Raw genomic sequence first — 45,248 nt, 5'->3', positions numbered from 1 at the left:
CACGTTGTTTGTTTCGTTTAGTTTTCAAAGTTCAACATCGCGTTTCAGCGACTTTAATAATATATCATAGTATATTGTTTTCGTCAACAAGTTTTTTAAGATAATTTGTATCTCTCATTTGCTGACTCTGCCTATTATATAGACTTCTCTATTACTATGCAAGTATTATTATAAAAAAATAAGAGGGGGAAAAATCCCCCTCTTATTCTTCAGAAGAAACCTCTTCATTAGATTCCTCTTCTTCATCTTTTTGTGCTTTTGCTACTGTCGCTACCTCTTGTTCATCCTCTAAACGAATTAGACGGACACCTTGCGTATTACGTCCCATTTGAGAGATTTGATCAACTGGCATACGAATAATAATGCCTGCCGCTGTAATTAGCATGATGTCTTCTTCACCTGTTACAGACTTAACTGCTACTAATTTACCGTTCTTATCTGTAATGTTACAAGTCTTCAGACCTTTACCACCACGACTTTGCAGACGGTACTCATCAATCGGTGTACGCTTTCCGTAACCATTTTTCGTTACAATTAGAACATTTACATCCTCTTCAACAATTTCCATGCCTACAACTTGATCTTCATCACCTAATGTAATTGCTTTTACACCAGCCGCATTACGTCCCATAGAACGCACATCTTGCTCATTGAAACGAATTAACATACCGTTGCTTGTTCCAACGATAATATCCTTATCACCAGATGTTAAGCGTACAGAGATTAATTCATCCTCTTCACGAAGAGAAATCGCAATTAAGCCATTCGTACGTATATTTGCAAATGATGAAAGTGGTGTTCTTTTAGAGATACCTTGTTTTGTTGTAAAGAATAAGAACTGATCATCACCAAATTCACGAATTGGAATAATGGCGTTAATCCACTCCCCTTTATCTACACCTAATAGGTTAATAATCGGTATACCTTTTGCTGTACGGCTATACTCTGGGATTTCATATCCTTTCGTACGGTATACTTTACCCTTATTAGTGAAGAATAAAATATGATCATGTGTAGAAGTAGTCAATAGATGCTCTACGAAATCATCATCATTCGTTCCCATTCCTTGCACACCACGCCCGCCACGGTTCTGCGTTTTGTACGTAGAAGCTGGTAACCTCTTAATATAACCGTTATGAGTTAACGTAATTGCAATGTTTTGCTCTGGAATCAAATCTTCATCTTCAATAAATTCCATACCGCCAATTGTAATTTCCGTTCGTCTCTTATCATTGAAGCGCTCTTTTACTTCCGTTAATTCTTCACGAATAATCTCAAGAACTTTCTCTTCATCTGCTAAGATTGCTTTTAATTCAGCGATTAACTTCATTAACTCTTGATATTCTTGCTCAATTTTTTCACGTTCTAATCCTGTTAAACGTTGCAGACGCATATCTAAAATTGCTTGTGCTTGTTTCTCACTTAAACCGAAACGTTCCATTAAGCCTTGCTTTGCAATATCTGCTGTTTTCGAACCACGGATTAACGTAATAACTTCATCAAGATGATCTAGGGCAATTCGTAATCCTTCTAAAATATGAGCACGTGCCTCTGCTTTTTCTAATTCATAAGCAGTACGTCGACGAATTACTACCTTCTGATGCTCCAAGTAATGATATAAATTTTGTTTTAAATTCAATACTTGTGGCTCTCCATTTACAAGAGACAACATATTAATACCGAAACTTGTTTGAAGTGCTGTATGTTTATATAGATTATTTAATAGTACATTGGCATTGGCATCACGACGTACTTCCATAACAATACGCATACCGTTTCGATCTGACTCATCACGTAAATCCGTAATACCTTCAACTTTCTTATCACGAACTAATTCTGCAATTTTTTCAATTAATCGCGCCTTATTAACTTGATAAGGCAGTTCAGTTACGAGAATAGATTGTTTACCATTTGACTTCTCTTCAATTTCAACTTTAGCTCGAAGCATAATAGAGCCTCTACCTGTTTCATATGCTCTTCGAATCCCACTTCGTCCCAAAATTAAACCTGCTGTTGGAAAATCTGGTCCTGGAATAAACTCCATTAATTCCGCAATAGTAATGTCAGGATTATGGCTTAGTGCCAATACGCCATCAATTACTTCACCAAGTTGATGCGGCGGAATGTTTGTTGCCATACCAACTGCAATACCCGTCGTACCATTCACTAATAGATTAGGGAAACGCGCTGGCAATACAATAGGCTCTCTTTCAGAACCATCATAGTTATCTTGATAATCAATCGTATTTTTTGAAATATCACGTATTAATTCCATAGAAATCTTAGACATTCTTGCTTCTGTATAACGCATTGCTGCTGCCGAATCACCATCAACAGAACCAAAGTTACCATGTCCATCAACAAGCATATAACGTTGACTAAAATCTTGCGCCATACGTACCATCGTCTCGTAAACAGCTGAATCACCGTGAGGGTGATACTTACCGATTACTTCACCGACAATACGCGCTGATTTCTTATACGCTTTATCAGCTGTAATTCCTAAATCATTCATCGCATATAAAACCCTACGATGCACAGGTTTTAATCCATCACGAACATCTGGTAATGCACGAGATACGATAACACTCATTGCGTAATCTAAAAATGAGGTACGCATTTCATGACTAATATTAATTTCTCGAATTCGTGCTTGTTGTTGATTGTCTGACATCAACGAGCACCTCCTCTTACATTTCCGTTACACATACATTGATTTATATGTAGAAGACAGGAATACTTAGATTCCTGTCATTACTCATTTAAATATCAAGGTTTTTCACGTATTTTGCATTTTCTTGGATAAAGTTACGACGTGGCTCTACTTTATCTCCCATTAAAATTTCAAATGTTTCATCTGCCTCAATTGCATCTTGAAGAGAAACTTGAAGTAATGAACGTACTTCCGGGTCCATTGTCGTCTCCCATAACTGAGTTGGATTCATTTCCCCTAGACCTTTATAACGCTGAATCCCAGGCTTAGGTTGAGCTGGTAATTCCGCTAAGATTCTTTCAAGTTCCTTATCATTGTAAGCATATTGAATTTTCTTACCTTGTTGTACTTTAAACAAAGGCGGCTGTGCGATATATATATATCCACACTCAATTATTTGACGCATATAACGATAGAAGAACGTTAATAATAGGGTACGAATATGTGCACCATCAACATCGGCATCGGTCATAATAATAACTTTATGATAGCGTGCTTTTTCAATATCGAAGTCTCCGCCGATATTTGTACCGATCGCCGTAATAATTGTACGAACTTCATCATTTGATAAAATCTTATCTAAGCGTGCCTTTTCAACATTAATAATTTTACCCTTCAGCGGTAAAATTGCTTGGAAATGACGATCGCGTCCTTGTTTTGCAGATCCACCCGCAGAGTCACCCTCTACGATATAAATTTCACTAATCGCTGGATCTTTAGAAGAACAGTCTGCCAATTTCCCTGGTAAACTTGAAACTTCTAAAGCACTCTTTCGGCGAGTTAACTCACGAGCCTTTTTAGCTGCTACACGTGCACGCGCTGCCATAGTTCCTTTATCTATAATCTTACGTGCAACATGGGGATTTTCCAGTAAGAACTTTTCAAATGCCTCTGAGAATACTGACTCTGTAATTGTTCTTGCTTCACTATTTCCAAGTTTCGTCTTCGTTTGTCCTTCAAATTGTGGATTTGGATGTTTAATTGATACGATTGCCGTTAGACCTTCACGAACATCTTCACCGGTTAAATTACTATCCGCATCTTTTAAAATATTATTTTTACGACCATAATCGTTGATTACACGTGTTAGGGCAGTTTTAAATCCTACCTCATGTGTACCACCTTCATACGTATGAATATTATTTGTAAATGAGTAAATATGATTTGTATATCCTTCGTTATATTGAAGCGCAACTTCAACCTGAATACCATCTTTTGAACCTTCTACATATACAGGTTCTTCATGAATTGGTTGTTTTGAACGATTTAAATGTTCAACATATGATTTAATTCCACCTTCATAGTGAAACTCTTTCTTTTGCTTATGTTCACGCTTATCTTCAATTGTTAATTTAATATTACGATTTAAAAATGCCAACTCACGCATACGAGTCGCTAACGTATCAAATTCATATTCTGTCGTCTCTTTAAAAATCTCTGGGTCCGGCTTAAAGCGAGTTATTGTTCCAGTTTTATCTGTATCACCAATGACTTTTAAATCCGCAACTGGGATACCTCTTTCATACTTTTGGTAATGAATTTTTCCATCACGATGTACAAATACTTCTAGTTCTGTTGATAAGGCATTTACAACAGATGCACCAACACCATGCAAACCACCAGAAACCTTATAACCGCCACCGCCAAATTTACCTCCGGCGTGAAGGACAGTCATGATAACTTCTACTGCAGGACGTCCCATTTTTTCTTGTATACCAACTGGAATACCACGTCCATTATCCGTTACAAGAATACTATTATCTTCTTCAATACTAACGTTGATTTCATCGCAATACCCCGCTAAGGCTTCATCGATACTATTATCGACAATCTCCCATACAAGGTGGTGAAGTCCTTTTCCACTTGTAGTACCAATGTACATACCCGGACGTTTCCGAACTGCCTCTAGTCCTTCAAGTACCTGTATCTGACTTTCATCATATGCATTTTCTTGCATTTGCTTTTGTTCCATTGACACAAAGATCACCTACTTTTCCATTTAAACAGGGATTATGCCCTGTCCATTTCACAATCTACCGTGCCGTTCATTACATGAATTGTTTTCGCTTCTTTTAATGTTTCGTGTTCAATTCCGTCGACACTCGTCGTTGTCACAAATGTTTGCACTTTTCCTTGAATTGTATTTAACAGATGTGATTGACGATAATCATCCAATTCTGATAATACATCATCCAATAAAAGAATAGGATATTCCTTAACTTCTGAGTAAATCAATTCAATTTCAGCTAATTTTAGGGACAGTGCGGTCGTTCGTTGTTGTCCTTGTGAACCAAAGACTTGAACATTTTTACTATTAACGAAGAATTGTAAATCATCACGATGAGGACCAATTAAAGTTGTACCACGGAAAATTTCACGTTGTTTCACAGATTGAAAACTTTCATAGTATACTTCTTTTATTTTCGACAAATCCATTGATTCTGATACATCTAGGCTTGGTTTATAGACGATTTCTAATTCCTCTAATCCTCTGCTAATCCCGCGATGTATCGGCGCAGCCCATTCTTGTAGTAAATGCAAAAACTCAAAACGTTTTCGCAATATTTTTGCACCATGCTCAATGAGTTGAAGTGTAAATACATCCAACATCGTTTCCTCATTTTTACTATTCCCTTGCATCTTTTTAAGCAAGTGATTTCGTTGCGTGAGCACTTTTTGATATTGGCTTAGTTCGTACAAATAAACGGGCGCTATTTGTCCTAGTTCCATATCTAAAAAGCGTCTTCTTACTTGAGGGCTTCCTTTTACAAGATTTAAATCTTCTGGGGCAAACATCACAACGTTCATTTCACCAATATATTGGCTTAACTTTTGTTGTTCAAGTTGATTTAGCTTTGCCTTTTTACCTTTTTTGGAAATATTTAATTCTAAAGACAAAGAACTATTTCTTTTTTGTAATCTACCTTTGATTTGACCGTAATCCTCATCCCATCGAATAAGTTCACGATCATTAGAGGTTCTATGAGATTTTGCCATCGCTAATACGTAAATGGCCTCCATCAAATTTGTTTTCCCTTGTGCATTTTCACCAATAATTACATTGACCTTGTCCTCAAAGGAAAGCTCTAATTTTTCATAATTACGATAGTTTTTTAATTGTATTTCTGTAATAAACAAAGGGATCCCCCTTTATGCCTGAACTTGGAAAGTTCCACTTCCCGGAATTTCAATAATATCATTCGCATATAACTTGCGACCTCTTCTATTCTCAAGCTCTTGATTCACGTACACTTCATATTCTTGTAAGAACCATTTCACAGCCCCGCCCGTATCAATTACATCGGCTAGCTTTAAAAATTGTCCTAGTGTAATGTATTCTGTTGAAATTTTAATACTTTTCATAAAAATCTCTCACTTTCTGAAAGTGTTCATTCTTTCATTGTACTAAATAAACTAGCATTAGGAAAGCAATACCCTAAAATCAAATAAGGGTCACTAGTACCTTTAAACTAGCAACCCTCAACCCTTACTTAGTAAGTACGTACCGGTAAAATTAATTGGATGATGGAATCATCATTTACTGTACGAATCAAAAACGGCCTCATCGCCCCAGTAAAGCTAATTTTAATTTCTGTACTATCTAAAGCTTTTAATGCGTCCATCATATATTTTGCACTAAAAGATATTTTTAATTCTTCTCCATCTACGTTTTCACATTGAACTTCTTCTACTACTTTTCCGATTTCTGGTGAATTTGAAGAAATCTCAAGCATTTGTTGTTCTAATGTCGATAATTTAACAACATTGTTACGACCATCTCTTGCTAATAGCGAAGCACGATCAATTGCTTGTAAAAATTCTTTTGTATTCACAAAAATGTCTGTCTTACTCTCGGCTGGAATTAAACGTGTTGTATCTGGATAGTTACCTTCTAACAATCTCGAGAAGAATAATAAATGTTTTGTACGGAATAATACTTGATACTCCGTAATAACGATATCTACCATTTCTTCAGATTCATCTAGGATTTTACTTAATTCATTTAAGCTCTTACCAGGAATAACGACATTGGCTTGAAATTCATCAGCAATATTATACCCTTCAATTTTTGCTTTACGAAGTGCTAGTCTGTGACTATCTGTTGCAATACAAGTTAACTCGCTGTTATATACTTTCCAGTTTACACCTGTCAAGATCGGTCTTGTTTCAGAAGTTGAAACTGCAAATACCGTTTGCCTAATCATATGTTTAAGTAAATCTGTTGGAATCTTAAATACATGATGTTCTTCAATCTGAGGTAGTAACGGATATTCAGCTGAATCTAAACCATTTAAATTAAACTCTGATTTTCCAGATTTTATTTTTGTCATAAAATGATTTTCCACAGAAATTTCAACAATTTCTTTAGGTAATTTTTTTACGATCTCACTAAAATATTTTGCTTGTAAAACAATACTTCCTGATTGTTCAATTTCAACAACCTCTTTTCCAGCATCTTCGACTGGGATAAATGATTCGATAGAGATATCTGCATCGCTACCTGTTAAAGTAACCCCTTCTTCAGTTGCTACAACTTTAATTCCTGTAAGAATTGGAATTGTTGTACGAGAAGAAACTGCCTTCATTACATCTTGTACACCTCTTACAAGATAGTCTTTTTGTATTGTAAAACGCATAACGAAAAACCTCCGGTAAGTATAAGATTTTATTTATTTAATAAAGATAAAAAAGTAGTAGTAATAGTAATAGGGCTTGTGGATATGTGGATAACCCCGTTTAAAGATGTAAAAACAGTCTATCTACATGTGGATAGACTGTGCGTAAAACAAGGTAAGTTATTCACACTATTCAGCTACTACTACTTTAAAATATCATTAATTTCTTCGACATGTTTTTGTAATTGAGTATCCGTTTTTAATAGCTTCGAAATTTTTTCGTGAGCATGGATTACTGTTGTATGATCGCGGCCACCAAATTCTTCACCTATTTTTGGTAAAGATGAGTCCGTAAGTTCGCGTGATAAATACATTGCAATTTGACGAGGGAATGCAACGGATTTTGTACGTTTTTTTGCTTTGAAATCTTCTAATTTTACTTGATAGACGCCCCCAACGGCCTTTTGAATATCAGAGATAGAAATAATTCTAGGTATAGAGTTTGGAATAATACCTTTAAGTGCTTCAGCTGCTAAATCAGCATTAATATCTTTATTAATTAAAGATGAATAAGCTACAACGCGAATAAGTGCACCTTCTAACTCACGAATGTTAGAATCAATTTGATTTGCAATATAAAGCATAACCTCATTTGGTATATCAAGGCCTTCTGCTTTTGCTTTTTTACGTAAAATTGCAATTCTAGTTTCTAAATCTGGTGGCGTAATATCCGTAATTAAGCCCCATTCAAAGCGAGAACGAAGGCGATCTTCTAAAGTTGGGATTTCTTTTGGTGGTCTATCACTTGAAATCACAATTTGTTTACTTTCTTCATGTAACGCATTAAATGTATGGAAGAACTCTTCCTGTGTTTGTTCTTTTCCAGCAAGAAATTGAATATCATCTATCAATAAGACATCTACATTACGATATTTATTACGAAAATCGACAGCTTTATTATCACGAATTGAGTTAATGAATTCATTTGTGAATTTTTCAGATGATAAATATACAACTTTTGCATTCGGGTTGTGTTCAATTACATAATGCCCAATTGCGTGCATTAAATGTGTTTTTCCAAGTCCAACGCCCCCATAAATAAAGAGCGGATTATAAGCTTTAGCGGGAGCTTCAGCTACAGCTAAAGAAGCAGCGTGTGCAAAACGATTACCAGAGCCAATAACAAATGTATCAAATGTATATTTTGGATTTAGCATGCTCTGTGGTAAATGAGTAGAATCATCTTGTACTCGATTTTTTTTAATAGGAGGAAGATCTATATCCTCTTCCGCCTGACTTTGGGGAATAATAAAACGAATAGCTAGTTTTGCCCCTGTTAAATCATAAAGTGTTTCCGAAATGAGTTCTGAATAATGGGATTCTAGCCAGTCACGAGCAAATTCATTTGGAGCTGTAATAGTTAATACATCTTTTTTCAAGTTATGAGCGGTTGTTGATTTTAACCACGTTTCATAACTGGGCTTACTTACCTTTTTTTCTAAGTCTTTCAAGGCACTATTCCATAAATCAGAGATATTTTCCAAAGGTGTCCCTCCTTTACAAAGATGGTAAAAGAATAAGGTTGCGCAACAATTGTACAACCCGTAAATATTTTAAATGCATATTTATACGAAACGTATTTTAAAATATAAAAACGTTGTTTGTATCCGAGATAGAGTTTTCGACAAAAAAACAAATGTGGACAACTATTTACCCACATGTGATTTAAACTGTCCACATGTTATACACAAATTGTGGATAAAATAAAGATGTGGAAAACTTATTCAAAGTGAAAACACAACTATAATATCAAAAAACAATAGCTATAGCAATGAATTTAAGAAAGTTATCCACAAAATCAATACCTTGTGGAATAAACTTGTCCACAACACGATATACTGTGTAAAAGTAAAAAAAGAGTTTGTGGATACAAAAAAAGAGAAAAGATATTTATCCACAAGGAAATATAGGGGCTGTGAAAAAGTCTGTGAATAGGTTCAAAATGAATATTTGATGAAAATTTCAAGAACCATTGACATTTTCCTAGTTGATTAACTATAATTTATTAGACTGTCTTTAACAGATATTCCTCAGGGAGGTGTCATATAATGAAAAGAACTTACCAACCAAATAAACGTAAGCGCAGCAAAGTACATGGTTTCCGCAGCCGTATGAGCACAGCGAACGGACGTAAAGTGCTAGCAGCTCGTCGTCGTAAAGGAAGAAAAGTATTATCTGCGTAGACCACTGATCGTTCAGTGGTCTTTTTTTCTAATAATAATGAATTTCCGCTGATGAAATACAGGAGTGTCAATTGATATGAAGAAAAAAAATCGTATAAAAAAGAATGATGAATTTCAGGCTGTTTTCCAAAAAGGACAGTCGAATGCTAATCGTCAGTTTGTTGTATACCAGTTAAATAAAGAAAAACAGCCATACTTTCGCATCGGCCTTTCTGTTAGTAAGAAAATAGGAAATGCAGTAGTTCGTAATCGAATCAAGCGTATGATTCGCCAAGCGATTATGGAATTAAAAGATGAGATAGATTCTGGAAAAGATTTTGTTATAATAGCAAGGAAGCCTTGTGCAGAGATGACATATGAAGAGTTAAAGAAAAGCTTAATTCATGTCTTTAAACGCTCTGGTATGAAAAGAATAAAAAAGTAGCGTAAGGAAATGAATTACACTATATACATACCGAAACAAGGAGGAGCAGGCTTTGAAAAAGAAAATAGGTTTAATAGCCATGGTTGTTGTGTTAATGGCAATTGCTACTGGTTGTAGTGAAACAAATCAGCCGATTACACCGAAAAGTACTGGGATTTGGAATGAATATTTCGTATACCCGCTTTCTCAGTTAATCACGTATTTTGCAAACTTATTTGGTAGTAATTACGGCTTAGCAATCGTGGTTACAACTCTTATTATTCGTTTTGCATTATTACCATTAATGATCAAACAAACGAAGAGTACGAAGGCAATGCAAGCGTTACAACCAGAAATGGTAAAATTAAAAGAGAAATATAGCTCAAAAGATCAAGCAACACAGCAAAAATTACAACAAGAAATGATGCAGTTATATCAAAAAAATGGGGTAAATCCATTAGCAGGATGTTTACCAATTTTTGTTCAGATGCCTATTTTATTCGCGTTTTATCATGCGATTATGAGAACATCAGAAATTAGTAAGCATACATTCTTATGGTTTGATTTAGGACAGGCAGATCCTTACTATATCCTTCCAATTGTTGCGGCTATTACGACTTTTATTCAGCAAAAACTTGCAATGGCAGGAACGGCTGGACAAAACCCGCAAATGGCAATGATGATTTGGCTTATGCCAATCATGATTTTAGTCTTTGCAATTAACTTCCCAGCAGCACTATCACTATACTGGGTAGTTGGTAACATCTTTGGTATTGCTCAAATGTATTTGATCAAAGGGCCTGAAATTAAGGCTAGTAAGGCAGGAGGATCAAGCAAGTGAGTATAATTACTGCTAAAGGACAAACAGTCGAGCTGGCAGTACAAGATGCTTTAAGACAATTAAATGTTTCGAAAGATCGAGTAGATATAAAGATTATTGATGAGGGTAAGAGGGGATTCCTAGGTTTATTTGGGAATCGCCCCGCTATAGTAGAAGTTGTAGTGAAGAAAGATCCCATCCAAGAGTGTGAAGAATATTTAAAAAATGTTATTCGCAATATGGGTGTGGAAGTTGAGATTAGAAAAGTTGTAAAAGGACGCGAAGTGGAATTTACAATTTCTGGTGAAAACGTAGGTGTTTTGATTGGTAAAAGAGGAAACACCTTGAATTCTTTACAGTATTTAACAAAACTTGTGGCAAATCGTAATACGAAGCAATATATTGGCATCACACTAGATGCTGAAAATTATCGTAGTAAAAGAAAAAGTACGTTAGAATTGCTTTCTTATCGATTAGCAAAACAAGCAGTAAGTACGAAAAAAAGAGTTATGTTGGAACCTATGCCATCTTTTGAACGAAAGATTATTCATCAAGCATTATCTAATCATCAAAATATCATTACAACTTCTGAAGGAAAAGAACCACATCGATATGTTGTAATATCTTCCAAGTGACCGGTTACTCAATTGAGTGCCGGTTTTTTTGAGGCGAAAATAAATGTGGATAACTAAAAAAACACTAAACTTATCCACTGTTAATAAGTTTAGTGTTTTTTACATGAGGACATAATAAAATGAGTTATTATTCTTTTGCAGATAGGTTCGTTATGGTATCCTAATAATTTAGTGACGTAAAAAAATCATGTTGAAATAGAGATAAATAAGCAAGTGAGGTGAAAGGACATGGAATTTGATACAATTGCCGCAATTTCCACAGCTCTTGGGGAAGGTGCAATTGCCATTGTTCGAGTAAGTGGGGATGATGCGATTGAGAAAGTCGATCGCATTTTTAAAGGGAAAGATTTAACACAGGTTGATTCTCATACAATTCATTATGGTCATATTGTCGATTTAGATACAAATCAAGTAATTGAAGAAGTTATGGTATCGATTATGCGTGCACCTAGGACTTTTACGCGTGAAAATATAGTAGAAATCAACTGTCATGGTGGACTTGTTTCGGTAAATAAAGTATTACAGCTTATTTTAGCACAAGGAGTACGTTTGGCAGAGCCTGGTGAATTTACGAAACGTGCTTTTTTAAATGGGCGTATTGATTTATCACAAGCGGAAGCTGTTATGGATTTAATCCGTGCAAAAACAGATCGTGCTATGAACGTGGCGATCAACCAAATGGAAGGGCGATTATCTAAATTAATTGGCCGCCTGCGTCAAGACATATTGGAAACGTTAGCCCATGTTGAGGTAAATATAGATTACCCAGAATATGATGATGTAGAAGAGATGACGCATAATATTTTAATTGAGAAAGCTACACATGTTCGTGCTGAAATTACAAAAATATTAGAGACATCGAAGCAAGGAAAGATTTTACGTGAAGGTATTGCTACGGCAATCATCGGTAGACCTAACGTTGGGAAATCATCGCTATTAAATAGTCTCGTTCAGGAGAAAAAAGCGATCGTAACTGATATTGCAGGAACAACGAGAGATGTTATTGAAGAGTACGTTAATGTGCGTGGTGTACCACTTAAACTTATAGATACAGCAGGTATTCGTGAAACAGAAGATGTTGTTGAACGAATTGGTGTAGAGCGTTCAAAAGAAATGATGAGCCAAGCCGATTTAGTGTTAGTTGTAGTCAATTATAGTGAAGCTTTAACGAATGAAGATGAAGAACTATTCCGTGCCGTACAAGGAAAAGACTTCATTATTATTGTCAATAAGACAGATTTACCGCAAGAGATTGATATGGAACGTGTTACAGAGCTAGCTGCAGGAAATCGTGTTATTACGACGTCTTTAATTGAGGAGCAGGGAATTGATGAGCTTGAAAAAGCGATAGCTGATTTATTCTTTGAAGGAGCAATTGATTCTGCAGATATGACATATGTTTCTAACACGAGACATATTGGATTATTAACACAAGCAGGAACGACAATTGGAGATGCAATTGAAGCCATAGAAAATGGTGTTCCAATCGATATGGTACAAATTGATTTAACAAGAACGTGGGAAATACTTGGTGAAATTACTGGTGATACCGTCCATGAAAGCTTAATTGACCAGTTATTCTCTCAGTTTTGTTTAGGAAAATAATAAAGCGAAGCAACGTTTTAGAAAGATAGAGATTATTAGGAGGAATAAACAATGGGATACAATGCCGGTTCATACGATGTCATAGTAATCGGTGCAGGTCATGCAGGATGCGAAGCTGGTCTTGCGGCAGCACGAATGGGCTCAAAAACCTTAATGTTAACAATTAACTTAGATATGGTAGCATTCATGCCATGTAACCCTTCTGTTGGTGGACCAGCAAAAGGGATTGTTGTTCGTGAAATTGATGCATTAGGCGGAGAAATGGGACGCAATATTGATAAGACACATATTCAAATGCGTATGTTAAATACGGGTAAAGGACCAGCTGTACGTGCGCTTCGTGCACAAGCTGATAAATTCTCTTACCAACATGAATTAAAGAAAACAATTGAAGAAACACCAAACTTAACGTTGTTCCAGGGAATGGTAGAGCGTTTAATCGTTGAAGATGGTGTATGTAAAGGGGTAATTACACAAGCTGGTGCTGAATACACAGCAAAAACAGTTGTAATTACAACTGGAACATTTTTACGCGGTGAGATTATTATGGGTGATTTAAAATATTCAAGCGGTCCAAATAATCAGCAACCATCTATTACTTTATCCGAACATTTAGAGGAACTTGGTTTTGATCTTGTTAGGTTTAAAACAGGTACGCCTCCGCGTGTAAATAGTAATACGATTGATTACAGTAAAACAGAAATTCAGCCAGGTGATGACAAGCCACGAGCGTTCTCTTTTGAAACGACAAAATTTATTATGGATCAAATTCCATGTTGGTTGACGTATACAAGTACAGAAACACATCGTTTAATAGATGAAAACTTACATCGCTCAGCTATGTATTCTGGTATGATTAAAGGAACAGGACCTAGATATTGTCCTTCAATTGAAGACAAGGTAGTTAGATTTAATGATAAGCCACGTCATCAAATTTTCTTAGAGCCAGAAGGACGTAATACACAAGAGGTATATGTTCAAGGTTTATCGACAAGTTTACCAGAAGATGTGCAACGTGACATGCTTAGAACAATCCCTGGTCTAGAAAATGTTGAAATGATGCGTACAGGTTATGCAATTGAATATGATGCAATTGTGCCAACACAACTATGGCCAACACTTGAAACAAAAAAGATTAAAAATCTATATACAGCAGGACAAATTAACGGAACTTCTGGTTACGAAGAAGCAGCAGGACAAGGGCTTATGGCTGGGATTAATGCAGCGTGTCGTTCTTTAGGTAAAAAAGAAGTTATTTTAGGTCGTGCTGATGCTTATATTGGTGTCTTAATTGATGACCTTGTAACGAAAGGTACAAATGAACCATATCGTTTATTAACGTCTCGTGCAGAATATCGCCTATTATTACGCCACGATAATGCTGATCTTCGTTTAACTGAAGTTGGTCGTGAAATTGGCTTAATTAAAGAAGATCGCTATGAGCGATTTACAAATAAAAAGTTACAAATTGAACAGGAAAAGGAACGTTTAGGGAGCATTATTATTAAACCACGTCCTGAAGTTCAAGAATTAATTCGTAGTATTGGCGGAAGTGAATTGAAAGATGGAATACGTGCAAGTGACTTATTACGTCGTCCAGAGGTGACATATGAGCATATTCATCTTTTAGTACCAAGTGAAGTAGCATTAAGTGATGAAATTACGGAACAAGTTGAAATTCAGACTAAGTACGAAGGATACATTGAAAAATCTTTACAGCAAGTAGATCGTATGAAGAAAATGGAAAACAAAAAAATCCCTGTGGATATTGATTATGATGCGATTTCTAGCCTTGCCTCAGAAGCGAGACAGAAATTGAAAGATGTTCGTCCACTTTCAATGGGGCAGGCTTCACGTATTTCTGGCGTAAATCCAGCTGATGTTTCCATTTTGCTTGTGTATATTGAACAAGGAAAAATTGCACGAGTATCGAACCAATAAATAGTAAGGAGATATTGCTAGATGAACATAGAACAATTTCAATCTATGCTAGAAGAGAAGGGTATCACCCTCTCTTCTAGACAATTAGAGCAGTTCAAAATCTACTTTGAAACGTTAGTAGAGTGGAATGAAAAAATGAATTTAACAGCTATTACGGAGAAGGAAGAAGTATACTTAAAACACTTTTTTGATTCTATTACAGCTGCTTTTTATTATGATTTTTCGAAACCATTCTCTATTTGTGATGTTGGCGCAGGAGCTGGATTCCCAAGTATCCCGTTGAAAATCTGTTTCCCACATTTAAAAGTAACAATTGTAGATTCATTACAAAAACGTATTAATTTCTTAAATCACTTAGCGCAAAAATTAGAGTTAAGTGATGTTGCATTTTGTCATGATCGTGCTGAAACATTTGGGAAAAAAGAAGGTGTACGTGAATCATACGATATTGTGATGGCACGTGCAGTTGCACGTCTTTCTGTATTAAGTGAGCTATGTTTACCACTTGTAAAAGTTGGGGGAACATTTATTGCAATGAAAGGTGCTGCAGCAAACGAAGAAATTGAAAATGGCAAGTATGCTTTAGAGGTACTAGGCGGGGAATTAAAAGAAATGTCTACGTTCCAATTACCATTTGAGGAAAGTGAACGTAATATTTTATTAATCGAGAAAAAGCGCAAGACACCAAAGAAATATCCACGCAAACCGGGAACACCCAATAAATTACCTATTGAAAAATAAATCTTATTAGACGTAAGATTGAATTATATAAATGAAAACGTAAATGTTTCATAGGAAACATTTTATGGAGAATAGTCAATAGGCCTAAAAGGTGGTGGAATATGTATGAAAAATACGTTTTCTCGTTTATTTGGCTTTGGAGATAAAGAGAGCGAATTCGAATTACAAGAGGAAAGCCATGAAGAAATAGATAAAAAGGTATATGAGGAAATACAAGAAATCCCGATAGTAAATATTACCCCTAACCGTTATCAACCACGAACAGTTTTCGATGATGCACGAATCGATGAACTAGCATTAACGATTCGTACTCATGGGCTTATCCAGCCGATTGTCGTGAGGCAATATGAGGATGATAAGTATGAGATTATTGCTGGAGAAAGACGTTTCCGCGCAGCAACGAAGCTAGGGTGGGAAAAGGTTCCTGCGATTATAAAGAACTTAAATGATACAGAGACAGCTTCTGTAGCGCTAATTGAAAATTTGCAACGTGAGGAATTAACAGCAATCGAGGAAGCTGTGGCATATCAAAAGCTGATTGAGTTACATAATTTAACACAAGAAGCACTGGCACAACGACTTGGAAAAGGGCAATCCACAATCGCAAATAAGTTGCGATTGTTAAAGTTGCCTGAAGAAATAAAAAGTGCGTTATTAGAAAAAAGTATTACAGAGCGTCACGCTCGTGCTCTCATTCCTTTAAAAAATGAGGAATTACAACTGAAGGTTTTACAAGAAATTGTGGAAAAACAACTGAATGTAAAGCAAACAGAAGAACGAATTGCAAAATTATTAGAGGAAGCAAAACCGAAGCGTAAAGCGAAGCAAAAAGCAGTAAGTAGAGATACGAGAATTGCTATGAATACAATTAGGCAGTCATTAGAAATGGTTGCTAATAGTGGTTTAAATGTTAATTCTGAGGAAGAAGAATTTGATGAGTACTATCAAATTACGATTAAAATTCCGAAGAAAAAATAATAATGGCGTGTTAGAGACCTTATCCTAGTGGAGAGGTCTCTTTTACTATATTTTCTTGTTAATGAAGAAGGAGTTTAGAAATAAATTTTGAAGTTTAATAAGGACGTAAAAGAAAAGCTTTTATTTCATGTTACAATAAACGTAATTGTTACTAGAATAAGATAGAAAGGTTGAAAGTAGGTGACATCATGGGAAAAATCATTGCTATTGCTAATCAAAAAGGCGGTGTTGGAAAAACAACAACATCTGTTAATTTAGGGGCTGGATTGGCGCAAGTAGGTAAAAAAGTCCTTCTCATAGACATTGATGCTCAAGGAAATGCCACGACTGGTGTGGGAATTGAAAAATCCGAATTAGATCAATGTATTTATAATGTTCTGGTGGAAGATGCAGATGTTCAAGGAGTTATACGGAAAACCGCAACTGAAAACTTAGATGTTCTACCCGCTACAATTCAATTGGCCGGTGCTGAAATTGAATTGGTACCGACTATTTCCCGGGAAGTACGTTTGCAAAGGGCATTACAGCCAGTTCGTGATGAATATGATTATATTATTATCGACTGTCCCCCATCCTTAGGGTTATTAACGATTAATGCATTAACAGCAGCGGATTCAGTTATTATTCCTGTTCAGTGTGAATATTATGCACTAGAAGGATTAAGTCAGCTATTAAATACGGTTCGACTTGTGCAAAAACATTTAAATAAAAATTTAGCAATCCAAGGTGTATTGTTAACGATGTTGGATGCCCGTACAAATTTAGGGATTCAAGTTATAGATGAAGTGAAAAAATACTTTAGGGATAAAGTATACCGTTCGATTATTCCTCGAAATGTGCGCTTAAGTGAGGCGCCAAGTCATGGGAAACCGATTATGCAGTATGACGCTAAATCAAGAGGAGCAGAAGTATATATAGATTTAGCAGAGGAAGTGATTGCAGGTGGCTAAAGGATTAGGAAGAGGAATTAATGTGTTTTTTCCTGATTTGGATGTGAAGGAAGAAGAAACAATTCAGGAGATTATAGTAACTGAATTAAGGCCGAATCCATATCAACCACGTAAGCATTTCAATAAAGAAGCAATTCAGGAATTAGCGGCTTCTATTAAAGAACATGGCATATTGCAACCATTAATCGCTAGAAAGAGTATTAAGGGATATGAAATTGTTGCAGGTGAAAGAAGATATCGTGCTGCTAAAGAGGCTGGACTTGAAAAGGTTCCTGCTGTTGTAAGGCAATTAAACGAGCAGCAAATGATGGAATTTGCTTTGCTTGAAAACTTACAACGAGAAGATTTAAATCCTATGGAAGAGGCAATGGCATATCAGATGTTAATGAGTGAGCTAAATGTAACGCAAGAACAATTAGCGAAACGTCTTGGTAAAAGCAGACCTTACATTGCAAATTATACTCGGTTATTAAGCCTCCCTTCGTTCGTACAAGATATGATTGCAAATGGTCAACTTTCAATGGCTCACGGTAGAACCTTACTTACGATAAAAGATGAAGAACAACTGAAGTCTTTATTAAAACGAATCGAAAAAGAAGGATTAAATGTTCGCCAATTAGAAAAAATTGTCCAGGAGATTAATCAAAGCGTTTCACGTGAAACAAAACAGATAAAAAAAGATCGAAATATATTCTTCGTAGAGCGTGAAACGTTCTTAAGAGAAAAGTTTGGTACAGATGTAAAAATTAAAGAAACAAAAAAAGAAAAAGGTAAAATTGAAATTGAATTTTTCAATAAAGAAGATTTAAATCGTATTTTAGAATTATTATCACAGAAAAACTAAAAAGCAAACCATCTTATTATTTAGAGATGGTTTGCTTTTTTTAACGCAGATAATTTTTGATCCGTTTCTTTTATACTTTGTGCAATTACATCAGCCATTTTCATGACTAAACTTAATCTTGTATTTTGAAGAACAAAAAACTCCATAAAACCATTTAGATTGACGATGCCGTGTATATGCAAATCACCAACTGCAGGCAATTTCTTATTCATCGCAGCTCCAGGTTTACTAGGTCCCTTTCCAGTAGTGATTGAACCGATACTTTGAGATTTTCCTAAGCATGCATCAACAGCAATTATAAAAGAAGTAGGATTTTCTTTCTGTATATTCTGAATTTTCTCTTCTAAATTTAACGCATGTATTGGTTCATCTAGTGTGCCGAATACTTGGAAGTTTTTAATTTCTACTTGTTCTAGTTTAGTGCCAACTAATGGGCCGAGTGCATCACCGGTGGAACGATCTGTTCCGATACAAACGAGAATGAGTGGTATGTTAGTTTTAATGGGAATATGGGAAAGTAAAAAGTTACTGATTGTCTCGGAGGCTTCTAAGTCTTGGTGCATAACATTTTGAGTTTCTTTTTCGAAAAAAGGTAAGCGAAAACTTCCAATATTCATGAAGCACCCATCCTTTTAATAAATTTTCAAAATATGTTATACGTTGAGTAAAATGGAAAACTATAAGTGCGTACTTTTTGCAAAATGTGAGTGAAAACGGAAATAATAGTACTAGTATATATATATTCGCTCCATTTTATACCTGGATAGAAGTTAACAAATGGAATTAAAGTCATAAAATTTTTTAAGAAATCAGAGAGACTTCTGATACAATGAGAAGGATAACTAAAAAGAAATTTTAGCTGGAGAGGTAGAGGTACATGGATTTAGCGTTGAAATGGTTTGAGTCCATTGATTGGACGAATATAGGTGTAAGATCACTAAAAATAGTCGTTATTTTAATACTTGGTGCAATCATTGTGCGAGTTGCAAGGGCAGTTGTACGAAATGCGTTTCGCATGGGAAGTCGTTCGCCAATTCAAATTTCAGAACGTCGTACAGTTACAGTAGCGAAGTTACTTGAAAATATTGTGGCATACGTTGTTATATTTATTATGTTGATTGCGATTTTAGGCGTGTTCAATATTAATGCATCAGGTCTATTAGCTGGTGCCGGGGTTATTGGTTTAGCAGTCGGATTTGGTGCTCAAAGTTTAGTGAAAGATGTCATTACAGGACTATTTATTTTGCTAGAAGATCAGTTTTCAGTTGGTGACTATGTAAGAATTGGTCAGTTTGAGGGAGTTGTTTTAGAAATTGGACTTCGTACAACGAAACTAAAGAGCTGGACAGGGGAAATTCATACTTTACCAAACGGAAGTATTATTCAAGTTACTAATTTTTCGGTTAGTAATAGTGTAGCATTCGTTGATGTATCTATTTCGTATGAGGCCGATATAGCAAAAGCAGAGCAAGTAATTGAAGAGTTATTAGTAGAATTACCTGCAAAGTACGAGAAGATGGTAACAACGCCTCAATTGTTAGGTGTACAAACATTAGCTGCATCAGAAGTTATATTACGTGTTATTGCTGAAGTGGAGCCGATGCAACATGCAGTTATTGCAAGAGCTCTTCGTAAAGAGATTAAAACTCGTCTGGATTTACATGGAATTGAAATTCCATATCCACGTATGGTTTTATATAATCGTGAAGAATTGGTTAGTGGAAAAGCAATTTAGTATGGAGAGGGGTTTGGAGAGTGGAGCAAAAGCAATATAACTTGTACGATGTTGTGGAAATGAAGAAGGCCCATCCATGTGGTGTAAATCGCTGGAAGATTATTCGTATGGGAATGGATATCCGCATTAAGTGCGAGGGATGTGACCATTCGGTAATGATTCCTCGAAGAGAGTTTGATCGTAAGGTAAAAAAAATACTTGTGAAGCATGAAGAATAGAGAGAAAGTAACAGTTGCAGTGGGTAACTGTTACTTTTTTTCGTTTGGAGGAAACTTGTCATTTTTTTCGTTACTATCTATAATGATGAAAGATTGAGACATAGGAGTGAAAAATATGGGATTAACGGCTGGGATTGTTGGATTACCTAACGTAGGAAAGTCCACTTTATTTAATGCAATTACACAAGCAGGAGCAGAATCTGCGAACTATCCATTCTGTACAATTGACCCAAACGTAGGGATCGTAGAAGTACCAGATGAGCGTTTAAATAAATTAACGGAATTAGTAGAACCGAAAAAAACTGTTCCGACTGTATTCGAATTTACTGATATTGCAGGTATCGTAAAAGGTGCAAGTAAAGGTGAAGGATTAGGAAATAAATTCTTATCTCACATTCGCCAAGTAGATGCAATTTGCCAAGTTGTTCGTTGTTTTGAAGATGAAAATATTACACACGTTTCAGGGAAAGTAGATCCAATTGATGATATTGAAACAATCAACTTAGAACTAATCTTAGCGGATTTAGAATCAGTTGATAAACGTATCGAGCGTGTTGCGAAATTAGCAAGACAAAAAGATAAAGAAGCAGTATATGAGCAGGAAATTTTAGTGCGTTTAAAAGAAGCTTTCGAAGAGGGAAAACCAGCTCGTACTGTTGAATTTACAGAAGAGCAAATGAAGATTGTTAAAGGCCTTCATTTACTTACAACGAAAGAAATGCTATACGTAGCAAACGTAAGTGAAGATGATATTATGGATCCTTCTGAAAATAAATATGTACAAATGGTAAAAGAATTTGCTGCAAATGAAAATTCTCAAGTTATCGTTGTATGTGCAAAAATCGAAGAAGAAATCTCTGAGTTAGACGAAGAAGAGAAAAAAGTATTCCTGGAAGAATTAGGTATTGAAGAATCTGGTTTAGATCAGTTAATTCGTGCTGCATATGATTTATTAGGACTTGCTACTTACTTCACAGCTGGTGTGCAAGAAGTGCGTGCATGGACGTTTAAACAAGGTATGAAAGCACCACAATGTGCTGGCGTAATTCATACAGACTTTGAGCGTGGATTTATTCGCGCAGAAACAGTTTCTTATGATGATTTAATGACAAACGGTTCTATGACAGCTGCAAAAGAAGCTGGAAAAGTACGTTTAGAAGGAAAAGAGTATATCGTAAAAGACGGAGATGTTATGCACTTCCGCTTTAACGTTTAATTTAATATTTCCTAGGAAAAATAAAGATATGAACTTGGCAAATATATTATGTGTTTGCCAAGTTTTTTACGTATTGGTGAGTTGATTCATATAACTTACTATGATATAATCTAAACTCGTGAGTAATTACTATAAATTAATTGCTCCTTGCCCATTATGGGCCGTTTAGACCAAAAGGAGGTGAAAGTGTAATGAGAAAGTACGAAATTATGTACATCATTCGTCCTGGCGTTGAAGAAGAAGCTCAAAAAGCTTTAGTTGAACGTTTTGCAGGTGTTTTAACAAACAATGGTGCAGAAATCATTAACACGAAAGAGTGGGGTAAGCGTCGTTTAGCTTACGAAATCAACGACTTACGTGAAGGTTTCTACATGATCTTAAACGTGAACTCTAACTCAGAGGCGATTAATGAATTCGACCGTTTAGCTAAGATCAACGAAGATATCCTTCGTCATATCGTTGTTAAAGAAGAAGAAAAATAATTGATATATAAGGGAGAGTGGTTCGATTGATGAATCGTGTTATCCTCGTTGGTCGTTTAACTAAGGACCCTGACTTACGTTACACGCCCAATGGTGTTGCAGTAGCTACTTTTACGTTAGCTGTGAATCGCGCATTTGCGAATCAACAAGGTGAGCGTGAAGCTGACTTTATTAATTGTGTAATATGGCGTAAACAAGCAGAAAACGTGGCAAATTATTTGAAAAAAGGTAGCTTAGCAGGCGTAGACGGACGTCTTCAAACTCGTAATTACGATGGACAAGATGGTAAACGTGTATATGTAACAGAAGTTCTTGCGGAGAGCGTACAATTTTTAGAGCCGCGTAATGGCGGTGGGGAGCAACGTGGTTCATTCAATCAGCAACCATCAGGAGCTGGTTTCGGTAACCAAAGCTCTAACCCATTTGGTCAATCTAGTAATTCAGGTAACCAAGGTAATCAAGGTAACTCTGGATTTACGAAGAATGACGATCCATTTTCGAATGTTGGTCAACCGATTGACATTTCGGACGACGATTTACCATTTTAATGGTATGAATCGGCTATTTTTAACAAAGAATGGAGGGAATAGACATGGCAGGACGCAAAGGTGGACGTGCGAAGCGTCGTAAGGTGTGTTTCTTCACATCTAACGGCATCACTCGCATTGACTATAAAGATGTTGATTTATTAAAACGTTTCGTTTCTGAGCGTGGTAAAATTTTACCTCGTCGTGTAACAGGAACAAGCGCAAAATACCAACGCAAACTTACAGTTGCAATTAAACGTGCTCGTCAAATGGCACTTTTACCATATGTTGGTGAATAATAGCGTATGAAATGCACAGTAGAGTCGGACTCTACTGTGCATTTTGCTATGCTTTTCTTTTTGAAAGAGAGGTTAGATGATGAAAAGTACGAAATTTATTACTGAGGGTGCAGCGTTATTAGCAATATATTCAATTTTATTGCTTATATCTATGTATGTTCCGATTTTAGGCACAGTTGCAATATTTGCGTTGCCGTTGCCATTTATATTATTAACAGTAAGACATAAACTATCTAATGTGCTCGTAATTTTTGTAGCGGCGCTTTTTGTTACAGTTATCGTGAGTCAACCGATTAGTCTCATAAAGACAGTGATGTTTGGGTTAATAGGTGTTGTATTAGGATATATGTATAAAAAAGGGAAAAAACCAGTGGAGATATTGATAGCTGGAACACTTGTATATTTAATTGGTCTGATGCTCATTTATGTGGGAAGTATAAAGTTTTTTAACATAGATTTAATGAAGCAAATGCAAAATATGTTTAGTGAAAGCATGGCGCAAAGTGAAAAAATAGCAAATGCGGCTGGTATGCCAGTTAGTAAAGAACAAAAAGAGTTATTTGCACAAATGAATGATATATTACAAACCTTATTTCCAAGTATACTTGTGCTAGTTGCTGTATGTTTTTCTTGGATTACAGTGATAATATCAGGTAGTGTTTTGAGAAAGTTAAAGTACGACGCGGCACCTTGGCCGAAATTTAAAGATATACAATTGCCAAAGAGTATTGTCTGGTATTACGTCATATTTATTTTGTTATCAACTTTCATGAAAGTTGAACCAACATCATATTTACATATGGTATTTTCTAACCTATATGTAATCTTTGCTTTGCTGCTTGTATTGCAAGGGTTAACGTTTATCACCTTTTTAGCACACAAAAAAGGTTTTACAAAAGGCGTTCCTATTATTAGTTTTATTGTATGTATGTTTATTCCAATGCTGTTTCCTCTTGTGACAATCTTAGGTATAATTGATTTAGGGATTTCATTGCGTTCTAAAATGCAATGAAAAACAAAGGGATAAAATAGCATTTTTATGCTATTTTAAGGTGTTTAATCTGTTTAACTAACTAGAAATTTAGTTGGTTTTACGTTATAGGAGTTGTATACATGCCTGAATTTTATAAGAAACAGTGGTTTTTATATCCTGTTTACGTATTGGCATTTTTTGTGTTGGTGCTAATCTCGATCCTTTGTTATTTTCACTTAATTATGGGGATAGCCGCCTTTTTTATTTTTAGCATCGTTTTCCTTTTAGTTATACGATTTGAACTTACTTTTCAAAGGAACTTTGAAAAATATACGACAGATATGATTACTAGGGTAAAAAAGGTGAGTAACGAAGCATTCAATCAGATGCCAATTGGTATATTGTTATACAATAAGGATTATGGGATTGATTGGGCAAATCCTTACTTGTCTTCATGTTTGGGACAACACGCATTAGCTGGGTGGCATCTGTACGATGTATCAGAAACATTACTCCTTTTTATTAAAGGAGAGACTTCTGATGATATAGTATCATTAAATAATCGGAAGTTTCGTGTGTTTGTAAGGAAAGAAGAAAAACTAATTTATTTTTTTGATGTAACTGAGCAAACAGAGATTGAAAAAATGTATGAGGATCAGCGTACGGTTTTAGCTGTTATTTATTTAGATAATTATGATGAAGTTACACAAGGATTAGATGATCAATTACGTACGAATATAACAAGCCTTGTCACGTCGCGTCTAAATGAATGGGCTGTTAAGTATGGTGCATATTTGAAACGTGCATCTTCAGAAAGATTCTTCGTTGTACTAAACGAAAGTATTTTAGCACAAATGGAGAAAGGGAAATTTAGTATTTTGGATCAAGTGCGTGAAGAAACATCCAAAAGGAATATACCACTTACATTAAGTGTTGGTGTTGGCTCAGGTGATTTACCTTTATCGGAGCTTGGAGCGATGGCTCAATCTGGTTTAGACCTTGCGTTAGGACGAGGAGGAGACCAAGTAGCTATTAAACAAGCAACGGGTAAAGTTAAGTTTTACGGCGGTAAGACGAATCCGGTCGAAAAGCGTACTCGTGTACGTGCTAGAGTTATTTCGCATGCGTTAAAGGATTTAGTATTAGAAAGCAGTAATGTCATTATAATGGGGCATAGAGCTCCTGATATGGATGCGATTGGTGCAGCGATTGGTATTTTAAAGGTAGCTCAATTAAATGAGCGCAAAGGATATATTGTATTAGACGAAAATGATTCGGATAAAGGAATCAAACGTTTGATGGATAAAGTGAAACAAAATGAAGAGTTATGGTCACACTTTATTACACCAGGGCAAGCGATGGAATTTGCAAATGATGATTCATTACTTGTTGTTGTTGACACGCATAAACCTTCGATGGTGATGGAGGAAAAACTGTTACATAAGATTGAAAATGTAGTGGTTATTGACCATCATCGCCGCGGGGAAGATTTCATTGAAGATCCATTGCTTGTTTATATGGAACCGTATGCTTCTTCAACAGCAGAGCTTGTTACAGAATTACTTGAGTATCAACCGAAAAATTTAAAGATGACAATGTTAGAAGCAACGGCATTGTTAGCTGGTATTATTGTTGATACGAAAAGTTTTACATTCCGTACAGGCGCTCGCACATTTGATGCAGCTTCTTATTTACGCTCGCATGGTGCAGACACTGTACTTGTACAAGAACTTTTAAAAGAAGACATGAATCAGTATTTACGAGTTGCAAAAGCCATTAAAAATGCGTACATTTATAAAAATGGAATTGCGATTGCTAAAGTTGATAGTGATGATTATTATGATCAGGTGCTTATTGCGCAATCAGCGGATACGTTATTGACAATGACAGGTATCATTGCATCATTTGTTATTGCGAAACGTGGAGAGAATTTCATTGGAATTAGCGGTAGGTCTTTAGGTGAATTGAATGTACAGCTAATCATGGAGAATTTAGGAGGTGGCGGGCATTTGACAAATGCAGCCACACAAATGAAAAATGTTACAGTAGATGAAGCTGAGGAGAAGCTTCAATTTGTTATTGATGACTATTTACAGGGAGGCACACAATCATGAAAGTAATTTTTCTAAAAGACGTAAAAGGTAAAGGGAAAAAAGGAGAAATAAAAAACGTACCAGACGGTTATGCAAATAATTTCTTATTAAAACAAGGATTAGCTGCGGAAGCAACAAACAGCAGTATGAAAACTTTAGAAGCTCAAAAACGTAAAGAAGAAAAAGATGCAGCAGCAGAAGTTGAGAATGCAAAAGAACTGAAAGAAACATTAGAGAAATTAACTGTAGAAGTAAAGGCGAAATCTGGAGAAGGTGGCCGTTTATTTGGTTCTATCACAAGCAAACAAATTGTAGATGTAATGCAAAAATCACACAAGATTAAACTTGATAAGCGCAAATTTGAAATGGACGATGCAATCCGTGCATTAGGTTATACAAATGTCACTGTGAAATTACATCCGCAAGTAACAGCAACAGTAAAAGTTCATGTTAGTGAACAATAAAAATAAATTAAGCAAGGAGGATTGCGCATGAGTGATGTAATGGCTGATCGTACCCCTCCGCATAATATAGAAGCTGAGCAGGCTGTTTTAGGTGCCATATTGATTGATCAAGATGCGTTAACTTCAGCATCGGAGTTATTGGTACCTGACTCATTCTATCGAACGAAACATCAAAAGATTTTTGAAGTCATGCTTGGGTTGTCTGATAAGGGAGAACCAATTGACTTAGTAATAATGACATCAGCGATGGCTGATCAAGGATTACTAGAAGAAGTTGGTGGGGTTTCTTACCTAGCAGAGTTAGCAGAAGTTGTTCCAACAGCTGCTAACGTAGAATATTATGCACGCATCATCGCTGAAAAGGCGCTTTTACGTCGTTTAATTCGAACGGCGACTCATATTGTATCGGATGGATACGAGAGAGAAGATGATGTGGACGGCCTTTTAAATGAGGCCGAGAAAAAAATATTAGAAGTATCGCATCAAACGAATGCAAAAGCATTCCAAAACATTAAAGATGTTCTTGTAGATGCTTATGATAAAATCGAACTTTTGCATAATCAAAAAGGTGAAGTTACGGGAATACCAACTGGATTTACTGAATTAGATAAGATGACCGCAGGTTTCCAGCGAAATGATTTAATCATCGTGGCGGCGCGTCCATCGGTAGGAAAAACTGCATTTTCATTAAATATCGCACAAAACGTAGCGACAAAAACGGATGAAAATGTAGCGATCTTCAGTCTAGAGATGGGCTCTGATCAGCTTGTTATGCGTATGCTTTGTGCAGAAGGAAATATTGATGCACAAAGACTTCGTACCGGTTCATTAACTTCTGATGATTGGGCAAAATTAACAATGGCGATGGGTAGCCTTTCTAATGCTGGTATATATATTGATGATACACCAGGGATTAAGGTAAATGAGATTCGAGCAAAATGTCGTAGATTAAAGCAGGAACAAGGTCTTGGGATGGTATTAATTGACTATTTACAGCTTATTCAGGGAAGTGGGAAGTCGGGCGAGAACCGTCAGCAGGAAGTATCTGAGATTTCGCGTACATTAAAAGGGATTGCGCGTGAATTACAAGTTCCTGTTATTGCCCTTTCACAGTTATCCCGTGGCGTTGAATCTCGTCAAGATAAACGCCCTATGATGTCTGATATTCGTGAATCGGGGAGTATTGAGCAGGATGCTGATATTGTAGCATTCTTGTATCGTGAAGATTACTATGACCGTGAAACGGAAAATAAAAATACGATTGAAATTATTATTGCAAAGCAGCGTAATGGTCCCGTAGGTTCAGTAGAGCTTGCATTTGTTAAGGAATTTAATAAATTCGTCAACTTAGAACGACGCTTTGAAGATGGGGCATAAAGGCAGTATAAAAAAGAAACACATTTCTTATAATAAGATGTGTTTCTTTTTTTATATAGGAAAGATAAGGCTTTCATAATGTGAAAATATAATTCTTACGAACGAAAATGAATTTTATTAAAAAAATGTTCGCTTTTTGGTTGACTTCTTTTTCGGTTTTGGTACAATTATATTGTTTGAATAGATCGTTTGAAAATCGCGGAGGTGCTTTAATAATGTCTTCAGTAGTAGTTGTAGGAACACAATGGGGCGACGAAGGAAAAGGTAAAATCACTGATTTTCTTTCTGAGCATGCGGAAGTAGTTGCAAGATATCAAGGTGGAAATAACGCGGGACATACAATTGTTTTCGGCGGAGTTAAATATAAATTACACTTAATTCCATCTGGTATTTTCTATAAAGAGAAAATTTGTGTAATCGGAAACGGCTTAGTAGTCGATCCGAAAGCATTACTTGAAGAGTTAAAATACTTACACGATCGTGGTGTAAGTACTGATAATTTACGTGTAAGTAACCGTGCGCACGTTATTTTACCTTATCACTTAAAACAAGATGAGTTAGAAGAAGCTAGTAAAGGTGATAACAAAATCGGTACAACGAAAAAAGGTATCGGTCCTGCATATATGGATAAAGCTGCTCGTATCGGTATCCGTATGGCTGATCTTTTAGACCGTGAAGCATTTAAAGAGAAGCTTGAGCGCAATTTAGTAGAAAAAAATCGTTTGTTTGAAAAAATGTACGATACAGAAGGTTTCAGCGTAGAAGAAATCTTTGAAGAGTACTTCGAATACGGACAACAAATCGCACAATATGTATGCGACACATCTGTTGTATTAAATGATGCGCTAGATAACAATCACCGTGTATTATTTGAAGGTGCACAAGGTGTTATGCTTGATATTGACCACGGTACGTACCCATTCGTTACATCTTCTAACCCGATTGCTGGTGGTGTAACAGTTGGAACTGGAGTTGGTCCTGCGAAAGTTACTCGCGTTGTAGGTGTATGTAAAGCATATACAAGTCGTGTAGGTGATGGGCCATTCCCTACTGAGCTTCATGATGAAATTGGTCACCAAATTCGTGAAGTTGGTCGTGAGTATGGAACGACAACTGGTCGTCCACGCCGCGTAGGTTGGTTCGATAGCGTTGTTGTAAGACATGCACGTCGTGTTAGTGGTTTAACAGATTTATCATTAAATTCTATCGACGTTCTAACAGGTATTCCAACTCTTAAAATATGTGTTGCTTACAAATACAATGGCGAAGTTATCGATGAAGTTCCAGCAAACTTAAACATCTTAGCGAAATGTGAGCCTGTATATGAAGAGCTTCCAGGTTGGGAAGAAGATATTACTGGTGTAAAATCATTAGATGAACTTCCTGAAAATGCAAGAAAATACGTAGAGCGTGTTTCTGAATTAACAGGAATCCAATTATCTATGTTCTCAGTTGGACCAGATCGTAATCAAACAAATATCGTTCGTAATGTATACGAAGCTTAATTGATATAAGAAATTGATTTTTGTAAGAAAAAACTCATGCTCTCATGAGTTTTTTCTTATCTTTTATAAAAAAATAAAAAAAGGTATTGCAAAAATAAAAGATAACATGTTATGATATGTCTTGTCGTCACGAAAATATGACGTTGGTGAGTATGAGCCATTAGCTCAGTTGGTAGAGCATCTGACTTTTAATCAGAGGGTCGAAGGTTCGAATCCTTCATGGCTCACCATTTTATTTTTCGTGGCCCGTTGGTCAAGTGGTTAAGACACCGCCCTTTCACGGCGGTAACACGGGTTCGAATCCCGTACGGGTCATGTTTTTTTATGTTCATTTTTGGTCCCGTGGTGTAGTGGTTAACATGCCTGCCTGTCACGCAGGAGATCGCCGGTTCGACCCCGGTCGGGACCGCCACTTTTGTTTATACCACCATTAGTGGTTTTATATATAGTTTTGGCTCGGTAGCTCAGTCGGTAGAGCAGAGGACTGAAAATCCTCGTGTCGGCGGTTCGATTCCGTCCCGAGCCACTCTCAGGATATTAAGTGGGCCCACTTAATATCCTTTTTATTTTGTCCAGTTTTACAAAAGTGGGTAGTTATTTTACAATAGAATGAGGAGCCTCTAGCAGTTGAAGCTAGAGGTTTTTCTATAGATCGTATAGGATTCCGTGAAAAAGTGGATCATACATGAGTCTATGAGAATAGAGGAGAAAATACTTAAACAAAGGGTGCGGTGGTATAGGGACATACTATATAAACGTCAATGTGTTTAGGGATTATTGACCATATTTTTATAAGGAGGAAATAGACGATGATGGGAAAGAAAATTTTAGTAGTTGATGATGAAAAACCGATTGCAGATATTTTGAAGTTCAACCTAGAAAAAGAAGGTTTTGAAATTGTAATGGCGCATGATGGTGATGAGGCGATTGAAAAAGCAAATGAAGAACAGCCAGATATGGTTTTATTAGATATTATGTTACCGGGAAAAGACGGCTTAGAGGTATGTCGTGAAATACGTAAAAGCTCAGAAATGCCAATTATTATGCTTACAGCAAAAGACTCTGAAATTGATAAAGTATTAGGACTTGAGCTTGGGGCGGATGATTATGTAACGAAGCCATTTAGTACGAGGGAGTTACTTGCTCGTGTGAAAGCGAATTTACGTCGCCATCAGCAGGGTGGTGCTGCAGAGAAAGAAGAAAATACTGAAATGGTTATTGGACCAATCGTTATCAATTCGAACGCTTATAGTGTAACGAAGCGTGAAGAAAGCATTGAGCTTACACATCGTGAATTTGAATTACTACATTATTTAGCGAAGCATTTAGGTCAAGTTATGACTCGTGAACATTTATTACAAACAGTTTGGGGTTATGATTATTTTGGAGATGTACGTACGGTAGATGTAACAGTACGTCGTTTGCGCGAAAAAATTGAAGATAATCCAAGTCATCCTACTTTAATTGTAACTAGACGCGGGGTAGGGTATTACTTGCGTGACCCAGAACAGGAATAGTATATGAAGAAAGTTGGTTTTTTTCAATCTATTCATTTAAAATTTGTGCTCATATATATGCTGTTAATATTAATAGCAATGCAAGTAATTGGTGTATATTTCGTTAGGGAATTAGAAAAAAGCCTTGTAAAAGGTTTTCAAGATTCCTTAACGCAGCAAACAAATTTACTTTCTTATAACTTGAAGCAAGAGTTTGTAAAAGAACGTCCTAAAGGAGAATCAGTAGATAAAGCTATTAATGATTCGATTCAAAAATTTGCATCGGATCGTAAGAGAGATATTCAAGAAATAAGCGTAATTGATTCTACTAAAAAATTAATGGCAATTTCAGACGCGTCTAAGCAAAATAAAGTAGGACGAACGTCAGCAGACACAGCTGTACAACGGGTAATGGTACAAAAAAAACCAGAGTCAAAGGTTGAGAAAGACGTGAAAACAGGTCATCGGGTTCAAGTGATGATTACTCCTATTCTAAAAGAGCAAGAAGGAGAGGTACTTGGCGTCATTCGTATTGTTGCATCTATGGAAGATGTGTATAAACAAATGAAAGATATAAACCAAATTTTCGCGACGGGGACAGTAATTGCTTTACTAGTAACAGCTGTACTTGGGATTTTGTTGGCTCAAACAATTACAAGACCAATTTCAGATATGCGGAGACAAGCAATTGAAATGGCAAAAGGAAATTATTCGAGAAAAGTAAAAGTGCATAGCCATGATGAAATTGGACAACTAGCATTATCTTTCAATAATTTATCAAAAAAATTACAACAAGCCCGCTCTTCAACAGAGAGTGAAAGGCGCAAACTATCATCTGTTTTATCACATATGACAGATGGAGTAATTGCTACTGATCGAAAAGGTGACATCATTTTATTAAATGATCCTGCGGAAAAAATGTTAAATGTTTCGCGTGAAACGGCATTAGATCAATCTGTATTAGAAGTGTTAGGGATACAAGAAGAATTTACGCTGGATCATTTATATGAAGAACCTGATTCAGTTTTATTAGATTTTAGTACGAGGAATGAACCATATATTTTACGTGCTAGTTTCTCTGTCATTCAAAAAGAAACAGGGAAGGCAAATGGTTTAATTGCTGTATTATATGATGTAACGGAGCAGGAGCGTATAGAGCAAGAGCGTCGTGAGTTTGTTGCAAACGTATCTCATGAGCTGAGAACACCGTTAACAACAATGCGCAGTTACTTAGAAGCACTTACGGATGGTGCATGGCAAGATCCAAATATCGCACCGCAATTTTTAACGGTTACACAAGAAGAAACAGAAAGAATGATTAGACTTGTAAATGCGTTGTTACAACTATCTAAACTAGATAGTACAGAACATCGCTTAATGAAGGAATGGGTCGACTTTACTGATTTCTTTAATAACGTTATCGATCGCTTTGAAATGTCTAAAGAGCAAAATGTAAGCTTCAAACGATCTTTCTCTAAAAAATCTCGATTTATTGATATGGATACAGACAAAATTACACAAGTGTTATATAACATTATTTCCAATGCATTAAAATATTCGCCAGAAGGTGGCACAGTAACATATCGCCTGCGTGACCGTGGTGAGTTATTAGAAATTAGTGTGAGTGATCAAGGAATGGGTATCCCGAAGGAAAATGTAGATAAAATATTTGAACGTTTTTACCGTGTAGATAAAGCTCGCTCAAGACAAATGGGTGGTACAGGTCTTGGATTAGCCATTGCGAAAGAAATGATTGAGGCACACGGCGGCTCAATTTGGGCGAAAAGTGAGGAAGGAAAAGGAACAACTATTTATTTCACACTGCCAATGGCAACTGATGAAGAGGACGATTGGGAATGAGTATGGAAAACTTTAAAACAATAGTTTTAATTAATTTAGTTGTTATTAGCCTATTTCTTACTTTTAACTTATGGACATATGTTCCCGATTCTACTTCGATACAAAATGCAAAATTTGTTCAAGGTAATGAAGAGATAAATCCAATAAAACTTTCGGAGGTTGTTCGCCCATCCTCTGTCATCGTTCATAAAGAGAAAAATCATTATGTGAGTGAAAACAAGAGTAATGTGGATTTAATTTATAGAATTCTTGAAAATGGAGAGTTACATGATTTAAAGGAAATAACAGGGACAGTTCCTAAAGGTGATTTTCTTTCGTATGTACATGGAGAGGAAAAAATCGAATTTGTTTTTCCTACAAACATTCCACTGGGTACGATTAAAAGTATGTTTAATTTTAAAGATAAAAACATAGAAGGTAATAGGAGTTTCAATCGTATTATAATTGATCCTTCTAGAAGTAAGGACCAAGAAATTAAAATTAGTTTTGTTTCCTATGATACTTATCCTTATCGTAAAATATATGAAGCAAAATTGAGTGGTGTTTACGTAAAGGATGTTATAAATGCTCAAAATCAACTTATAACAGTAGCGAAACCGTATTTTGAATATCAAATAAGTGATAGAAAAAAACTTTACTTACCAGATGGAATTACGGAATTAAGTGAGGTAGAGTATTTTGGATCTAGGTTAGATGAGGATACATTTAAAAATGCATTATTTAGTGATCCACGTTATTTAAGCCCTATTTCTGAGAAATCAAAGAAAACATTTACAGATGGTATACGTTCTATGGAAATTGATCAGTCAAATGCAATGTTGAAATACAAAAACTCCGCTGTACATAGTGATGAATCTATGGATAATGCAGCACTTTTACAAAAAAGTTTTGACTTTGTAAGTGGGCATAGTGGTGCGTTAAAACTCTATCGTTTTGATTATATTAATAAAGGGAAAACGTCCTTCCGTTTTTATGAGGATGGGTTGCCTGTATTTAATAGCGATGGAATGGCGGAATTAAAGCAAGCATGGGGTTCAGGTGAAATCATGCAGTATGAAAGATCCTTTTTTGATCCAAGTTTCAAATTACCTAGTAAACAACTAACAACTTCTCTTGCATCGGGTCGTACAGTGATGACATCATTAGAGAATAATCCGCAAATTGATAAAAATTCAATTCAGGATGTTGGAATTGGTTATAAGTTATCATTGGAAGATTCCATTAACGAAGGAAAAAACATTATTTTAAAGCCAATATGGTATGTAAAATGTGAAGAAAATGGTAAGCAAAAAATATTTGAATGGAGTGAGGGGGGACTAAATGGATTGGGATCGAATTAAAACCATATTTATTGTGACCTTTTTTGTTTTAGATCTCTTTCTTATCTTTCAGTTCATTCAAAAGCAAGATAGTAATCAATTGGAACTTGTGACAGAAACAAAAATTGATCAACAATTAAAAGAGTCTAAAATTACTATGGGGAGTTTTCCTAAAGAGCCGAAAAAAGAGTCGTTTATTATGGCGAAAAATAAAAGCTTTAAGGAAGAAGATGTGCAGTCTTTAAAAAATCAAACAGTGCATCTGAAAGAAGAATATAAGATAGAAAGTAAGTTGAAAGAACCATTTTTAAATGCAAAATCGTTATCAAAGGACAAGTATAATGATTTCTTAAAAAACTACGTGCTTGATGGGCAGAAATACGAGTTTGGGGCAATGAAAGATTCAAAAATTTATTTCTTTCAAAAGTATAAGGATAAGCCGATTTTCTACAACAATCATGCAATGATTGTTGTAGATTTGAATGAAAAAAATGAGCTTGTTTCGTATACACAAACAATGTTAACGGATTTGAAGGAAATGGGCGAAAGTGAAAAAACGAAAGAACAAGAAATTATCACTGCTCAAACAGCTTTAGAAAATATATATGTAAAAAATAAAATTGCAGAAAATACGCACGTGAAAGAGGCGCAGATTGGATATGCGACTCTAGCTGAATCTTCTTCTAATATACAAGTGCTTGCTCCAACGTGGAACTTAAAGACAGAGCAGAAAAAGGACTATTTTGTGAATGCAATTGAAGGACAAGTTATGGAATTAGGGGAAACTCAAGTGCCGGAAGAACATAATGGAGTGAGAAAGAATGAGTATGCACTTTAGTGTACTTGCAAGTGGAAGTACAGGGAATATGCTATATGTAGGAACAGATGAAAAAAAATTGCTCGTCGATGCAGGTTTAAGTGGTAAAGCTACAGAGGCCTTATTTAAGCAAGCTGAACTGAATATAAATGACATATCAGGTATTCTTGTAACACATGAGCATAGTGACCACATTAAAGGATTAGGTGTATTGGCGCGTAAATATGATTTACCTGTTTATGCGAACGAGAAAACATGGAATGCAATGGAACATTTAATAGGTAATATCCCAACTGATCAAAAATTCATTTTCTCAGTAGGAGACGTGAAAACATTTGGAGATATTGAAGTTGAATCATTTGGTGTTTCTCATGATGCGGCAGAACCGATGTTTTATGCTTTTCATAACAATAATAGAAAGTTAGCTCTTATTACAGATACGGGCTACGTAAGTGACCGTATGAAAGGTGTTATTAAGGGAGCGAATGCTTTTGTATTTGAAAGCAATCATGATGTGGAAATGCTTCGTATGGGACGATATCCATGGAGTATTAAACGACGCATATTAAGTGATGTAGGTCACGTTTGTAATGAGGATGCTGCATTAGCGATGGCAGATGTTATTACAGACGATACAAAACACATTTATTTAGCGCATTTAAGCTTAGATAATAACATGAAAGAATTAGCGCGTATGTCTGTATCACAAGTATTAGAAGAAAAAGGTTTTGGGGTTGGAGAATCCTTTGAAATACATGATACAGATCCAAAAATGCCTACGAAAATTCAATACGTATAATTCTTCATTTTAGTAAACAATAAAGGTGAATATAGTTGTTTTCAGGAAGATAGGTGAACAAATATGTCCTTTATTGATGAAGAAAAATATCGTATTAAACGTGCAGGGAAAAAGAAACATAAAGGTATTGTTATTTCTAGTATAGCGGGAACAATTGTAGGGGCTTCATTATTTGCATTTGGAGCGCCTTTATTTTCAAATCATGAAGGTAAGCTTCCGCAAGTTGAAGCAAGTGAAAAAAATATGGCCGAAGCTCAAAGCGGAAATGTGTCTGTTAAACAAGTTAGCTTTGTAGACGCTGTTGATCGTGCTTCGGAGGCTGTTGTTGGTGTTATTAATATTCAACGAGATGATTTTTCAGAGGCTGATTCGGAAGCTGGTACAGGCTCTGGTGTGATTTATAAGAGAACAGATGGGCATGCGTATATTGTAACGAATAACCACGTTGTTGCTGGGGCGAATCGTATTGAAGTGAGCTTAAGCGACGGTAAGAAAATTCCAGGTAAAGTATTAGGAACCGATGTAGTCACAGACTTGGCGGTACTAGAGATAGATGCGAAGCATGTGAAGAAAGTGATTGAAATTGGCGATTCTAATACCGTTCGTAGAGGAGAACCAGTTATTGCGATTGGAAATCCACTTGGGCTACAATTTTCCGGAACTGTCACACAAGGTATTATTTCGGCTAATGAGCGTATTGTTCCTGTAGATTTAGATCAAGATGGGCATTACGATTGGCAAGTAGAAGTATTGCAAACAGATGCGGCAATTAATCCAGGTAATAGTGGTGGAGCGCTTGTAAATGTATCTGGACAATTAATAGGTATTAACTCAATGAAAATTGCAGCAAAAGAAGTAGAAGGAATTGGACTAGCTATTCCAGTTACGAGAGCTGTTCCTATTATGAATGAACTAGAAAAGTACGGTAAAGTAAGAAGACCTTACGTTGGGATTGAACTAAGATCATTAAATGAGATTCCGAGTTACTATTGGTCAAAAACGTTACAATTACCAGGTAAAATAACAGAAGGAGTCTGTGTTTTAGATGTGAAAAGTCCTTCTCCAGGTACGGATGCGGGTCTTAGAGAACATGATGTTATTGTGGCGGTAGATGGAAAAGCGGTGCACGATATTATTGGGTTCCGCACGGCCTTATATAATAAAAAAATTAATGATAAAATGACTCTTACATTTTATCGTGGTACAAAAAGAGCGACAACAACGGTGAAATTAGGCATTCAAAAGTATTAAAAACAGGAGGGCCTACCTCCTGTTTTCTATTGTAGAAAAGTGAGGTGAAGAATATGAATTTACCTTGTTGTTTAGAACATGTTGAATTAGCATTAGATATCATTGTGGATGAGTGTGAAGTTGCACCGGTTATTAACAATGTGGATAACTCTGAAGAAGAGAAAAAAACATGTGAATTTTGTCAAAATGAGGCGACATATGTTGTGTCGAACACAGATTCTCACACAATATGTGGGTAACATTTGTGGATATGTGGATAAGTGCTGTGGATAACGTGTTTGTAAGGTGGGGAATAGATGTGAATATCTCGATTATTTCAATCGGAAAATTAAAAGAAAAATACTTAAAACAAGGTATAGCAGAATACTTAAAACGATTATCTTCTTACGCAAAAGTAGAAGTAATTGAATTGCCAGATGAAAAGGCACCAGAAAATTTAAGTGCAGCAGAAATGTTAATTGTAAAAGAAAAAGAAGGTATACGTATACTGGATAAAATTTCTGATGATACGCACGTTATTGCATTAGCAATAGAAGGAAAACAAAAATCATCAGAAGAATTTGCAGCAAGTATAGATCGCCTTGCTACATATGGAAAGAGCAAAATCACATTTGTAATTGGTGGGTCACTGGGGCTTAGTTCTGAAGTAATGAAGCGTTCAAATGAATCTCTTTCGTTCTCAAAGATGACACTACCACATCAATTAATGCGTTTAGTATTGCTTGAGCAAGTATATAGAGCATTTCGTATTAATCGCGGTGAACCGTATCATAAATAAATTTTTCATTTGTATATAAAGAGTAAAAAAGACCATTGGACAAAAATCACCGATGGTCTTTTAAACATTAATAGATGGTATGTAGATTTCCTAAAATAAGTATGTTTCTATTTCTAAAAAAATATGCTGTAATATGAAGAGGGAAAAAGTATAAGTAGTCATAGAAGTGAGGAATTAAAGGTGAAGAAGTTTAAGAAGTTTTACTTGGAGATTACAAGTGTATGTAATCTTGCGTGCAGCTTTTGTCCGCCGACGGAAAGGCAGAAGCAATTCATTTCTGTAGAGGATTTTGCTAAAAGATTAGACCAAATTAAACCTCACACAGACTACATTTATTTGCACGTGAAGGGTGAGCCGTTGCTCCATCCGAAAATAGATCAACTATTAGATTTAAGCCATGAAAAAGGGTTTAAAGTTAATATTACAACGAACGGAACGTTAATTAATAAGAGAAGGCATAGACTGTTAAATAAGCCTGCGTTAAGACAAATGAATTTTTCACTGCACAGTTTTGATGGACATCCAGGCTCGCAAGATAAAGAGGGCTATGTAAGAAGTATACTTTCTTTCATTAGAGAAGCAACGAGTCAATCGGATTTAATTGTTTCACTAAGATTATGGAATTTAACTCAGGATAATAAAACAAATTCTGAAATCCAGAAAAATAGGGATTTATTATCCATAATTGAAAATGAGTTTGATCTATCCTATCAAATTGAAGAGAAGCTTACACCAGGAAAAGGTATAAAAATTGCGGAACGTGTCTTTATTAATCAGGACTATGAATTCCAGTGGCCGGCATTGCATGAAGAAGAGGATGATGGAAAAGGATTCTGTCATGGTCTTCGAAATCAAGCAGGTATTTTAGCGAATGGAACGGTTATTCCTTGTTGTTTAGATGGTGAGGGAATTATTAACCTTGGGAATATTAATAGTGACTCATTTTCTAACATTATAGAAGGTGAAAGAGCAACAAACATTGTCGATGGATTTTCGAAAAGAGTTGCAGTAGAAGAACTATGTAGAAAGTGCGGATACCGCAAAAGATTTGGAAAGTAAATATAGAATAAGCCCTCATAAAGCGAGGGCTTATTTTTTATTCTTGATAAGAGCGCTCTAATTCATCAATTAAGGAACCGACGTAAGAAACAGCTTTACGGATTGCATCTGGTTTTGACATATCTACCCCGGCATGTTTCATTAATTCAAGTGGTTTCATCGTACCACCAGCGCGAAGTACATCTAACCAGCGATCAACGGCAGGTTGCCCTTCCTCTTTAATCATTTGAGCTACCGCAGTAGACGCAGTGAGGCCGGCGGAATAGGTGTAAGAATATAATCCCATATAATAATGAGGTTGACGCATCCATGTTAAACCAGCGCCTTCATCAATTTCTACGGAATCTCCCCAGAATGTCGAAAGGACCTTTGTTTTTATTTCAGTTAAAGTTGTAGCTGTGAGTGCTTGCCCTTCTTCTGCTAGGGTATATACTCGTCTTTGATATTCTCCTTCAAGTAGATGGGTAACGAAGTTGTGGTAATATGTGCCGAGTAGTTGCAGAATAACCCATCTGCGCATTCTCTTATCATCAGTAGTCGCTAGTAAATGCTGGGCTAATAGTAATTCATTCATCGTTGATGGTGCTTCAACAAAGTACATAGATGGACGTACATTCATAATGCGCTGATTTTTATTGGCTAAATAAAAATGACCAGCATGTCCAAATTCATGAGCTAATGTGAAGCATCCACGCATCGTATTTTGCCATGTAATTAAAATGTAAGGATGGGAACCATACGGGCTAGAGCAGAAAGCACCTGTTGATTTTCCGATATTATCTGCAAGGTCTACCCACCTTTCCTTAAAGCCTGTTTCAATAATCGTATTATATTCAGATCCTAATACTTTTAGAGATTCTTGAATTAATTTACCAGCTTCATCGTATGTGATGGTTGGATTAAATTCAGGATCTAACGGTGCGTGTAAATCGCAGAAGAGCATTTGATCGAGACCTAATACTTTCTTTTTTAAATCTGCAAAACGGCGCATATGGGGCGCTAATTCTTTATAAATAATATCTAGTTGGTTGTTATACATTTCAAGTGGAACTTTTTGAGGCTCTAAAAGCATATGGGTAACAGACTCGTACTTACGTAAACGAGAAAGTGTCACTTGTTTTTTTACTTCAGTAGCATACGTTGTTGCAACTGTATTTTTATATCGTTTCAATGTGGAAATAAATGATGAATAGGCTTTTCTGCGTATATATGCGCTTGGAGAAAATTCATATTTACTTTCAAATAATGCAAACGATACAGGCAAATCATTTCCTTGTTCATCTTGTATAGAAGGGAAATCCATATCGGCTAATTTAGTCATGCCATAAATTTTGTAGGGGGAACTATGAACTTCGCCGAGTGCAGCAAGAGCTTCTTCTGTTTCAGGAGAGAGCGTGTGCTGCCTTTTTTGTAGTATTTCTAGTAACGATTTACGGAAAGGCTCAAGTTTTGTTTCCTCAGTTAAATATTTTTCAATTGTTCCTTCTTCAAAAGAGAGAATTTCGTTATGAATAAAGGATAGTGCGGTATGTACTTTCGTCCCTAAAGCGGAAATCTTGGAAGAGTTCGCTTGAATAACTGGATCTGTACGATCAGCGGATTCTTTTAAATTTGCATATGTGCCGAGTTTTGTTAATTTCATTAAAAGCTCTTCTTCTAAAAGTAGGCAATTTAATAAGGTAGCGGGGCCAGTGTGTAATTGTCCTTTAAATGTATCAAGTTTTTTTATGTCGTCTGTTAATACACGTAATGCATTTCCCCACTCTTTGTCAGATTCGTATAAATCAGAAAGATCCCATGTCAATTCAGTAGAGACTTCTGTGCGAATAAGGCGTTGCTCAATTACGTTTTTCATTTGTTATATCCCCCTTATTATAAGTATCTAAAAATATGATACTAGAAAATTCAGTAAAATGAAAATATTTTACATTTTTATACATGAAAAAGAAGGACAAGCATAAAAATGCCTGTCCTTCTAGCTAGATTTAAAAATTAATATACTTTATCACCGTTGAAAATAGAGTTTTTCACGACTACATAATCTACAGTACGAATTGAGTCTAATTTTGTTCCACCAGCGTAAGAGATAGAAGATTGAAGATCTTGTTCCATTTCGATTAAAGTATCTTCTAAAGAACCTTTATGCTCAACGAACATTTTTTTACCTTCAACGTTTTTCTTCTCGCCTTTTTGGAATTCAGAAGCTGAACCGAAGTACTCTTTATAAAGTTTGCCATCTTTTTCGATTGTTTCCCCTGGAGACTCTTCATGACCAGCGAATAGAGAACCGACCATAACCATAGTTGCTCCAAATCGAATTGATTTAGCTACATCACCATGCGTACGAATACCACCGTCAGCGATAATTGGCTTACTTGCAGCTTTTGCACACCAGCGAAGTGCAGCTAACTGCCAACCACCAGTTCCAAAGCCTGTTTTAATTTTAGTAATACAAACTTTACCAGGTCCAATACCAACTTTTGTTGCATCAGCACCAGCGTTTTCTAATTCTCTTACCGCTTCTGGAGTTCCAACGTTTCCAGCGATAACGAAGCTTTCTGGTAAATGTTTTTTAATATGTTGAATCATGTTGATCACAGCATTAGAGTGACCATGTGCGATATCGATTGTAATGTATTCAGGTGAAAGTTGCTCAGCAGCTAATTGTTGTACGAATTCGTATTCGTCTTCTTTAACACCAACGCTGATTGAAGCAATTAATCCACGTGATTGCATATCTCTAATGAATGAGATTCGTTTCTCTGGTTGGAAACGATGCATGATATAGAAGTAATTATTTTCAGCTAAATAAGTTGCGATTCTTTCATCTATAATCGTTTGCATATTTGCAGGTACGACAGGTAATTTAAATTTATGTTTTCCTAAAGTGACAGTTGTATCACATTCAGATCGGCTGTTTACAATACATTTTGCAGGAATTAATTGAATGTCTTCATAGTCAAATACGTTTTCCATCATTTACACCCCTAAAATACGAATATTTTATATAGTTTATCTAAAAACGTTCGTCCAAATGATAATTTACAGTATTTTTAGTAATAAGTCAAAGGTTTTAATGTTTAATTTTAAAAAATAAAACTTATTTAATGTTTTTGGATTTATATGGCTATAATGTATTTTAATGTGTAATCGATTACTGTAGAATTATGTAGGGAGAATAATAGAAAAATATATTAATTTAGGGGAGATTTTATGGGACGATTAGTGTATATGGATTGGCTACGTGTATTAGCGACAATTGCGGTCGTTACAATTCACGTTGCTGCTGGTTATGTTTCTACGTTAGATTCAAATAACGTGTCGCGTTGGCTGGCTGGTAATTTTTACGATTCACTTTCGCGTGCTAGTGTACCAATTTTTGTAATGATTAGTGGAGCCCTATTATTAAAGGGAACAAAAGATACTTCTATTGGGGAATTTTTAAAGAAACGTGCAAGTAAAGTGATTATACCTTTTATAGGTTGGAGTGCTATATTTTACATCTATGGGGCTTGCGTAGGATATTTTCCGGCTTCTTTAAAGCAAGGGATAAAGTACTTTTTAACAAATAGTATCGGGCTACATCTATGGTTCTTATATATGATTGTAGGAATATATTTAATCGCACCTTTACTGAAAGTATTTGTGAAAAATGCTAAGAAGAGAGAGATAGAATATTTTTTAATTTTATGGCTATATGCATCTGTAATAGTTAAACTAGTAAACTATTATTATCCTATCAACTTTAATATTGAATTATTTTATGTTACAAATTATGTAGGATATTTTCTACTTGGTTATTACTTATCAAATTATGATATTGCGAAAAAATGGCGGAATATTTCTTATATCGGGGGAGTTGTAGGATGTATTGGTACATTCTTTATGACATACCATTATACATTGAAAGCAAATGGACAGCTGGATCAATATTGGTATGAATATTTTGCGCCAGGTGTTGTACTTATGGCAATTGGGTTATTTGTCTTTTTTAAATATGCTTTCCAAAATTCAGAAAGACAATTGCCATTTTTATTACGTGGCATAAACCAAGCAAGTCTTGGGATTTATATTCTTCACTTTTTCTTATTAAATAATTATCTATACATAGTCATTCCAAAGGTGAATGCACATGTACATGCAATATTGGCAATACCTATAAATGTAATTATTACACTTGTCCTTAGTATGTTAATAACTTTAGTATTGCAAAGAATACCGGTTGTAAAAAGGCTAGTTCCGTAAAGAAAAAATCTGAAAAGAAAATATTTTCCGTTATGTAGGTGGACAGACTTATTATTAAGACTGTCCTTTATTATGTTGTTTTAAAAAACAATTATACTTAGGTTAAGTTGATATTTTAGCGAATAAAAAATATTAGTTTGATATATCATCTTAGTATAATTAAATGTAGGGGAATAAAAAATATAATTATTAAATACAGAATAAAATGAGGTTATTACATGAGTAAAAGAAGTTTTACCGATTATGCATTAAGTAAAGAAATTGTAAGAGCACTTACGGGTTTAGGATATGAACATCCAACGGAAGTGCAAGGAGAGGTTATTCCAGTTGCTTTGCAAAAGAAAGACCTTGTCGTGAAATCACAGACTGGAAGTGGAAAAACCGCTTCATTTGGCATACCACTTTGTGAAATGGTGGAGTGGGAAGAGAATAAGCCACAAGCTTTAGTTTTAACACCGACGAGAGAGCTTGCGGTGCAAGTAAAAGAAGATATTACGAATATAGGCCGCTTCAAAAGAATTAAGGCTGCTGCAGTTTATGGTAAATCTCCATTTGCACGTCAAAAATTAGAGTTAAAGCAAAAAACACATATTGTAGTTGGGACTCCTGGCCGTGTGTTAGATCATATTGAAAAAGGTACTCTTTCTTTAGCGTGTTTGAAGTATTTAGTTATTGATGAAGCAGACGAAATGCTGAATATGGGCTTTATCGATCAAGTAGAGGCAATTATTGACGAGTTACCTACAAAACGAATGACAATGTTATTTTCAGCAACACTTCCAGAAGATGTTGAAAAGTTATCTCGTAAGTATATGGATTCGCCGACGCATATTGAAATTGAGGCTGCTGGGATTACAACAGATAAAATTGAACATACACTTTTTGAGACGAGAGAAGAGGAGAAGCTTTCACTTCTTAAAGATGTAACAACGATTGAGAATCCAGATAGTTGTATTATTTTTTGCCGTACACAAGAAAATGTAGATCACGTATTTAAACAGTTAGATCGCGTTAACTATCCTTGTGACAAAATACATGGTGGTATGGTACAAGAAGATCGTTTTGAAGTTATGGACGATTTTAGAAAAGGAAAGTTCCGTTATTTAGTAGCGACAGACGTAGCAGCTAGAGGAATTGATATTGATAATATTACACATGTTATTAACTATGATATTCCATTAGAAAAAGAAAGTTATGTACATCGTACGGGAAGAACGGGACGAGCTGGTAATAAAGGAAAAGCTATTACATTCATAACACCGTATGAAAATAGATTTTTAGAAGAGATTGAGGAGTACATCGGCTTTGAAATTCCAAAGGCACTTGCACCTTCAAAGGAAGAAGTTATGAAAGGGAAAGCAGTATTTGAGGAAAAGATACACGCTAAACCAATTATAAAGAAAGATAAAAATGCGGACCTAAATAAAGGAATTATGAAATTGTACTTTAATGGCGGGAAGAAAAAGAAAATTAGGGCGGTAGATTTCGTCGGTACAATTGCTAAAATTAAAGGTGTTACAGCAGAAGATATAGGCATTATTACAATACAAGACAATGTTTCTTACGTTGAAATATTAAATGGAAAAGGACCGCTTGTTTTAAAAATCATGAAAAACACAACGATTAAAGGGAAACAATTAAAGGTTCATGAAGCAATTAAATAAACAAAAAAACTATCCACTTCAAACAGGTGGATAGTTTTTTGTTTAAGATTCTTTGAGATCATCAACTAATTTTTCTGCTAAACGTCTATACATATTACTCATAGTCACGAAGGATGTTAGTAATAAAAACTTTTCTAGTGTTGGATCTTCTAAGGAAGAAACCTCGTTTACTTCCGTAACACGCTTATTTACGTCTTGCTTAAAGCTTTCCACATTGGTTTCAGTAAGAGAAAGATAATCTTTATATAGAGTATTTAATTCGAATGTATCATCGTTTATTAACGGTGCATTTATATTTTCTAAGGAGCTTTTTATATCATTAATGGAAAGTGCTCCTTTTAATTGATAAATTAAGCTGATTAAAATCATATGTTCTTTTGAATACTTTTTATTTTTGATAGGGATGAATAGTTTCCCTTTTGCGTAATTGTTAATCATTGTTTTTGTTAATACTTTTTCATCATTAGTTCTCGTTGTATCTGCATAAGTATTCTCAAATAGTTGGACAACTTGGTCTACATATAAGTCGACATTTGGGATATCCTCAAGTTTAATATTTTTTTCTAAATGTAATGATTCAAG

Annotated in this window: 42 protein-coding genes and 4 tRNA genes (1 of these 46 running past the window's edge); 36 read left to right on the top strand and 10 right to left on the bottom strand. The window is 35.6% G+C overall.

Translation table 11 applies throughout. The features are described from left to right. Nucleotides 1-202: 202 nt before the first annotated feature. From gyrA to dnaA, 6 genes are all read right to left on the bottom strand, one after another. Nucleotides 203-2,674, bottom strand: coding sequence for a DNA gyrase subunit A (gyrA, locus tag MRBLBA3_RS20085; protein WP_363383188.1), 2,472 nt, complete (start codon nt 2,672-2,674; stop codon nt 203-205). A gap of 88 nt (nt 2,675-2,762) precedes the next feature. Beyond that, the gene (gene gyrB, locus MRBLBA3_RS20080; RefSeq protein WP_363383185.1) at nt 2,763-4,685 is read right to left on the bottom strand and encodes a DNA topoisomerase (ATP-hydrolyzing) subunit B; all 1,923 of its coding nucleotides are present in this window, start codon (nt 4,683-4,685) and stop codon (nt 2,763-2,765) included. A gap of 38 nt (nt 4,686-4,723) precedes the next feature. Further along, on the bottom strand, nt 4,724-5,851 hold the full coding sequence (recF, locus tag MRBLBA3_RS20075; protein ID WP_000470960.1) for a DNA replication/repair protein RecF: 1,128 nt from the start codon (nt 5,849-5,851) through the stop codon (nt 4,724-4,726). Between the two features lie 12 nt (nt 5,852-5,863). Then, nucleotides 5,864-6,076 (bottom strand): S4 domain-containing protein YaaA, encoded by a 213-nt coding sequence (yaaA, locus tag MRBLBA3_RS20070; protein ID WP_000835828.1) that lies wholly within the window; start codon nt 6,074-6,076, stop codon nt 5,864-5,866. A 128-nt stretch (nt 6,077-6,204) separates the two neighbouring features. Then, nucleotides 6,205-7,350, bottom strand: coding sequence for a DNA polymerase III subunit beta (dnaN, locus tag MRBLBA3_RS20065; RefSeq protein WP_001212881.1), 1,146 nt, complete (start codon nt 7,348-7,350; stop codon nt 6,205-6,207). A 182-nt stretch (nt 7,351-7,532) separates the two neighbouring features. Beyond that, nucleotides 7,533-8,873 carry a chromosomal replication initiator protein DnaA gene (gene dnaA, locus MRBLBA3_RS20060; RefSeq protein WP_000428011.1) on the bottom strand — a complete coding sequence of 447 codons (1,341 nt, stop codon included), beginning with the start codon at nt 8,871-8,873 and terminating at the stop codon, nt 7,533-7,535. A 564-nt stretch (nt 8,874-9,437) separates the two neighbouring features. On the opposite strand from dnaA, the gene rpmH reads away from it, so the two are divergent. From rpmH to spo0J, 10 genes are all read left to right on the top strand, one after another. Then, nucleotides 9,438-9,572, top strand: a complete 135-nt coding sequence (gene rpmH / locus MRBLBA3_RS20055; protein WP_000831901.1) for a 50S ribosomal protein L34 — start codon at nt 9,438-9,440, stop codon at nt 9,570-9,572. Nucleotides 9,573-9,648: 76 nt separating this feature from the next. Next, the gene (gene rnpA, locus MRBLBA3_RS20050) at nt 9,649-9,996 is read left to right on the top strand and encodes a ribonuclease P protein component (RefSeq protein ID WP_000728888.1); all 348 of its coding nucleotides are present in this window, start codon (nt 9,649-9,651) and stop codon (nt 9,994-9,996) included. A 52-nt stretch (nt 9,997-10,048) separates the two neighbouring features. After that, the gene (spoIIIJ, locus tag MRBLBA3_RS20045; protein WP_000726756.1) at nt 10,049-10,816 is read left to right on the top strand and encodes a YidC family membrane integrase SpoIIIJ; all 768 of its coding nucleotides are present in this window, start codon (nt 10,049-10,051) and stop codon (nt 10,814-10,816) included. Next, nucleotides 10,813-11,430, top strand: a complete 618-nt coding sequence (jag, locus tag MRBLBA3_RS20040; RefSeq protein ID WP_000022801.1) for an RNA-binding cell elongation regulator Jag/EloR — start codon at nt 10,813-10,815, stop codon at nt 11,428-11,430. Before spoIIIJ ends, jag begins: the two co-directional genes overlap by 4 nt. Before the next feature lie 228 nt (nt 11,431-11,658). Next, nucleotides 11,659-13,035: a tRNA uridine-5-carboxymethylaminomethyl(34) synthesis GTPase MnmE gene (gene mnmE, locus MRBLBA3_RS20035; protein WP_363383179.1), complete on the top strand. Its 1,377-nt coding sequence runs from the start codon at nt 11,659-11,661 to the stop codon at nt 13,033-13,035. 51 nt (nt 13,036-13,086) lie between these two features. Further along, complete coding sequence (gene mnmG / locus MRBLBA3_RS20030) at nt 13,087-14,976, top strand: tRNA uridine-5-carboxymethylaminomethyl(34) synthesis enzyme MnmG (RefSeq protein ID WP_000541046.1); 1,890 nt, start codon at nt 13,087-13,089, stop codon at nt 14,974-14,976. A 21-nt stretch (nt 14,977-14,997) separates the two neighbouring features. Continuing rightward, nucleotides 14,998-15,717 (top strand): 16S rRNA (guanine(527)-N(7))-methyltransferase RsmG, encoded by a 720-nt coding sequence (rsmG, locus tag MRBLBA3_RS20025; protein ID WP_001019628.1) that lies wholly within the window; start codon nt 14,998-15,000, stop codon nt 15,715-15,717. A gap of 105 nt (nt 15,718-15,822) precedes the next feature. Further along, nucleotides 15,823-16,695 (top strand): nucleoid occlusion protein, encoded by an 873-nt coding sequence (gene noc, locus MRBLBA3_RS20020; protein WP_000799030.1) that lies wholly within the window; start codon nt 15,823-15,825, stop codon nt 16,693-16,695. A gap of 188 nt (nt 16,696-16,883) precedes the next feature. Further along, the gene (gene soj / locus MRBLBA3_RS20015; protein ID WP_363383175.1) at nt 16,884-17,645 is read left to right on the top strand and encodes a sporulation initiation inhibitor protein Soj; all 762 of its coding nucleotides are present in this window, start codon (nt 16,884-16,886) and stop codon (nt 17,643-17,645) included. Further along, complete coding sequence (gene spo0J, locus MRBLBA3_RS20010; protein ID WP_001051821.1) at nt 17,638-18,489, top strand: stage 0 sporulation protein Spo0J; 852 nt, start codon at nt 17,638-17,640, stop codon at nt 18,487-18,489. The genes soj and spo0J overlap by 8 nt, the downstream gene beginning before the upstream one ends. Before the next feature lie 20 nt (nt 18,490-18,509). Here spo0J and yyaC read toward each other — a convergent pair whose 3' ends face one another. Further along, the gene (gene yyaC, locus MRBLBA3_RS20005; protein WP_001020734.1) at nt 18,510-19,106 is read right to left on the bottom strand and encodes a spore protease YyaC; all 597 of its coding nucleotides are present in this window, start codon (nt 19,104-19,106) and stop codon (nt 18,510-18,512) included. Between the two features lie 260 nt (nt 19,107-19,366). Here yyaC and MRBLBA3_RS20000 point away from each other — a divergent pair, with 260 nt between their 5' ends. The 24 genes from MRBLBA3_RS20000 (at nt 19,367) to MRBLBA3_RS19885 (ending at nt 38,757) form a co-directional block, all read left to right on the top strand. Next, the gene (locus MRBLBA3_RS20000; protein ID WP_363383171.1) at nt 19,367-20,224 is read left to right on the top strand and encodes a mechanosensitive ion channel family protein; all 858 of its coding nucleotides are present in this window, start codon (nt 19,367-19,369) and stop codon (nt 20,222-20,224) included. A gap of 20 nt (nt 20,225-20,244) precedes the next feature. Continuing rightward, nucleotides 20,245-20,442, top strand: a complete 198-nt coding sequence (locus MRBLBA3_RS19995) for a DUF951 domain-containing protein (protein WP_000436055.1) — start codon at nt 20,245-20,247, stop codon at nt 20,440-20,442. A gap of 115 nt (nt 20,443-20,557) precedes the next feature. Beyond that, nucleotides 20,558-21,658 (top strand): redox-regulated ATPase YchF, encoded by a 1,101-nt coding sequence (gene ychF / locus MRBLBA3_RS19990; protein WP_000524674.1) that lies wholly within the window; start codon nt 20,558-20,560, stop codon nt 21,656-21,658. Between the two features lie 191 nt (nt 21,659-21,849). Further along, nucleotides 21,850-22,140 (top strand): 30S ribosomal protein S6, encoded by a 291-nt coding sequence (gene rpsF / locus MRBLBA3_RS19985; RefSeq protein ID WP_001233782.1) that lies wholly within the window; start codon nt 21,850-21,852, stop codon nt 22,138-22,140. A gap of 26 nt (nt 22,141-22,166) precedes the next feature. Next, entirely contained in the window at nt 22,167-22,688 is a 522-nt protein-coding gene (gene ssb, locus MRBLBA3_RS19980) for a single-stranded DNA-binding protein (protein ID WP_000981963.1), read from the top strand. A gap of 44 nt (nt 22,689-22,732) precedes the next feature. Continuing rightward, nucleotides 22,733-22,966: a 30S ribosomal protein S18 gene (rpsR, locus tag MRBLBA3_RS19975; protein WP_000918874.1), complete on the top strand. Its 234-nt coding sequence runs from the start codon at nt 22,733-22,735 to the stop codon at nt 22,964-22,966. Nucleotides 22,967-23,045: 79 nt separating this feature from the next. Then, the gene (locus MRBLBA3_RS19970) at nt 23,046-23,978 is read left to right on the top strand and encodes a YybS family protein (protein ID WP_363383202.1); all 933 of its coding nucleotides are present in this window, start codon (nt 23,046-23,048) and stop codon (nt 23,976-23,978) included. A 101-nt stretch (nt 23,979-24,079) separates the two neighbouring features. Next, complete coding sequence (locus MRBLBA3_RS19965) at nt 24,080-26,053, top strand: DHH family phosphoesterase (protein WP_001113913.1); 1,974 nt, start codon at nt 24,080-24,082, stop codon at nt 26,051-26,053. Beyond that, entirely contained in the window at nt 26,050-26,496 is a 447-nt protein-coding gene (gene rplI / locus MRBLBA3_RS19960) for a 50S ribosomal protein L9 (RefSeq protein ID WP_000864226.1), read from the top strand. Before MRBLBA3_RS19965 ends, rplI begins: the two co-directional genes overlap by 4 nt. Before the next feature lie 27 nt (nt 26,497-26,523). After that, nucleotides 26,524-27,873 carry a replicative DNA helicase gene (dnaB, locus tag MRBLBA3_RS19955; protein WP_001286241.1) on the top strand — a complete coding sequence of 450 codons (1,350 nt, stop codon included), beginning with the start codon at nt 26,524-26,526 and terminating at the stop codon, nt 27,871-27,873. 215 nt (nt 27,874-28,088) lie between these two features. After that, a complete protein-coding gene (locus tag MRBLBA3_RS19950; protein ID WP_000100227.1) occupies nt 28,089-29,378 on the top strand; it encodes an adenylosuccinate synthase in 1,290 nt (429 codons plus the stop codon). A gap of 154 nt (nt 29,379-29,532) precedes the next feature. Next, nucleotides 29,533-29,608 (top strand) — tRNA-Lys (locus tag MRBLBA3_RS19945). Nucleotides 29,609-29,621: 13 nt separating this feature from the next. Further along, a tRNA-Glu gene (locus tag MRBLBA3_RS19940) sits at nt 29,622-29,693 on the top strand. Nucleotides 29,694-29,714: 21 nt separating this feature from the next. Next, nucleotides 29,715-29,790: transfer RNA gene (locus MRBLBA3_RS19935), tRNA-Asp, on the top strand. Nucleotides 29,791-29,831: 41 nt separating this feature from the next. Then, nucleotides 29,832-29,904 (top strand) — tRNA-Phe (locus tag MRBLBA3_RS19930). 283 nt (nt 29,905-30,187) lie between these two features. After that, entirely contained in the window at nt 30,188-30,895 is a 708-nt protein-coding gene (gene walR, locus MRBLBA3_RS19925) for a cell wall metabolism DNA-binding response regulator WalR (RefSeq protein WP_000971867.1), read from the top strand. 3 nt (nt 30,896-30,898) lie between these two features. Next, nucleotides 30,899-32,734 carry a cell wall metabolism sensor histidine kinase WalK gene (gene walK / locus MRBLBA3_RS19920; RefSeq protein ID WP_363383164.1) on the top strand — a complete coding sequence of 612 codons (1,836 nt, stop codon included), beginning with the start codon at nt 30,899-30,901 and terminating at the stop codon, nt 32,732-32,734. Continuing rightward, nucleotides 32,731-34,074, top strand: coding sequence for a YycH family regulatory protein (locus tag MRBLBA3_RS19915; RefSeq protein ID WP_363383161.1), 1,344 nt, complete (start codon nt 32,731-32,733; stop codon nt 34,072-34,074). Before walK ends, MRBLBA3_RS19915 begins: the two co-directional genes overlap by 4 nt. Next, the gene (locus tag MRBLBA3_RS19910; protein WP_363383158.1) at nt 34,055-34,891 is read left to right on the top strand and encodes a two-component system regulatory protein YycI; all 837 of its coding nucleotides are present in this window, start codon (nt 34,055-34,057) and stop codon (nt 34,889-34,891) included. Before MRBLBA3_RS19915 ends, MRBLBA3_RS19910 begins: the two co-directional genes overlap by 20 nt. Continuing rightward, nucleotides 34,875-35,669, top strand: coding sequence for an MBL fold metallo-hydrolase (locus tag MRBLBA3_RS19905; protein WP_002191365.1), 795 nt, complete (start codon nt 34,875-34,877; stop codon nt 35,667-35,669). Before MRBLBA3_RS19910 ends, MRBLBA3_RS19905 begins: the two co-directional genes overlap by 17 nt. A gap of 63 nt (nt 35,670-35,732) precedes the next feature. Next, the gene (locus tag MRBLBA3_RS19900) at nt 35,733-36,920 is read left to right on the top strand and encodes a S1C family serine protease (RefSeq protein WP_363383154.1); all 1,188 of its coding nucleotides are present in this window, start codon (nt 35,733-35,735) and stop codon (nt 36,918-36,920) included. 53 nt (nt 36,921-36,973) lie between these two features. Then, nucleotides 36,974-37,159 carry a CxxH/CxxC protein gene (locus MRBLBA3_RS19895; protein ID WP_001052825.1) on the top strand — a complete coding sequence of 62 codons (186 nt, stop codon included), beginning with the start codon at nt 36,974-36,976 and terminating at the stop codon, nt 37,157-37,159. 59 nt (nt 37,160-37,218) lie between these two features. After that, nucleotides 37,219-37,698: a 23S rRNA (pseudouridine(1915)-N(3))-methyltransferase RlmH gene (gene rlmH, locus MRBLBA3_RS19890; protein ID WP_002123590.1), complete on the top strand. Its 480-nt coding sequence runs from the start codon at nt 37,219-37,221 to the stop codon at nt 37,696-37,698. A 180-nt stretch (nt 37,699-37,878) separates the two neighbouring features. Next, nucleotides 37,879-38,757 carry a radical SAM/SPASM domain-containing protein gene (locus MRBLBA3_RS19885; RefSeq protein ID WP_363383151.1) on the top strand — a complete coding sequence of 293 codons (879 nt, stop codon included), beginning with the start codon at nt 37,879-37,881 and terminating at the stop codon, nt 38,755-38,757. 37 nt (nt 38,758-38,794) lie between these two features. Here the strand turns inward: MRBLBA3_RS19885 and pepF are convergent, their stop codons facing one another. Together pepF and guaC are read right to left on the bottom strand one after the other, a co-directional pair. After that, nucleotides 38,795-40,612: an oligoendopeptidase F gene (pepF, locus tag MRBLBA3_RS19880; RefSeq protein WP_363383148.1), complete on the bottom strand. Its 1,818-nt coding sequence runs from the start codon at nt 40,610-40,612 to the stop codon at nt 38,795-38,797. A gap of 137 nt (nt 40,613-40,749) precedes the next feature. Next, nucleotides 40,750-41,733, bottom strand: a complete 984-nt coding sequence (gene guaC / locus MRBLBA3_RS19875) for a GMP reductase (protein WP_000432440.1) — start codon at nt 41,731-41,733, stop codon at nt 40,750-40,752. Between the two features lie 237 nt (nt 41,734-41,970). On the opposite strand from guaC, the gene MRBLBA3_RS19870 reads away from it, so the two are divergent. Continuing rightward, on the top strand, nt 41,971-43,002 hold the full coding sequence (locus tag MRBLBA3_RS19870; protein WP_002130174.1) for an acyltransferase: 1,032 nt from the start codon (nt 41,971-41,973) through the stop codon (nt 43,000-43,002). Between the two features lie 218 nt (nt 43,003-43,220). After that, nucleotides 43,221-44,666: a DEAD/DEAH box helicase gene (locus tag MRBLBA3_RS19865; protein ID WP_363383146.1), complete on the top strand. Its 1,446-nt coding sequence runs from the start codon at nt 43,221-43,223 to the stop codon at nt 44,664-44,666. Between the two features lie 42 nt (nt 44,667-44,708). Here MRBLBA3_RS19865 and MRBLBA3_RS19860 read toward each other — a convergent pair whose 3' ends face one another. Continuing rightward, a protein-coding gene (locus MRBLBA3_RS19860) for a DUF1836 domain-containing protein (protein ID WP_363383143.1) crosses the window boundary here: on the bottom strand, nt 44,709-45,248 show its 3' portion. The gene runs 21 nt beyond the window's last position; only the last 540 of its 561 coding nucleotides appear in the window; its start codon lies beyond the right edge, outside the window; it ends in the stop codon at nt 44,709-44,711.

Origin of the sequence: Bacillus sp. LBA3-1-1.1 (genome assembly GCF_040676495.1) — a bacterium.
Classification (GTDB): domain Bacteria; phylum Bacillota; class Bacilli; order Bacillales; family Bacillaceae_G; genus Bacillus_A; species Bacillus_A nitratireducens.
Note: the sequence above shows the minus strand (reverse complement) of the source record. Positions and strands in the feature narration are given on the sequence as shown.

Bases quoted from the DNA above. Each gene is read 5' to 3' on its own strand.
- gyrA (WP_363383188.1), bottom strand. From the start codon at position 2,674: ATGTCAGACAATCAACAACAAGCACGAATTCGAGAAATTAATATTAGT.
- gyrB (WP_363383185.1), bottom strand. From the start codon at position 4,685: ATGGAACAAAAGCAAATGCAAGAAAATGCATATGATGAAAGTCAGATA.
- yaaA (WP_000835828.1), bottom strand. From the start codon at position 6,076: ATGAAAAGTATTAAAATTTCAACAGAATACATTACACTAGGACAATTT.
- dnaN (WP_001212881.1), bottom strand. From the start codon at position 7,350: ATGCGTTTTACAATACAAAAAGACTATCTTGTAAGAGGTGTACAAGAT.
- rpmH (WP_000831901.1), top strand. From the start codon at position 9,438: ATGAAAAGAACTTACCAACCAAATAAACGTAAGCGCAGCAAAGTACAT.
- rnpA (WP_000728888.1), top strand. From the start codon at position 9,649: ATGAAGAAAAAAAATCGTATAAAAAAGAATGATGAATTTCAGGCTGTT.
- mnmE (WP_363383179.1), top strand. From the start codon at position 11,659: ATGGAATTTGATACAATTGCCGCAATTTCCACAGCTCTTGGGGAAGGT.
- mnmG (WP_000541046.1), top strand. From the start codon at position 13,087: ATGGGATACAATGCCGGTTCATACGATGTCATAGTAATCGGTGCAGGT.
- rsmG (WP_001019628.1), top strand. From the start codon at position 14,998: ATGAACATAGAACAATTTCAATCTATGCTAGAAGAGAAGGGTATCACC.
- noc (WP_000799030.1), top strand. From the start codon at position 15,823: ATGAAAAATACGTTTTCTCGTTTATTTGGCTTTGGAGATAAAGAGAGC.
- soj (WP_363383175.1), top strand. From the start codon at position 16,884: ATGGGAAAAATCATTGCTATTGCTAATCAAAAAGGCGGTGTTGGAAAA.
- yyaC (WP_001020734.1), bottom strand. From the start codon at position 19,106: ATGAATATTGGAAGTTTTCGCTTACCTTTTTTCGAAAAAGAAACTCAA.
- MRBLBA3_RS20000 (WP_363383171.1), top strand. From the start codon at position 19,367: ATGGATTTAGCGTTGAAATGGTTTGAGTCCATTGATTGGACGAATATA.
- ychF (WP_000524674.1), top strand. From the start codon at position 20,558: ATGGGATTAACGGCTGGGATTGTTGGATTACCTAACGTAGGAAAGTCC.
- rpsF (WP_001233782.1), top strand. From the start codon at position 21,850: ATGAGAAAGTACGAAATTATGTACATCATTCGTCCTGGCGTTGAAGAA.
- rpsR (WP_000918874.1), top strand. From the start codon at position 22,733: ATGGCAGGACGCAAAGGTGGACGTGCGAAGCGTCGTAAGGTGTGTTTC.
- MRBLBA3_RS19970 (WP_363383202.1), top strand. From the start codon at position 23,046: ATGAAAAGTACGAAATTTATTACTGAGGGTGCAGCGTTATTAGCAATA.
- MRBLBA3_RS19965 (WP_001113913.1), top strand. From the start codon at position 24,080: ATGCCTGAATTTTATAAGAAACAGTGGTTTTTATATCCTGTTTACGTA.
- rplI (WP_000864226.1), top strand. From the start codon at position 26,050: ATGAAAGTAATTTTTCTAAAAGACGTAAAAGGTAAAGGGAAAAAAGGA.
- dnaB (WP_001286241.1), top strand. From the start codon at position 26,524: ATGAGTGATGTAATGGCTGATCGTACCCCTCCGCATAATATAGAAGCT.
- MRBLBA3_RS19950 (WP_000100227.1), top strand. From the start codon at position 28,089: ATGTCTTCAGTAGTAGTTGTAGGAACACAATGGGGCGACGAAGGAAAA.
- walR (WP_000971867.1), top strand. From the start codon at position 30,188: ATGATGGGAAAGAAAATTTTAGTAGTTGATGATGAAAAACCGATTGCA.
- walK (WP_363383164.1), top strand. From the start codon at position 30,899: ATGAAGAAAGTTGGTTTTTTTCAATCTATTCATTTAAAATTTGTGCTC.
- MRBLBA3_RS19915 (WP_363383161.1), top strand. From the start codon at position 32,731: ATGAGTATGGAAAACTTTAAAACAATAGTTTTAATTAATTTAGTTGTT.
- MRBLBA3_RS19910 (WP_363383158.1), top strand. From the start codon at position 34,055: ATGGATTGGGATCGAATTAAAACCATATTTATTGTGACCTTTTTTGTT.
- MRBLBA3_RS19905 (WP_002191365.1), top strand. From the start codon at position 34,875: ATGAGTATGCACTTTAGTGTACTTGCAAGTGGAAGTACAGGGAATATG.
- MRBLBA3_RS19900 (WP_363383154.1), top strand. From the start codon at position 35,733: ATGTCCTTTATTGATGAAGAAAAATATCGTATTAAACGTGCAGGGAAA.
- MRBLBA3_RS19895 (WP_001052825.1), top strand. From the start codon at position 36,974: ATGAATTTACCTTGTTGTTTAGAACATGTTGAATTAGCATTAGATATC.
- pepF (WP_363383148.1), bottom strand. From the start codon at position 40,612: ATGAAAAACGTAATTGAGCAACGCCTTATTCGCACAGAAGTCTCTACT.
- guaC (WP_000432440.1), bottom strand. From the start codon at position 41,733: ATGGAAAACGTATTTGACTATGAAGACATTCAATTAATTCCTGCAAAA.
- MRBLBA3_RS19870 (WP_002130174.1), top strand. From the start codon at position 41,971: ATGGGACGATTAGTGTATATGGATTGGCTACGTGTATTAGCGACAATT.
- MRBLBA3_RS19865 (WP_363383146.1), top strand. From the start codon at position 43,221: ATGAGTAAAAGAAGTTTTACCGATTATGCATTAAGTAAAGAAATTGTA.